This window comes from Rhodococcus sp. 05-339-2 (assembly GCF_002258965.1).
Classification (GTDB): domain Bacteria; phylum Actinomycetota; class Actinomycetes; order Mycobacteriales; family Mycobacteriaceae; genus Rhodococcoides.
Window position 1 is genome coordinate 1 of record NZ_NOYW01000020.1, and the last position, 57274, is coordinate 57274.

Genomic DNA, 57274 nt, shown 5'->3' on the forward strand with positions numbered 1-57274 from the left:
CACCATCACCGGCCTGACCGTCACCGCAGGCGACGCCATCACCCAAGGCACCGTCCTCGCAGAAATCAAGTAGGGGAGTGTCCGATGACTGCCATCGCTGAATCGTTCGACGGTGGTACCTCGCCGGTGCATTCCACCGAGCTCGAAATCGTGTCCACGGTGCTGCGCATGGCGTCGGCCGCGCGGGTCCGTCTGGCGGAGGCACTGGACGCGCAGGGGCTGAGCTGGGCGAGGTACGAGGTGCTGGAACTGGTGTCCAGGCGAGGGCCGATGTCCTACAGTGCGCTGTCGCGGGAGTTGGTGCGGCACCGGACGAGTATCACCGCCACGACGGCCAGTCTCGTCGAGTCGGGGCTGTTGGTGCGGAGCGCCAATCCGCGAAATCGGCAGCAGTACATGGTCGAGGCCACCGACTCGGGGCACCGTGCGGTCACTCGGGCCGAGCGTGCGCTCGAACGCGCTCGGTCGAGGATGGCAGTCGATGCCGATTCTGCTCGGACGCTCGAGGTGTTGCGCGGCATCGAGAAGCAGTGGAACGGTCGGCGCTGACCGGCAGGTGACAACACCGGGCCGTCGGCTCTGAGTGCAAGTACCCCTGAGGTGATACCCCCAGGGGTACTTGCATACCCCCTTGGGTATGTGCGAAGGTGGGCACGTTCGATCGATCCGGGGGTTCGTCTGCCCCGATCGATACCCCCACCCGTATAGGAGCACCATGTCGCTGCGTGATGCCGAAGTTCTTCGTCCACCGGATGATCGGCCGGTAGCCGCGCCGGGCCTACTCGGCCGTGCGGGCGGGGCGATGGTGACCCATCGACGGTGGGTGTTCGGTGTGTGGCTCATCGCGCTCGTCGGCCTCGGTTCGTTAGCGCCCTCGGTGTTCTCGTCCCTCGCCGGAGCGGGATGGCAGGCGAACGGATCCGAATCCGTTCAGGTTCGAGAATTGGCCCAGCAGCACTTCGGTGGTAACTCCTCCGCCGCGGTGCAGGTGGTCGTCCACTCCGACGCAGAACCCATCACCGATCCCGCTGTTCGGAACGTGATTGCCGACGTGTCCGATGTGTTCGCCGGTGACACCAGATTCGGGGACGTCGTTGCGCCGCAACCGGGGATGACGATCAGCCCGGACGGCCGAACCGGCATCGTCATCGCCGGGGCGAACGGCACGACCGACGAGATGGTGAAGGCCGTCGACGATGTGAAGGAGCGGTTGACCGCGCTCTCGACCGACGGAATCGAGGTGTACCCCACCGGTTCGTCGGCCCTGTGGTCGGACTTCAACCAGGCGAACCACGACGCGATGATCCAAGCCGAATTGTTCTCGTGGCCGGTCACATTGGCGATCATGGTGCTTGCGTTCGGATCACTCGTCGCCGCCGGATTGCCGCTGCTGCTCACCGTTGCCGGTCTCGTCGCATCGGCTGGTGGTCTCGTTCTGCTCAACGGAGTCACGCCGATCTCGGTGTGGGCCATGAACTTCGCGATGATGTTCGCGCTCGCGCTGGGAATCGACTACGCGCTGTTCGTCGTCGCTCGATTCCGCGATGCGTTGCGTCACGCAGACCCTCGGGCGGCAGTGGCCGAAACCATGGACACCGCAGGCAAAGCCGTCGTGTTGTCCGGGCTGACGGTGCTGGTGAGTCTGTCCGCAGTGTTGCTGGTCCCCGCGCCTGCGGTGCGCACGATGGCTGTCGGAATCATGCTGGCCGTTGCCTTCGTGTTGCTGGCGACCATGACGCTGCTGCCTGCGGCACTGGGTGCGCTCGGCTCCAAGGTCGATGCCGCCTCGTTGCCGTACGCCAAGCGGCAGGAACATCGATCCCCGAAGTTCGCGGCCTGGGGCGAGTTGCTGCACAAGCACCCGTGGCCGTTCGCCGTGGTCTCCGTGGGAATTCTGATCGCCCTGGCCCTTCCGGTGCTGGGATTGAAGGTGGCGATGCCGTCGATCGCGGTGGTGCCGGAGGACGCACCGGTGCGCCAGGGCTACGAGCTCGTACAGGCCCAGTTCGGGCCGGGTGCACCGGGAGCGCTGCAGATCGTGGTTCCCGACGCCGATGCTCTCGGCACCGCGACCGCCGCTGCCGGGGTCGACGGGATCTCGATGGTGACTCCGCCACAGAGTGCGGCTGACGGTTCGGGATTTGCTCTGCTGCAAGCAATTCCGTCGGTGGATCCGTCCGACGAATCGATGGGTACCATTCTCGCCGATCTGCGATCCACGCTGCCCGATTCGGCACTCGTCGGCGGAGCACCCGCGGAGAACCTGGACCTTCAGCAGGCTCTGAACGACTACCTGCCGATCGTCGTCGGGATCATCCTGGTCCTCGGCTTCGTGCTGCTTCTGGTGGCGCTGCAGGCTCCGCTGATCGCGCTGCTCGGCACTCTGGTGAGCCTGCTGTCCACGGCGGCGGCCTTCGGAGTTGCCAAGTTGATCTTCCAGGACGGCCACGGCGCGTCACTGCTCGGTTTCACCCCGCAGGGATTCCTGGACGGCTGGGGTCCGGTGTTCTTCTTCGCGATGATCTTCGCGATCGCCATGGACTACACGGTTTTTCTGCTGGCCACCGCGAAGGAACACTACGAACGCTCGGGCGATTCCAAGGCTGCTCAGGTCGACGGCTTGGCCCACTCGGGGCGAGTCATCTTTGCTGCCGCGGCGGTGATGGTGGCAGTGTTCTTCACGTTCGCACTGTCGGATCCGTTGCCCCCGAAAGAGATGGGCATCATCCTGGGTGTTGCGGTACTGCTCGACGCGTTCCTGGTTCGACTCGTCCTGCTTCCGGTCCTGCTACGGCTGACCGGACACGGCGCGTGGTGGTCGCCGGCGTGGCTGCGTGCGGTGCTGCCCTCCATTCGCTTTTCGCACTGACACAACAATTTTCGAGGAGTCATCATGAACATCGCATTGTCCACCACACTGACCGACACCGATTTCGCCGACGCGATCGAGAGCACGAGAAAGGCGTTGTCGGAGCAGGGATTCGGAGTTCTCACCGAAATCGACATGCAGGCCACGTTGAAGGCCAAGCTCGGCGAGGACATGGAGCGCTACGTGATCCTGGGCGCGTGTAACCCGGGACTGGCTCATCGCGCCGTCGGAGTGATGAAGCAGATCGGTCTGCTGTTGCCGTGCAACGTCGTGGTCCGCGAGAACACGTCGGTAGCGGGGTCCGTCGTCGTCGAGGCGATGAACCCGGCCATCATGGTCGAGGTCACCGGTGAGCCCGAGTTGGGTGCCGTTGCCTCCGAGGCCACCGTGAAATTGCAGGCGGCGATCGCGGCACTGGGCGGTACCGGATCCGATCTCGCTTGATGCCCCCGGGGGTACCATCGGGTTCACTACCGCAACCACCGAGGAGATCGACATGATCGGCGACGAAGACAGCATCGCACTGGTACTGAACCGGCTCAAGCGCGCGCACGGTCAGCTCGCCGGCGTCATCGGGATGATCGAGAACGGACGCGATTGCAAGGATGTGGTCACTCAGCTCGCTGCTGTTTCCAGAGCGCTGGACAAGGCCGGATTCAAGATCGTGGCAACGGGCCTGCGTGAATGCATGACGGGCGAGAGTGCGGGGGAGAAGGAGCCGATGACCGAGGCCGAACTGGAGAAGCTGTTCCTGGCACTGGCCTGATCCCGTCCCGAATCCAACCGGGGAGTGTAGGGACAGCGAACAGTAGGAGTCGCGGTTGCTCGGTGACGGCGCTGTTGTTCGGCGTTCAGGTCGACATCCGGCGAATTCGTCTGCATACTTGACTTTGTCCAGAAAAGCGGAGGATAGTATTGCTGTGATGCCGATCTCACCGTACGCGGAGCTGTTACGCACCGCCGACATGCGCGTGACCCGTCCCAGGGTCGCGGTGCTCGAGGTCGTCGGATCCAATCCTCATGCAGACACCGACACGATCCTCGGACTCGTGCGATCGGTACTGCCCGAGGTGTCGCGGCAAACCGTGTACGACGTGCTCAATGCGTTGACCGCGGCGCGCCTGGTGCGGCGAATCGAACCGGCAGGATCTCCCGCTCGGTACGAGTCTCGCGTCGGCGACAACCACCACCACGCGGTGTGCCGCTCCTGTGGCGTCATCGCCGACGTGGACTGCGCGGTGGGCGAAACGCCATGTCTCACCGCATCGGACTCCGTCGGTTTCACGATCGACGAGGCGGAAGTCATCTACTGGGGCTTCTGCGCACAGTGTTCGACTGCTCGACGGCAGTCGACAGCTCCTGTTTCGTTCCCTCCCGGTTCTCGGACACAGCAGAGTTCGTGAACCGACCTCGATCACAGCCCGATCGTCACACCCTGGAAGGAAGCACGTGTCAGAAGATCACACAACACGCGAAAAAGAGATGAACGAGGATCAGCCACAGGAGTCGGGTGGCAAGTGTCCCGTCATGCACGACTCGATGCCGATGCCCGTCGAGGGCGGTAGCAACCGCGAGTGGTGGCCCAAGTCTCTGAACCTCAAGATTCTCAAGAAGAACCCGGCCGTCGGCGACCCGATGGGTGCCGACTACGACTATGCCGCCGAGTTCAACTCCCTCGACCTCGCCGAGGTCAAGCGCGACATCGAAGCGCTCATGACCAACTCGCAGCCCTGGTGGCCTGCCGACTTCGGTCACTACGGCCCCTTCTTCATCCGCATGGCGTGGCACGCCGCGGGCACCTACCGCAAGCAGGACGGACGCGGCGGTGCCGGAGCGGGCATGCAGCGCTTCGCACCCCTGAACAGCTGGCCGGACAACGCCAGCCTGGACAAGGCTCGCCGGCTGATCTGGCCGATCAAGCAGAAGTACGGCCGCAAGCTCTCCTGGGCCGACCTCATCGTGCTCACCGGCAACGTCGCGATCGAATCGATGGGTCTGCCCACCTACGGTTTCGCCGGCGGACGCGTCGACGCCTGGGAGCCGGACGAGGACGTCTACTGGGGCCCGGAGCAGACCTGGCTGGGCGACGAGCGCTACGACGGTGATCGTACGAGCCTCGAGAACCCGCTCGCCGCAGTGCAAATGGGTCTGATCTACGTCAACCCCGAAGGCCCCAACGGCAACCCGGACCCGGTGCAGTCCGCGCTGGACATCCGCGAGACCTTCGGCCGGATGGCCATGAACGACATCGAGACCGCGGCACTGGCCGTCGGTGGGCACACGTTCGGCAAGACGCACGGCGCAGCCGATCCCGACGAGCACATCGGTGCCGAGCCCGAGGGTGCACCCATCGAGCAGATGGGCCTCGGCTGGAAGAACAGCTACCAGAGCGGTGTCGGTGCGGACGCGATCACCAGTGGCCTCGAGGTCATCTGGACGCCCACGCCCACCCAGTGGGACAACAGCTTCCTCGAGACGCTGTACGGATTCGAGTGGGAGCTCTACAAGAGCCCCGCAGGCGCGCACCAGTGGCGTCCGAAGAACGGTGAGGGCGCAGATCTCGTTCCCGACCCCGCCGATCCCACCAAGCGTCGCCACCCGTCGATGCTGACCTCCGACATCGCGATGCGTGTCGACCCGATCTACGAGCAGATCACCCGTCGCTGGCTCGACCACCCCGAGGAGCTTGCAGAAGAGTTCCAGAAGGCCTGGTTCAAGCTCACCCACCGCGATATGGGACCGGTGTCGCGTTACCTCGGCCCCGAGGTTCCCTCGGAGACCCTGCTCTGGCAGGACCCGATCCCGGCCGTCGATCACGAGCTGATCGGTGAGGCGCAGATCGCCGAGCTCAAGCAGACGATCCTCGACTCCGAACTGACTCAGGATCAGCTGATTTCGGCTGCGTGGGCCGCGGCGTCGTCGTTCCGCGTCAGCGACAAGCGCGGCGGTGCCAACGGTGGCCGTCTGCGTCTGCAGCCGCAGGCAGGCTGGGAGGTCAACGAGCCCGACGAGATCGCACAGGTCATCCGCGTGCTCGAAGGCATCCAGCAGTCGTTCTCCGGGACGGTCTCGTTCGCCGACCTCGTCGTCCTCGGCGGCGTTGCCGCACTGGAGAAAGCGGCGGGAGTCAGCGTTCCGTTCACCCCGGGCCGCATGGATGCGACGCAGGAGCAGACGGACGTCGATTCGTTCTCCGACCTCGAGCCCAAGGCGGACGGTTTCCGTAACTTCCTCGGTAAGGGCCAGAAGCTTCCGGCGGAGTACTCCCTCGTCGATCGGGCAAACCTGTTGTCGCTCAGCGCACCCGAGATGACCGTGCTGGTCGGCGGACTGCGTGTGCTCGGAGTCAACTTCGGAAAGTCGTCGCACGGCGTCCTGACCGACAAGGTCGGAACGCTCACCAACGACTTCTTCGTCAACCTCCTCGACATGGGCACCGAATGGGTCCCCACCGCTGAGGACGGCATCTACGAGGCCAAGGATGCCGCGACCGGTGAGACGAAGTGGACCGGAACCCGTAACGACCTGGTGTTCGGATCGAACTCCGAATTGCGCGCTCTCGCCGAGGTTTACGCCTGCGACGACGCCAAGGACAAGTTCGTTCAGGACTTCGTGGCGGCGTGGGACAAGGTCATGATGCTCGATCGGTTCGAGCTGGCCTGACCTTCTCTACCGAACTCGAAGTTATGGATGGAAACCGTGCTCGATCCATCCATAGCTTCGAGTTCGTCGTTACCGGTCCGTGACCTTTCGTTGCCGATTCGTGTCCTCGGTCCCCGGCTCGCTGCAATTCGCGAGCGGCAAGCTACAAGACATGACACACGACGAGGGGGCGGCAGGAGCCGTCGACCACAACATGGACGAATCACGCAAGGGAGCATCCGGCTTCGGGTCGTTCCTGGAGATGTTCCAGGATGCCTCCACCGACAAATCCGACATCGAGCGCTGAATCCTCAGCGAGTACCGATCGTGTTGGTAACCGATCCGATCCGTTCGATGCTCAGTTCGACGCGATCGCCCGGGGCTATCCAGCGGTCGAGCTCCAGGCCGCATCCGCGGGGAAGCGTGCCGGAGGTCAACAACTCACCGGGGTAGACGTTCTCGCCGCGACTGGCGTACGCGAGTGATTCTCCGATCGAGTACCGCATGCCTGCGGTGCCCGTGGTCGACCACACTTCGTCGTCGACCGTCACGGTGGCCGTCAACGAGTCCAGATACGGTGACACCTCGTCGGCGGTGACGATGTCGGCTCCCATGGAGCTGGCGAAGGTCTTGGTCTTGACCACCGGGCCGAACGGGGTGCGGCGCTGCTCCTCCCACTGGGTGTCGCGAGCACTGATGTCGTCGAACACCACGTACCCACCGATCGCTGCGGTGGCTTCCCGCTCGGACACATCGCGAACGGGCCTGGTCACCACGGCTCCGAACTCGAGCTCGAAATCCAGTGCCCGGCTGTAGGACGGCCACTCGACCGGAGCTTCGTCGGCGACGACGGTGAGGTGATTGCCCGTGTAGTAGACCGGATGGTCGTCGAATCCCGGTCCCGGACGGAGTGCAGGAAACGTCGCCCGTGTGACGGCCTCGAACCCGCGGATGAAGGGGACCGCTCTCGGGAGGTTGCGGCGAACCAGGTTGTGCGCAGCCAGATCCCAGTGCGCCTCCCAGCCGAGGAAGCACCGAAGCGACGCAGGAACCACCGGCAGTGTCGGTGCCGGTCGGTCGATCACCGCAACTCCCTCGGACACCGCGCGCTGCACCACGGACCGAGCCGAGTCGCGCGCACGTTCGCCGGCGTCGAGAAATCCGAGCACCGTGCGGGTGAGTGGGCGCAGAGCCTCGTCGGCACCCAGCGTCGACACTGCAGCATCGAGATCGACCCAGGCACCGAACTCGGGTGCGTACACGGCCAGACGATCTGTCGAGTCGGCAGCGATCAGGCGTCGCAATCGCACGTCAGGAATCCGATCTTCGCGGGAGGGGGCCCTACAACGGTTGAGGAACCAGGAGTGTAAGCGGCAGTACGGCCGCGATGTCAAGGCCTGTTCGTCGAGGACTAGCGTGGACACATGAGATCGCCTGTTCCCGAATACCTCGCATCCGTGTTGGAGGACTGTCGAGAGTTCGACGGCGGGACCGTGACCGAGGGCAACCCGGTAGTGGCCTCGGCGGATCCCGACACGTTCGCGGTCGCACTCGCCACCGTCGGGGGATCGCTGCACGGAGCGGGCGATACCGACACCGAATTCTCGATCCAATCGATAGCCAAAGCGGTCGCGTATGCGCTCGCCATCGAGGACAACGGCATCGAGGCGGTGCTCGAGGCCGTCGACGTCGAACCGTCGGGCGACTCGTTCAACGAGATTTCGCTGGAAGTCGAGACCGGAAGGCCGCGGAACCCGTTGATCAATGCCGGTGCGCTGGCAGTGCATTCGATGATTCGAGGCCACGGGAGCGAAGAGCGGGCGGGGCGAATGTCGGACCTTCTGAGCAGGATGGCAGGCCGCGAACTCTCCGTCGACCGTCAGGTGTACGAGGCCGAACTCAAATCCGACGACCGGAACACCGCGATCGCGCACCTGCTGAAGTCGGTCGGCCACCTCGGAGCCGAGCCCGCCGATGTCGTCGACGGCTATGCGCGTCAGTGTGCGGTGACCGTGACCTGTAACGACCTGGCCCGGATCGCCGCGGTGATGGCGAACGGCGGCAAAGATCCTCGGACGGGCGAGCAGACACTCGATTCGGCGATCGATCGTCACGTACTGGCGGTCATGGCGACCTGTGGAATGTACGACGGCAGTGGCAGCTGGCTCGCGACCGTGGGTATACCCGCCAAGAGCGGGGTGGCCGGGGCGATCATCGGTGTGTTGCCGGGTCAGGTGGGTATTGCCGTCGTCTCACCCAGACTGAACGAGCATGGCAACAGTGTGCGCGGGGTGGCGGTGTTCGAGAGACTCTCGCGCGATCTGGGCCTGCACATGATGAACGTCGCGCCCAGCGGTGAATCGGCCATCCGCAGCGTGACCGAGGCGGACGGCGTGACCACCGTGGAGCTGCAGGGCGATCTTCGGTTCGCGGGTGCAGAGGCGGTCACGTCCCGTTTGGTCGCCGATGTCGGCGAAAACACCTGTACTACAGTCGATTTCAGTGAGGTACGTGCCATGGACGGCGCGGCTCGACGGCTCCTGCGCGATGCGTTTCGCGCCCTGGACGACGACGGACATCGGGTCGTCGCTCACGACCCCGACGGATTCATGGAGTCGCCCGACCGGTCAGAGTCGGCCGGCGAGAATCATGTTCCAGTAGGACAGCGGTAGGCCGTATCGGTCGAAGGCCCAGGCCGAGCGCCTCGGCTTCAGCGAATCGAGGAACGACGGCAACGACGGCGTCAGGGTTCCGGTGCGGTCGAACTCGGCGGCGATCAAGCTGTGTGCGCCGACGGCGATGGGGGCAACGGTGTAGCCGTCGTACTCCGACAACGGTTTCCCGCTACGCGCTGCGATCAGATTGTCGACGAGAATCGAAATCTGTTTGCGCAGTGCGCCACCCGAGGAGTCGGTGTCGATGGCTGCTCCGTCACCCGCGGCCCAGACCTCCGGATACACCCGGTGGCGCAGAGTCCGACCGTCGTTGTCGACGACACCGTGCGCCGCAGATCCGGTCAGGTTCGACTCCTCCAGCCACGTCGGACCGCGGAACGGCGGTACGAGGTGCAGCATGTCGTAGCGGATGCGATCGTCGACGCCGTCGTTGTCCGTGACGGTGATGTGTCCGGTCTCCGGATGCAGAGCCGTCACTGCGGTGCGGGGGAGTATTCGCACGCCGAGCTCGCGTAGTCGCCCGACGACGATGGCGTCGAGCTCGGGATTGCCCAACATTCGATGTCGATCCACCACCAGTGTGATGTCGATTCCTGGCAGGCGCCCGCTGCGCATCCAGTGGTCCGCTGCGAGAAACAACGGCTTGAGCGTGGTGCCGGTACAGCCCACCGGTGGGCGGGGCACTGTGAACACAGCACTGCTGCCGACGGGGAGGTCGCGTGTCAGTTGCCAGGTGGCTTCTGCTCGGTCGAGGTAATTGCTTGCAACACCGGGGAATTCGAGTGCCGCGTGTACTCCGGGCAGGGCGTCGGTGTCCACCACGAGACCCTGGCCGAGAACGAGGTCTCGATAGCCGTACGCCCTGCCGGACGTGCATCGCACCAGACGGTTCACCGGATCGATCGCTGTCACCGAGTCTTCCAGCCAGACGCATCCGGTTGGAATCACCGAACGCTGTGTGCGTTCCGCCTCGGTCAGCGCTGCCTGACCGGAGCCCACGTAGGACAGCAGTGGACGGTACGTGTGCACGTGCTCGGGCTCGATGACAGCGACGTCGGAGATGCCCTTCTTCAGCAGTCGCGCAGCCGCGCTGATGCCTGCGTTGCCTCCGCCGACGACGAGCACGTCGTAGGTCTTGCTCGGGGTGGTCACTTACGACACCTCTCGCGAATCGACAGGCCATACCGTCGCCGAACGGATCACCTGGTGTCTGCTACCGGTGCCGCCACGGACTCGGTCGTCGAGCGACGAACGTCGACTCGCTCCGGTACGAGACCGATGACGGACTGCTGCAGATCTGGTGAAAGCACCACTGCCAGTTTCTGATTCCATCGTCCGAGTCGGATGGAGGTGGCGTCGAGCACGGAGCGGACGCCTGTGGCGACGCCTGCCACCGAGGACAGATCGAGGATCAACGTGCGTCCGCGTTCGGCGGCCTCGCCGAGTGTTTCGGCGAGAACGGGGACGTCCGCGTCACCGATCGTTCCGATCACTCGCACGATGATGTCGGCACCCGCGCTCTCGTTCACCGACAGCGTCATCTCGGGTTCGAGACTCGACGACTCGGACAGCGACGGAACGACTTCCGCGAGGCGTGGCGTAATGGACGGTACGACGATCATGGACACTCCTGTGCAGCCGAACTCCTCACCGGGTGCACGTGAGAAATCGACAGTCGACATTCGGGGACGGCGGGCTACTCCTCAACCACGCTCGACAGGACTACCCCGGGAGGCCGGATCGTAAGCATCGAGACAGCAACGGGTTTGACTGCGAGTCTCACGGGAATACGACTTCGATCGCTACACCGTGGGAGGCACGCCGATGACGACAGCCGAAACCGAATCCGCCAGAACCCTGGCGGCCGTGCACGCCGATCCCGGAGTGTACGAACCGCAGGAGGATTCGCTATTGCTGTGCGATATCGCCGCCACGACGGGCATCGTTCCCGGTGCGCGAGTGCTCGACATGTGCACCGGCAGCGGTGCCGTGGCCATCACCGCCGCACTGTTGGGTGCGCGTGAGGTCGTCGCGTTCGACATTTCCGCACGGGCCGTCGACTGCGCGCAGCGCAACGCGCGCTCGGTGGGCGTCGAGGTGGACGTCAGGTTGGGTTCCCTTGCCGAGGCGGACGCACTCGAATCGTTCGACGTCGTGCTGTGCAATCCTCCGTACGTTCCGTCCGAGGTAGAGCCGACCGGAATGGGGCTTCACCGGGCCTGGGACGCAGGCGAGGACGGCCGCATGGTGCTCGACCCGCTGTGTCTGGCAGCCGCCTCGCTGTTGGTTCCGGGTGGGATACTGCTGGTCGTACATTCCGAGTTCTCGGGGCCGCGACGCACCGTCGCCATGCTCGCGGACAACGGATTCTCGGTCGTCGAAGAGAGCAGGCAATCCATCGATTTCGGCCCGGTGATGCACCGCCGTGCCGAGTGGCTCGAAGCCCGCGGTCTGTTGGCTCCGGGGCGTCGAACGGAGGAGTTGGTGGTGATTCGTGGCGACAAGCGATGACTCGGCCGGCAAGCGGACGACGGTGAGAATCGTTCGTGGTGGCCCGATGCTGATCGACGGACCGGTGAACATCGAACTCGACGACGGCACGAAAGTGGAGTCGGACCGCTTCGTCGTTGCGGTGTGCACGTGCAAGCGGAGCAAGAGCTATCCGCTGTGCGACACGAGCCACCGCGCGAAGAGGCGACCCTCTCAGTCCAGCGAGGACTGACCGGCCGACCATCGCCGCATCACGTGGTCGGCGAGTTCGTTCTCGACGAAATCCAGTGCGCGCATTCCGAACACCACATCTGCTTCGAGTTCGGGCTCGTGGCGAAGGAGAGTGCCGACCACATCGTGACGTAGCACCTGCTCGTGCACGGCGTCCGCCTCGACGTGCTCGGCGTAGAACGCGATGCATGCCGACGGTGCATCGAGCCTCTGCAGTCCCTGCACGTAGCGCTGCGAGCCGGGCGACGACGTGATCTCGGTTGCCGCCAAGTGGCCCACGGTGGCACCGCGCAGCCCCCGATGCAAACCGAACAACGACATGAGATTGACCCAGGCCAGTGTCTGTGCCGGGACGCGATCGACATAACCGAGATACGTCGGATCGAGATCGGCCGCCACCATCGATTCGGCCCACAGATGCTGGTGCAGGCGGTCGCCCTTGCCGCCGCCGTACTCATCGAATTCGACCGCGACGTAGGAGGCCTTGGTCTGGCCCGTCAGACGGGGGATGGCCCACGCGTGCGGGTCGGCTTCCTTGAGGTGGTAGACGGACCGATGCACGAAGTACTCGCGCATCTGCTCCCACGAACCTTCGTCGCGAAGGAACCACGAGGGGCCGCTCCCCGAGGTCGCTTCGATCGACAGCGCGTCCATCTCCGCGACTGCGTCGGTGCCGGGTTCCACGTTCTCTCGCACGTATCGCAGAAAAGCGGATTCCAGCCCTCCTCGTAGGCGGAGGAGCTCGGGGTCCCACTCCCAGGCGTCGTCCACGCCCTCGAACCCGCGGTAGTGCAGTTCGTAGCAGATCAGAAGCGCGAGTTGCGCGTCTCGGGACGTGGGATCGGCCTCGATCGGATCGGGCATCACCGGGGTTCCGGTCGGCACACCCGCGGCCAGCGACCGGGTGACGGCTTCCGAGATCGGCCCGCAGGGGGTGGGTAGGGCGGGAGATCGAGCGGTGGACGGATCGACTGAGAACAACGCGGTCATAGTGGTGGCTACCCGCTGCCGGGCGGTACCAACCACTGCAGGCATATGTGTTTGTGACCTGTCACAACAGGCAATGCGCAGTGCAGCGACATCGAACTTCGAAGTCGCTTCGATGGAAGGACGTCATGCGCGCAGTGACCTGGCAGGGCAAGAGAAAAGTCAGCGTCGACACCGTTCCCGATCCGCGGATAGAGCTTCCGACGGACGCGATCGTGAAGATCACGACCACCAACATTTGCGGCTCGGACCTGCATCTGTACGAAACGCTCGGAGCCTTCATGGACGAAGGTGACGTTCTGGGGCACGAGCCGATGGGCATCGTCGAGGAAGTTGGGTCGCAGACAGGCGATCTGGCAGTCGGAGACCGAGTGGTCATTCCGTTCCAGATCTCGTGCGGACACTGCTACATGTGCAATTCGAGCCTGTACACCCAGTGCGAGACCACACAGGTTCGCGAACAGGGAATGGGCGCGGCACTGTTCGGCTTCTCCAAGCTCTACGGTCAGGTCCCCGGTGGGCAGGCCGAGTACCTCCGTGTGCCGCAGGCGCAGTTCACGCACATCAAGGTGCCGGAGGGACCGCCGGATTCGCGATTCGTATACCTCTCCGACGTACTGCCCACCGCTTGGCAGTCGGTCGAGTACGCGGCGATTCCCGACGGGGGATCGGTGACGGTTCTCGGTCTCGGGCCCATCGGCGACATGGCAGCACGCATCGCGCAGCACAAGGGCGCACGAGTGATCGCCGTCGACCTGGTCCCCGAGCGCCTCGCCCGCGCCGCGGCACGGGGTATCGAGACGGTGAACCTGGCCGAGCACAGCGGTGGCGTCGGCGACGTCATTCGTGAGATGACCGACGGCAGGGGTACCGATTCCGTCATCGATGCGGTGGGCATGGAAGCGCACGGATCTCCGGTCGGCAAACTCGCTCAGCAGATCGTCGGCATGCTCCCCGATGCCGTTGCTGCGCCGATGATGCAGAAGGCCGGTGTCGATCGACTGGGCGCGCTGTACTCTGCGATCGACATCGTTCGACGCGGCGGAACCATCTCGATCATCGGTGTGTACGGCGGTATGGCCGATCCGCTGCCGCTGATGACCATGTTCGACAAGCAGATTCAGCTCCGCATGGGCCAGGCGAACGTCAAGAGGTGGGTGGACGACATCATGCCGCTGCTCGGCGACGACGACCCGCTCGGTGTCGATTCGTTTGCCACACACGAGCTTTCGCTCGACGAAGCCCCGCACGCATACGAGATCTTCCAGAAGAAGCAGGACGGTGCCATCAAGGTGTTGCTCAAGCCCTAGCGGGTTGCTTCGAATACAGCGATGCGGCCCGGAAGTTCACGGGCCGCATCGGTATTCGCAGAAGGTCAGTCGACCGAGATGACGTCCTTGGCGATTGCTGCCACGCGCGTCTGTCCTGCGGACACGACTCCGTGGCGGTTCTTGTGTGCCTCTTCGTACGCCACGACGGTGCGAACGTCGGTCGGGTTCGTGAGGTCCTTGATGGCGGCAACGGCGTCCGAGACGTTCAGGTCGTCGTAGTCCGCGATCGGCAGCTCGTCGGCATCCAGGGTTCCGCTGGCCGACCGTGCGGTGTGGATCGCGTCGGCGACGGTGTCGACTCCCTCGCTACGAGTGACGTCCTCGGCTGCCTCGAGTGCTGCATCGCGGCTCGCCGTCAGCGTCTTGACTGCCACGTCACCGGCGTGAGCTCCGCGGCCCAGCAGAGCGGCGAGGCGATCCGGGGTGGCTCGGGCTGCGTCCAGTGCGCGGTCGAGACCGCGGGCCGACCAGGTTGCCGGAGCGTTGACGATCTTGACTGCGGTGCCCGTGGCGGCCTGGAACGGAGTGCGGCGTAGCGCTGCGGGTCCGCCGAGTGCGTCTTCGGCGAGCACGGTTTCGAGCCACTCCACCGTTGCGCTGTGTGCTGTGGCCAGCCGGGTCGCCAACGCGACGACGGTGGGCTCGTTAGCTGCCGTGGCCAGTGCCTTGATGTACTTGGCGCGGCCCAGCAGCTGCTGCTCGAGTGCGAGATCGCCCAGCAGGGCCTCGTCGAACGGCTGCGCCTGCTCCGCGACCGTCTTGACGGCGGCGAGTGTGCGCCCCAGGAACGGTGCGACCAGTTCGGGTAGTCCGCCGAGTCCGCGGATTGCTTCTTCGATGGCTGCCGCGCGCTCACGGCCGTTCGCGGCGTTCTGAGTCAACTCCCTGCGTACCGCCTCGGTGCGCGCCTGAACGACGCGAGTTTCCGCGATCTGAATTTCGGTGTTCGTCAACTGCAGTGCAACACGCAACTGCGCGATCAACGTGGATGTGCTCATGGTGCTCCCCTTTCGGTTCGGTGGTCGTTTGCTCTGGCCGATGCCTGTGGGTCACAGCGTGATGCTCGGCCCTGGCAGCAGCGTTACCCGTCGGTAGGTTCGGTCAAACTGATGTATCCGATGTGTGAACATCGACACGTACCCCTCGGTCTCGACCCGGGCGCGTGGACTCCGCCGGTTTCGATCGGCTGCCGAGTGGACATCCGACATCGATGAACACCGAGCTGTACACAGCAACTGTCTCTGCCACCGCGACGGGAGTCACCTCCGACGACGGGGTTCTGTCCCTCGGTGTGCGAGAACCGAAGCAACTCGGAGGGCCGGGGGAGCACACCAACCCCGAGCAACTGATGGCTGCCGCTCTGTCGAGCTGCCTGGTCGAGTCTCTGCGTATCGCGCTCGGAACCGTCGGCGGTAGCGTCGACGACCTCGCAGTGAAGGGCACCGTCGTACTCACCGACTCGGATGCATCCGGCTACGACGCCACGTTCGCCCTCGCAGTATCTCTTCCCGGCACCGACGATCCCGAAGCGGTACTGGCGCAGGCAACCTCGATCTGCCCGTTTCTGAAGGTCATCGATGGTGTGGACATCACCCTTGAATGACGCCGTTGCGGTCGGCGCGTTACTCGGTGCTCGCGCGAGATGACCTCGATACGCACGAGGGCCACGCGCGGAGTCGGCGCGATCAAAGCCGGGTTCGCCCGCGAGGACACCACCTTGATCGCGGGCGGCTTGACCTTCTACGCCGTCATCGCTGTGGTGCCGCTACTGCTGCTGACCATCCGCGCCTGCACCCTGTTGGTGTCGGCGGACTGGGTACGCGGCGGGTTCGACGCCATGTCGGCGTTGTTGCCCGACGCCCTGGGTGCTCGCGCGGCGGTGGATGGATTGGCCACGGCCGGAATCGAACTCGGTCCGATCGGTATCCTGATCGCCATCTTTCCCGCGACGTTCTACGGGGAGGGCCTGCGCCGGGCCATCGTGCGGTTCGCACCGACACGAGAGTCGTTCACCGGTTGGCGGGGTCGACTGGCGATGGTCCCGTTCTTCGCCGCCGCACCGGTCTTGCTGGCCGGGGTCCTCTGCGTCGCGCGACTGCTCGACGCGTCGACCGGCGGCGGCGGAATCGGTGCCATGACGCTGCGCGTGTTCCTCGGCTTCAACTGCCTGTGGGTGATCCTGTCGGTCCCCCTGGCATGGACCTATCGCGTGATCGCGCCACGCGCGGTGAACTGGCGGGCGTTGATGGTCGGATCACTCGTCACCTCGTCCATCGTCACCGGATTCGTACACGGATTCATCTTGTTCCTGGCGATACCGGTGGACCTGGGTGCGCCGTTCGGAGGCCTCACCGCGATCGGCGGCGGGGTCGCAATCATGTTGTGGATGTTCGTGTTCCATGTACTGGCACTCGCCGGCTGGCTGGTCACCGCCGAATTCGATCGGCTCGACGATGCAACCCGAACATCAACTGGGTGAACCCGACGGCCGCGAGCGCGCACGTCACCGACATCCCGATGGTCGCCGACGTTCCCGCAGCAGCAGGCGCTGCCCCGGCGACCGTCGCCGTGACCGCAGCCGCGATCACCCGCGAGGGACGCTCCCATATCGTCAGGAAGCCGACGTCCTCGATGCCGGAACCCACCGCGCGGGCACGGGCCATCTCGTGCAGCAACGTCACCACGCCGACCGCCACGACGAGCGGCATCGGGGCACCCAGAGCGAGACCGCTCGCCAACAGCAGCAGGTCGCTGCAGCGATCGGCGACGGTGTCGAGCAGGTACCCCCACTGAGATTGGGAACGGCCGATCATCGCGACCCCGCCGTCGATGCCGTCCAGCAGGCCGGAGATCACGATGAGCAGCGCCGCGATCAACGGTGCGGAGGTACCGGGTCGCGACAGCGCCACTGCAGCCCCTGCCACGACCACGGCGGTGAGGGTGACGGCGTGGGCGGAGACGGACGCGCGAACCAGCGGCGCGCTCAGCGAATAGACCACGCGAAGCCAACCCGAGACCAACGCGGACGAGGAAGGATCGATGCCGTTGTGCAGTGTCGACCACGTCGACAGATACTCGTCGCGAGTCGCCGGCCGTGCCGACGTTCCGTGCTGCTGCGACGTACTGCGCTGATTGACCATCGAGAACCCTTGCTCGCCACTGACTGAGAGGAACTCGACGAGCAGGTGACCGGCTGTTGCGCGTCGAGACTTCGAAGCGGAGTACCCGCCCACGGCGTTCTCAATCCGCACCTCGGCGGACTCGTCAGTCGTTCTCGGAATTGCTCGCTCTGCGGCGCGCTTTCAGTCGCGAGATCTTGATGCCCACGGCTGCGAGCACGATGAGCCATCCCGAGATCAGTACTCCGCCACCGACGAACGCCGCACGGCGCAGTGGGTGTTCATCGGCGTACACGTAACCGACTGTGCCCCAGATCAATGCAATGAGAGCGATGATCGCCATCATCCAGAGCATCGAATACAGCGTTCTGTTCATCGTCCACCCGACCTTGCTGTTCCGTCGTCCCCGACGACCGCCGATACATATTCTTCCATCAGTCGCCGCCGCGCCGTATTCGACGTCACCAGGACAGATCCGGTTGATGCTCACTGGTCGAGATCCCGAACTCGACGGCTGTGCGGTGCATGTGCCCGAAGAGATCCTCGGCCACGTCGAGCGGATCACGACCGAGTGCATCGGCCCACCGCGCCGCACGCGCCCGCGAACGCGAACTGCGACACTCGACGACGCCGCTGCCGCCGACGTCCACGGTCATACGATCGGCACCGGTTGCCAGCATGCGGCGCAGAGAGTGCTCACCGAACAGTACGAGTCCGCGCACGTGCACGACGACATGGCTGCGGCCGGTGTCGCCGGGCGGACCCGAACGAATGCGCGGGTCGACGTCACCCCACTGCTCTCGCAACGACGCTGCGTCGGGACCGTCGATCCACACCGCGCAGTCATGTTGGCGCAGAACCGATCCGACGGTGGACAGCAGTGACGCCGAGCTGTGTCCGGTTGCATCGACGATCACGATCGTCTCGGGCACGGCATAGACGAGACCGTGGGTACGAGCGGCCGGGTCGGTGATGCGGGAAGACAGCATCAGCGCTTCGAGGTTCTTGCGTTCCCGATCCCCGCCCGTACGCTCGGCCCATTCGGGTCCGTCGTGCCAGGCGACGGCGGCAGGCAGGTGCGCCAGGACGGCACCGGCGTCGTACGCGCGATGCGCGAAGTCCCAGTCCTCTCCGCCGTATCCGACGAAGGTCTCGTCGAATCCACCGATGTCGGAGAACAATTCACGGCTGCACGACATCACGGCGCTGATGACGAATCGGTACGAACGTCGATCGGCATCGAGCAAGTCGCGTGAGCGCGAGTACCCGTCCCGAAGCCACCCCGGCTCCGACAGTTCCGGCGGTCCGTGCGAACCTCCGCCGAACCACCCGGCCACGTCCTCGGCGGTCCAGCCCGTCAGATCGGCGTGGCGTCGCCGACCCACGGTGAGCGCATCGGGAACTGCCCCGGTCAGCCGCACCGACTCCGCGATGTACTCGGGTTCGGGGACCGTATCCGCGTCCAGAAAACACAGAATCTCCCCGTCGGCGACCGATGCACCGAGATTGCGCGCCGCCGCCGCACGGAAGCCGCGATCCTTCTGTCGAACGACGGTGATGTCGAGAGCGGGCAGGAAGGTATCGACGTCCGGCGCGTCGGGCGACCCGTCGTCGGCGACGATCACCTGGAGCAGGGTGGCCGGGTAGCTCTGCAACGTCAGCGCAGTGAGTACGAACTCCAGCTGACGCTGCTGACGAAAGTACGGAATCACCACGGACACTCGCGGGTTGCGATCGACAGACGGGGCGAGATCCCACCGATTGCCCGGTACCACCCACCGGCCGTCGGGCAGCTCCTTCGCCGCTTTCGCACGCCGTTCGTCGAACAATGCGCGGTACAGCACGGCCGCCTGCTCGAGCGTTGGGTAGGCGACCACGTCGTGCTGCTGCCATGTCATGTCGGGATGGCGTAGAGCCTCTGCCATCGCAGCGGCGAGGCCCTCGATCGAATTGTCGTGAATCCACAGGGCCCCGGGGGAGTTGGTCTCCATCTCCTCCACGTACCGACCCCGCGGGACGAGCGGTCGACGGCCTGCCGCGATCCAGGAATTGATCGAACCCGATGCCGATACATGTCGGTGGAACGCAACGGGAATGGCGACCGACCGCAGGATCTCGTCCAGCTCGGCGTCGGGAACGAAACCGGTCGAGGTGAACGATCGGCCGAGTTGCTCTGCAGCAGAACCGAGTTCGTCGATCATGGATTCGTGTCCCGGTGACGCGGAACCAATGGAGAGAACGTCGACGTCGGTGTCCAGCGACGTCATGGCACCGAGTACCTCCTCGTGCCCCTTACCCGGATAGACGAACCCGAGTACACCGACGACCTTTCGCGGGGCGACGCCGTCCGCTGTCCGCTCCGCCGCGCGTCCGATCGGGAGCGGGATGACCCGAACGTCGTGCCGGCGATCCAGGATGTCCTCGAGCAGTAGTCGCTCGTGCATGCTGGAGACCACCACGATTGCCGCGCAGTCGATCACCCGTCGGTAGCAGTCCTTCCGCGCCTCGAATGCGTGGCCGTCGGATGCCTGCGGCACATCGTGGACCGTGACGGTGATGGGCGCTCGATGGCGTTCGGCGAGCGCGGCGAATGCGTCTGCGGCCTCGGTTGCGTTACGTCCGAACAGCCGGTCGGTGAAGTGCACGTGGAGTGCCGTGTCGGAGGGAGGATGCTCGAGGTCGGAGATCACCGGACTGGCTGTTGCGGAGGCCAATTCGCGGGCGCAGCGGACGACACCGTGCTCGTTCGGTCCCACCACCAGATGATGTACCGGTCCGGTCACGGTGCCAGCTCCAGGGTTCGGATCAGCTCGGCGTGTCGTTCGAGGGCCGCGCCGACGAATTCGGGACGAGCTGCGTACCACTGCAGGTGAGCGCGGTGAACGGAATCCGGCGTCAGGTCGGAGCCGTCGACCGACCAGTTCGGCCGTGGATCGCCGTGCAGGCCGAGCGCATTCAGCACTCGACCCTCGACGGGCGCGCGAACACCTCCGAGCAGCTCCCGCCCTGGATCCCGCACCGTGCTACCGATGTTCAGGTGGTCGAGTACTCGCTGAGCCAGGCCGGTGAGCACCACGTTGGTCGCATGGTTGATCGTGTGGGTGGCATGGCGGCCCGCGTCTCGAAACAGATCGGACGCAACGATATCGGTGTCTCGGTCCTCGCGTCGACGCAACTCGTCGAGACTCGCATCGGCTGCCCGACGTAGACCGTCCTCCGAGACCGGAACGTCCCAGTCCGCGTCGCTGCCGAGGCCGCGATGGACCGCGAGGATCGTGCGCAAGTCGTGATAGGGCACCATGTTCGGAACTGCAGCCGGGGCACTGGGGTGGCGAACGATGACCTGGAAGGGGTGCAACCCCGAATATCGGAGCACCGGCCAACGCACCACGGTGGCGTCGCGCGGTAGCGCGTCGACCAGATCGGGCACGCCCAGGGGCAGCGACCGATAGCCGGCTCGAACCGGTTGGGTGAGCAGCACCGACGCCTGCCGCACGAGTCGGTCGACGTGGGGCAGATCGGAGGATTCGAGTTCGTGCACCGGTGGTATGCGGACGGTCCGCATCGGCATGGCCGGATCGGAGGCAAGGAGGATGCGCAGCGCCTCGGCCTGGCAATTTCCCCAGACGAGGAGGAGCGGTCCGTCGTGCTCGGAGCGACTCGGCTCGTTCGATATGCCGTAGAAGTCGCCGTAGTGGCGGGTGCGCCCGTCCATGCTTGCCCCGACGTCGTGTGCTCGTTCGTGTTGGACCATTCTCTCGTCAACGTAGACCCGGGGGACGGGCTTCGCCAACCCCGATTGAACCTGGGTGCAACTGGGTACTGACTACGTATCGCGTGTCGGGAACAGGCACGATCCACCTGCCTGAACCCGAAGGAATTCATGATTCGCGTTGCATCGGTTCCGTCCTCGCACGCCTATGTCCGACACCTGCAGCCCGTCGTCGGCGACTCCGCACACGCGGCGTCGGCCGAACCGTCGGTGATCGTGCTGCCCGATCCGGCCCCTGTTCGAGTCGACGTACCCGACCAGTGGTGGCCTCCACGGTTGCTCGATGCTCGTTGGCTTGCCGAACAGACTGACGTGGACTTCGACGTGCTGCACGTGCATTTCGGGTTCGAGTCCTTTTCCCCGGGCGAGCTCACCCGTACCGTCGACCATCTACGCGCCCACCGGCAGCCGTTGGTCCTGACGGTCCACGACCTGCACAATCCCCATTTCGCGGACAACGCCGATCACCTGCGGCAGTTGGACGTACTGGTTCGCGCGGCCGCCGCCGTCATCACCCTCACCGCGGGTGCTGCTGCTCGGATTCACGATCGGTGGGGCGTCGAGGCAACGGTGGTCGAGCATCCGCACGTCGTGCCGCTCGAGCGGATGGCACTCCCGCGCCCGGTGTCGGATTCGTTCGTCATCGGTGTCCATGCCAAGAATCTGAGGTCCAACATCGACGCGTTGGCAGTGATGGACGCTGTGGTCGAGGCCGCTCGGGCGCTACCCGACGCAACGGTGAGACTGGACATCGACGAGGACGTCTTCGAGCACTCCAGCCACTGGTACAACCCGACGGTCGGCGCGAAGCTGCTGGACTACAACAGCTTTCCCGACGTCGACGTACGCGTGCACCGACGTTTCGACGACGACGCGCTCTGGGACTATCTGTCGTCGATCGATGTCTCGGTGCTGCCGTATCGATTCGGAACACACTCGGGCTGGCTCGAGGCCTGCCGCGACCTCGGTACCGCCGTCGTCGCATCCGACTGCGGCTTCTACGCAGATCAGGCGCGGGTGCACAGCTTCCGGATGGGCATCGACTCGTTCGATCCCGCCTCGCTCGTCTCTGCCGTGCGGGCATCGCACGCAGAACGCGTTCCGGCAGTCGATTCCGGAACCAGATCAGAACAACGACAACGAATCGCAGCAACTCATGCGGCGATCTATTCAGCAGTGATCAAGGAGATGCGTTGAACGAGAACCCACTTCGCATCGCGGTGCTGGCGTCATCGAGTTTTCCGGTGGCACAGCCTTTCGCGGGCGGCCTGGAGGCACATGTCTACAACCTGGTGCGTGCGCTCACCGAGCGCGGGCATCAGGTGAGTCTGTTCGCTGCGGACGGGTCGAGCGTCGACCTCGATGCGACCCTGCTACCGGTGCGGACGTTGGATCTGACGCCGATCTCCATCGCCGACGTCGCGATCACACCCACCGCGATTCGTGAGCATCATGCGTATCTGGCGGTGATGCTCGAACTCGCCGGAACTCTGTCTCGGTCCTTCGACATCGTGCACAACCACAGCCTGCACTACCTGCCGCTGGCGATGTCGGCGACGCTGTCGGTACCGATGGTGACGACACTGCACACACCGCCGTTCGCGTGGCTGGAGTCTGCAGTTGCGCTGGCCCCTCCCGGTGCCAACACGTTTGCCGCGGTCAGCGAGTTCGCCGCCTCGCAGTGGGCCGATGTCACCGCCGGGACCGTCGTCATTCGCAACGGAATCTCCCTGGCGGACTGGCCGTTCGGTACCGGCGGAGACTACGTGGTGTGGTCGGGTCGGGTGGTCCCCGAGAAAGGGGTGCACCTGGCCATTGCGGCTGCGAAGGAAGCAGGCCGCTCGCTGCGTATCGCCGGACCGCTGAGCAATCTCGAGTATTTCCACGAGTTCGTCGAGCCGATGCTCGACGAGAACATCCGCTACGTCGGTCACCTCGATCAGCCCGCTTTGGCGGCGTTGGTGGCCGGTGCCGAGGTAGCGCTCGTCTCACCGGTCTGGTCCGAGCCGTACGGCCTGGTGGTGGCGGAAGCACTCGCCTGCGGCACTCCGGTCGCCGCGTTCGCACGAGGCGGCATACCGGAGATCGTCGATGCATCGTCGGGAGTGCTGGTAGCGGCCGACGACGTACACGGCCTCGCGGCGGCGATCCCCGCGGCGGCAGCGCTGAGAAGGTCGGACGTCCGCGCGCGCGCGGAGCAGGTGTGCTCGATGGATCGGATGGTGGACGAGTACGAGGCCCTGTACCACTCGACACTGGCTGCGGCTGCGGACAAGCTCGACGACCGGCTCGCGATCGCATGATCGGGTATTACGCGCACCACCACGGGGTCGGTCACATCACCCGTTCCGATGCCATTGCGCGGTCGATGGCAGAGCCGATGACGGTGCTGTCCTCGCGCGCTCGACCGGCAACGCATGCGGCGGCCGAGTGGATCTCGCTTCCGCTCGACGTCGACGATTCCGTCGAAAGTGATGCCGCGGAGGACAGTTCGGCCGGAGGGGTGCTGCACTGGGCACCTCACGACGTGGACGGTCTGACCGAGCGGATGGCGATCATCGCGGAGTGGGTGGCGCGCGAGCGGCCGCGAGCGGTGGTGGTCGACGTATCGGTGGAAGTGGCGATGTTCTTGCGACTGATGGGTGTTCGGGTGATCGTGATGGCAATACCCGGGGAGCGGGACGATCCGATTCACGACCTCGCCTATCGCGCGGCGACCCACATCGTCGCGCCGTGGTCACGCGAGGTCTACGACCCGACCTGGCTGCGTCCCTTCGCGGAGAAGACCACCTATGCCGGCTCGATCAGTCGATTCGCCGAGCGCGAGCGAGTCACTGCCCATGCCGATCCGACGGTGGTGGTTCTGGGTGCCGCCGGTGGCACGGAGCTGACCCGAGACCTTGTTGACTCGTGGTCGGCGGTGGACGCCCGATTCGAGTTCCGCGCACTCGGCGTGGCAGGGGGCGACTGGGTGGACGACGTGTGGCCGGTGTTGTGTTCGGCAGCACTCGTCGTCACGCACGCCGGCCAGAACGCCGTCGCCGACGTCGCCGCCTCGGGCGTGCCCGCCATCGTCGTGCCGCAGGCTCGACCCTTCGAAGAACAGTCGGCCACCGGACGGGCCCTGGCCCACGGGTCGGTCGCCGAGGTGCTCGATACGTGGCCGTCCGTCGCGCGGTGGCACGCAGCGGCGAACCGCGCTCTCGACATCGGTGGCGGTCGGTGGTCGGCATTGCGTACCGCGGGTGCACCTGCCCGCGCCGCCAGGGCGATCGAGCAGGCCGCACCTCGCGCGGTGCGACAGTGAAGACCGTCGTCGTCACCGTGGTGTCCGGACGACACGAGCACTTGGCCGCGCAGATGCGTGGTCTGGGTACATCGACCGCAGAGCAGGTCGAGCACGTCGTCGTGTCCATGGGCGACAACACGATTGCCGACCTGCTCGACCGAACCGGTTCGCCCGCCACCTGTCTCGAGATGCCTGCGCAGCATCCGCTGCCGCTGGCGGGTGCCCGCAATCTGGGTGCGGCCGCGGCAATCGATCGCGGCGCGGAGTTGCTGGTGTTCCTGGACGTGGACTGCATCCCCGGTCCGGAGACGATCGGGCGATACCGGCGTGCGGCAACACTGCCCGGCAACGAGCGATCGCTGCTCTGTGGTCCGGTGACCTACCTGAAAGAGAAGGACATCGGTGCCGAGGGTGAGGTCCTGAACTCGCTGACCGCGCCGCATCCGGCGCGGCCGAATCCACCGGTCGACACCGTCGAGCACGGAGACAACTTCGACCTGTTCTGGTCGCTGTCCTTCGCAGTCGGGGCGGCGACCTGGGCCGAACTCGGCGGCTTCTGCGAGGACTACACCGGCTACGGCGGTGAGGACACCGATTTCGCAGCGACCGCGGAGGCGTCGGGCATCGGGTTGCGGTGGGTCGGCGGGGCGCACGCCTACCACCAGTTCCATCCGGTCTCCGATCCTCCGGTGGAACATCTCGACGACATCGTCACCAACGCGCGCACGTTCTTCGATCGATGGGGTCGGTGGCCGATGATCGGCTGGCTCGACGCCTTCGCCGCTCGCGGCCTCGTCGAGTTCGACGGCTCCCGGATTCGCCGCACGGCCGACCGATTCGTTTAGGCTGGGTCCAATTTCGGCCGAATGGAGTCTCGACGTGCCTACGCCTTCTCACCCGTTGCTTTCGCTCGGATTTCTCACGATCGGGCTCTTCGACGAGTCCGATCCAGCACGCGGCCACGAATCGACGCTGAACATCATCGAACTCGGCGAGCAGCTCGGCTTCGACAGTGCATGGCTTCGGCATCGCCACCTGCAGTTCGGAATATCGTCGCCCATCGCAGTCATGGCTGCGGCGTCGCAGCGGACCCATCGGATAGCGCTCGGTACAGCAGTGACGCCACTGGGTTGGGAGAACCCACTGCGACTGGCAGAGGACCTGGCGACGGTCGACGTGTTGTCCGGTGGGCGGATCAATCCCGGAGTCAGTGTGGGACAACCGATGCAGTTCGACCGGGTCAAGCATTCGCTCTATCCCGACACCGCGGATACCGAGGATTTCGGGTACGAACGGGTATCGAGGCTGCTCGGGTTCGTCGCCGGGGAGCCGGCGTCGACGTGGTCGGGGACCGAGGGCATCGAGTCGTATTCCGCTCGCGTGCAGCCGCATTCACCCGGTCTGCGTGGTCGGATGTGGTACGGGGGAGCGAGCCTGCGGTCGGCGCAGTGGGCCGGTGAGAACGAGATGAATCTTCTGGTCAGCAGCGTGGTGCGCGCCGAGGAGTCGACCGATTTCGACGACATCCAGCTCTCCCACATCCGGCGCTTTCGTCGGTTTCACCCGGCCGGGAACGACGCGAGGGTCTCGCAAGGGTTGGTGGTGATCCCGACCGACAGTGCGAGCCCGTCGCAGACGGCCAAGTACGAGGAGTACGTGCGTGGGCGATCGGCACGCACGCTCGAGCCACAGGGTCCGGCTCGGATGATGTTCGCACCCGACCTCGTCGGGACTTCGGACGTGATCGCCGAGAAGTTGTACGCAAACAAGTCTTTTCGTGAGGTGGACGAGGTGGCGTTCGCACTGCCGTTCAGCTTCGACCACGAGGACTACGTGCAGATTCTGACCGACATGGCACACACGCTCGGGCCCGCACTCGGATGGGCACCTGCACAGCAGTGAGGGCGATCGGGTCGGGCCCGATCGCCCTCACCCAGGTGTGACTAGCCGCCGGTGATCGGTGAGTTGAAGGCACACGGGATCGACTTCGTGGGGAAGCCCTTCGGATCCAGTGCGTTCTTCACGATGCCGATCGCTCGAGGCGAGACCGAGATCGACAGGTGATCGGACAGATCGATGCCGCAGCCGTCCTGCAACGTGACGTTGTTGACGGTGGCACCGGGACCCGCGGTGAGGAACGTCGTCTTGTAGGGGGTCACCACCTCGTCGTACTTGGTACCGATCACGGTGTACTTGATGCCGGGGTCGGTGTCGCCGCCCACTGCCAATCCCTTGACAAGAGCGGAATCGATGACCTGGTCCGAGGCGGCGGGTCCGGCGATGGCACCGACAACGCCGAGCACGTTCAGACCCAGGTTGTTGATCGTGCGACCGAGCGTGCCGATTCCGACGAGAGTGGTGCCGTGGTTGGACCCGGCGACGCTCACGACGGTGTTCACCTTGTTCTTGGTCGGATCGGCGGGGTTGGCACCACCCTCGAAGCGAAGGTACTGGCGGGTGACGAGTCCGCCCTGGGAATGGCCGACGATATCGACCTGCGCAGAACCGGTCGCGGTACGCACGGCGTCGATGTAGGTGGCGATCTCCCTCGCGCTGGATGCAACGGATGCGGTACCGCGCAGTGACGGGAGGTTGCCGACGATGCTCGGGTCGCTGTCACCGTAGTTCAGCGCGAAGATGCAGTAGCCCTCCTTCTTGAGCGCAGGCGACATCCGCGCGAAGTTGTTGTAGGCGTTCTCCCAGGTGCCGTGCAGCAGCACGACCGGACGCGGATGCGCCGCCGACGGCTTGCAGTTCCAGTCGTTGGCACCCTGAGGTGCGACATTGGGATTGACGATGCTGTAGAGGAATCCGGCCAGGAAGTTCTTCTGTTCCGGTCCGTAACCCGTGGTCTCGGTCCGTGGGTCGTAAGTGACGGTCGCGGGAGCGGCCGATTGGATGTTCGGCTGGGCGATACCCTGGTCGGCTGCCTTCGGTGATGCCTCGGTCGGGCCGGGGGGAACGACAGTGGCACCCTGCACGGTGGCAGGCGGGGCAGGCGGGGCAGGTGCGGGCGCGGGCTGTGCCTGTGCTGCGACACCGGCACCGAGGGTGAGTGAGCACGCCATTGCCGCGATCATCGCAGCGCGCACCGTCGCTGCCTTCCGCGTTGCGCGGAGGGTGGACCGAGAAGTGGTCATGGAGCCTGACTTTCGACGAGGGTTGATGGACAAGGCGGAACAGTAGGTGCGGATTCGGGTCGTATGCGCCCTCCTGCCAGGCGTTTGGAATCTGGCCGCAACCGACGCGTCATCTGTGAGAAATCGTCACAATTGAGCTCCGGGGGACGAATCTGGATGGACTGCCGGATATATTCGGTAAAACAATCCACAGGTTTGATTTTTGTTCTACTGTTCGTGTGTCTGCCGCCCGGTCTCGCTCGATGTGGCTGCACGCGCGACGGTGAGACCGAGCGATCCGTCGAGGAGCCGGTCGGACGGGGAAGCGAACCCGAAGAGGGTGTCGAGTTTCGAGGGGTGGGGTCTTCGGTGACGGCAGCAGAGAGCGTGCACGTGTCGCAAGAGGAGTACGTCAGCGGGCGGCGGGCCTCCGACCGTCTGCGGACGCCGAGAGAGACAGCCGCGCGCATGTTGGACCAGTACTTCGGTGAACCCGAGGACACACCACCACCGCGCGAGTGTGCCCGCGGTGAGCTCGACGACATGACGACGACCTGCTGCGAACTGGCGACCGGTGTCCTCGAATCCGGTCGGCTACCGATACCCGGTGCCATGGACGTCTTTCGCGACGCGGCAACCCGATGGGCCCGAGACGGTGTACCGCTCGGCCGGATCCAACATGCCATCAACGAGGGCTGCGCACTCGCTGTGCGACAGGCGTCCCGTTCGGTCGACGAGGACGCGGGCGATCGGCTGGTCGAGGGAACCGTCCTGGTCATGGAACTGTTGGACGTCGTCACCGCGGCGGTGTCCGACGCCTACCTGGTCGAGTTTCGGACGCTGACCCAGAACGGTCCCCGTCACGACGTGGAACTGCTCGACGCGCTGCTGACCGGTGACGGCACGGCTCGTAAGATCGCCGACCGGATGGGTACGCTGCTTGCCGAGGATTATCACGTTGTCGCCCTGCACATTCCGGCGCACGCCGAAGAGGGTGGCCGACGGATCGACGCGGCGATGACGGCGGCTCGAAAGCTGCGAAGAATGCACTCGGCGCTGGCGACGTTCGACGCGGAGTACCTGCCCATCGCCTCGATCAGCCCCACCGGCGGAACCGTCCTGCTGCCCGATGTTCCCGGTGTCGATATCGGCGAACTCGTCGATCGTCTCGCCGACGCGGGTCAGGTGGTGATGACCGCGACGACCGGGTCGGCCGCGGTCGACGACATCGCCACGACCGCGCCCCACCTGTACGAGCTGCTCGGTCTGGTGCGTCGACTCGGATACGCACCCGGGACGTACCGGATGTCGGATCTCGTGTTCGAGTACCAGGTGAGCAGGCCGGGCCTGGGTCGCAAACATCTCGTGACCCTGATCGATCCGCTGCGCGATTCCGTCGATCTGTTGCCGACGCTGCAAGCGTTCGTCGACTCGGACTCCAACCGAAAGAAGACGGCCACCTGGCTGACGGTGCATCCCAACACCGTCGACTACCGCTTGAAGAGGGTGGAGCAGCTCACCGGGCTCGATCCGATGAAGCCGTCCGGACTGCGAAGACTGCATGCCGCGCTGATCGCCGACCGCCTCGAGGCCCGCCGCGTTCCGGTGGACGAGCGATCACTGTGACTGCGCCGGACGGCGCGGTGCTGGCAGCATCGGCGGCGCTCGATTCGGTGGAGTCCGTCGCTGCTCTGTTTCAGCCCGTCGTCGAACTCGCCACCGGTACCGTCGTGGGATACGAGGCACTGGCCAGGTGGCCGTCTCCGAGCCTGGCCGTTCCCGAAGACGTCTTCGCGCTGGCCCGAGAGCGTGGGATGGTGGGTCGCGTCGATGTGGCGTGTCGCGCCGCCGCGTTGCGGGCAGCACGCGAGTGCGCGTATTCGCGTCGGGTGCGCTTCTTTCTCAACATCGAGCCGGGTTGTTTCGCCGACGAACGTGACGTCGCCACCCACCTCGATGCGATCGGTGACGATCTCGACGTCGTACTCGAGATCACCGAGCGAGACCTCGACCGAAACGTCCCGTTGCTGATGGCCCTGGTTCGAGGAGCCCGCGCTCGCGGCATGTCGGTGGCCATGGACGACGTGGGTGCCACGCCCGCGACGTTGGAACTGCTGGCCGCCGTCGCGCCGGACATCGTCAAACTCGACGCGTCGATCATCCGATCTCCGTATCGGTCGCGTGCCGCGGTGCGGCAGGTGCGCGCGTACGTCCGCACGAGCGATGCAGTCCTACTGGCCGAAGGAATCGAAACCCACAGGCATCTGCGTCGTGCCAAGTCTCTGGGAGCAACCCTCGGTCAGGGTTGGTTGTTCGGCCGTCCATTGCCGTTGCCGAATCCGCCGACCTGATCGGTGGCCTGCAACGAGGAAACCCCGCACCTTCGACGGCCGAGGCCTGGGTGCGGGGTTTCGATACGACCGATCGAGACGATCAGTTCGTGAACTTGTCCTTGATGTTGCCTGCAGCGTCCGAGACGTCGTCGCCGACCTGCTTGGTCTTGCCCGACGCCTGATCCTTTGCGCCTTCGGCAGCAAGATCGTCGTTGTCGGTCTTGTGGCCGATCTTTTCCTTGGCTTCGCCCACGAGCTCTTCTGCCTTGTGCTTTGCCTTGTCGATGAAATCAGCCATGAGAACTCCTCGAAATCGATTGTCTTCGTCCGTTCGGGGAGAGCTATACCCGCGATCGGAGTCGGTAATCATGCACAGCGCGTCCGGGTTGTGCCGGGCCGATTTGGGTAAGCGCGCTCCATGGATCAACACAACGACGCCGAGTCGGCCTCCGAGTCGCCCTCGCCCGAACACCAGCGCCCGAGCGGCGTGGACGACGCGACTGTGGCCGCGGTGGGAAAGCTCTCCGAGGCCCTCGAATGTGTCGAGCGCGCTCGTGGGCATCTCTACTCGTTTCACCAGCTGATGGGGCACGCAGATCTGCTGCTCGGCGACGCGGTCGATGCACTTGCCGATGCAGGCCACACCACTGCATCCGAGCGGATCGACACGGACATGATCGGTCGTAACATCGCACCGGGGCGGTGGACCTTTCAGCTCGTCGAAGAATTCGACGACGGATACTGGGGCCCGTTGCGCGAACACGATCGTGCGGTGCGAAACGAGTTGATGGACGGGCGTCGCCACGTCTTCGAGGCCGAGATGAAGGAGAAGCGTCGAACCCACGGCCGCAGCGGGCACGAGGCCAGGCCGACCGACTGACCCTTCGAAACGACGAACACCGACCTCGCCGGGTCACGGCGAGATCGGTGTTCGGATGGACGGTGTCTAGCCTGCTTGCTTCGCCGCGTCGACCTCGCTGGTCGCGTTGGCGGTGGAGAGCTGACCACCGGAATTCTCCAGGTGTGCCCGCACGAACCAGTGGAAGAGTTCGAGCTGCGCGCTCTGACCGATCAGCATGTCCTCGGTCACCGGGTCGATCTCGCCGACCTCTTCGATGTTCTTGCGAGTGGTCTCGATGACCCCGGTGTACACCAGGTCGAGTGCACCGAGGTGCTCGATGGCCGTCGCGCGACCGATCGAGTAGTCGTCCCAGCTGCGCTCGGAGACGATGGTGCCCGGTGTGCCCTTGGCCGAGGAGCCGAGGGTCGCGATGCGCTCGGCGACGTCGTCCGCGAAACCGCGAACTGCTTCGACCTGAGGATCGAGCATCTCGTGTACCGAGATGAAGTTGGGTCCGACGACATTCCAGTGAATGTGCTTGAGAGTCAGATGGAGATCGTTGTAGGCGTTCAGTCGATCCTGAAGGATCGCGGCGACGCGCGCGCCCACTTCCGAGGTGAGTCCGGGAACGGTGTACGAGTTCTTTTCAGCCATGCGCGTTGTTTGCCCCATCCCCTCGGAACACAAACATGCCCCGCCGAATCGAATTCGGCGGGGCATGTGTGGTGAGCGGTCAGGACTTGTCGAGTCTCGGCGAGTCCGTGCCCGACGTTCCGGTCGACGAGGTGCCGGCCGAGGAGGTTCCGTTCGTCGGATCGACGATCGGGCTGTCGGCAGCGACCTGGTCGATCGCGTCTGCCGTGTCTTCCTCGGGAGGATTCTTCAGGCTCAGGATGATCGAGCCTGCCAGGACCACGATGATGACCACCAGGCTGACCAGAGACGGGATCTCGGGGATCGATGTGCTGATCACCTTGTGTCCGGCCTGCAGGATCAGCTTGACGCCGATGAAGGCGAGGATGATCGCCAGTCCCTTGGACAGGTAGTGGAACTTCTCGAGCAACCCTGCGAGCAGGAAGTACAGGGCGCGGAGGCCGAGGATGGCGAACGCGTTCGAGGAGTAGACGATGAACGGGTCGTCGGTCACCGCGAGGACGGCAGGAACGCTGTCCACGGCGAAGACCAGGTCGGCGGCTTCGATCGCCACCACGACGGCGAGAAGTGGTGTGGCCACCCGCTTGCCGGCTTCCTTGACGAAGAACTTGGTTCCTTCGTATTCGTCGCGGACAGGAATGATCTTGCGAAGCAGGCGAACTGCGATCGAGGTACTCGGGTCGTACGAGTCGTCCTCGTCCTTCATCAGCTTGTAGGCGCTGTAGAGCAGGATCGCTGCGAAGACGAACAGAACGGCAGCGAACTTGCTGACGATGGCCACACCTGCGGCCAGGAAGATCGCGCGGAAGACGAGGGCACCGATCACACCGAAGAACAGCACCCGGTGCTGGTACTCACGGGGAACCTTGAAGTAGCCGAAGATCAGCGCGAAGACGAAGAGGTTGTCGACGGACAGACTCTTCTCGAGCAACCAGGCCGTCGTGTACTCGACTCCGGCCGTGGTTCCCAACGTGAAGAACACCACGATGCCGAAGATGATCGCCACGCCGACCCACAGTGCGCTCCACCATGCGGCTTCCTTGAAGCCGATGATGTGCGCACCGCGGTGCGCCAACAGGTCGATGGCCAACAGGATGAGGACGACGGCACCGAATGCCGCCCATGCCCACCACGGGACGACGTTCATGAACGGCCACCTCTATTCGTGAATTTGCTGCCGAGTTGCTTCAACTTCGCCTGATTCTCGGGCTTGGTTGCGTACCGACGTGCTTGATCGATCATCTTCTTGCCCTGTGGGCTGCGAGCGAACGATGTCAATTTCTGTGTCAACGACGCCATCTGTCACACGCTCCTTTTCGTTCTCGTCTGTCTTCGTCCTACCGGTGTTCCGGCCGTGCGTTCGGGCCTCTGCGGAAAACGCTCGGTCATTCCGCGACTACTCCAGTGTGACTGTTCGCTTTCCTGCAGGCATGGTCGTTTTGCGGACACGTTTCGACCGATTTGGTTGCCTGGTTACGGCAATTCGAGCAGTCTGTACCCGTTACGACGGCGAGCGAACCTCGGGCCAGTCGAGCAGCTTCGCTCCGAGTACCGCCGTGTGCAGCGCGAATGCCTCGACGGGGTTGCCCACATTCTGCCCGGTCAAATCCTTTATTCGAGACAATCTGTAGGTCACTGCCCGCACCGACAGATGCATCCGGCGTGCGGTTCTTGCGGTGTTCGCGCCGGTGTCGAAGTACACCTGCAACGTCTCCAACAGGGGACCCGCCCCGCCTCGCGCGCCCAGCAACGGTGTCAACAACGTGTCGACCAGATCGGCGATCGCCGCACGGTCACTGATCAGGACGCGGTAGACGAGCAGATCACGCGCATCGATCACGGATGCGTCGAACCCGAGCGAGGCGGCGAGATCGAGCGCGTCGAGGGCTTCCCGATACGACGCGGCGACACCGACCGCCCCGCTGCGTGGGCGGCCGATCCCGATCTGCGTCCGGCCGTATTCCCCTTTGCGCCGGAGGTCGACCGATTCGCTCGACGCCGAGTTGGACGTACCGAGGGCGCGTCCGACTCGGTCGAGGACATGGTCGACGGCGTCGAGGTCGGGTGCCGGGAACACCAGAATCAACCGGTCCTGCTTGGTGGCCACGAGCAATTCGGCGTCTCCCTTGCTACCCTGCACGCTGCGCTCGACGAGGGTGATGGCAGAGCTGGCGTCGGTGAACGGCTTGGTCGACGTCACCACGGCCACCACGTGCGGACTCGACAGGTCGAGGCCGAACGTCTGCGCGCGCCCGAGGACCCCGGCGACATCGGAGGTACCCGAGAGCAGATCGTCGACGAATTCACGGCGCGCCAGTACCTCGGCTCGCACGAGAGTGCGTCGGGCGAGCTGAAATCCCTCGGCCAGTTCGGCCACCGCGTCGTCGACCGCGCGCAGCATGACCTCGCCTGCGGTGACGACGCCGGCCGGGTCGTCCGCGGCGGCGACGACAGCGGGTAGTTCCCGCCACAGCCGCCACGCAGAGGTCAGGTACAGGTCCAGCAACGCCCGCAGTGCGACGCCTGCGCGGGCAGCAGCATCACCCTGCGCTCGAAACTCCTGCAGCTGCCCGCGGTTCAGTGGGACGCCGGCATCGACGGCGTCGGCGAGAACGTCGAGGAAGCTGCCCAGTAGAGCGACGTCTAGTCCGCCTGCGTCCGACGCGGCCTGCGCAGCGACCGAATCGAGCGGTAGCGCATCGCGCTGTGTGGCCATCTGTTCTCGTGTCTCCCATCCGACTCGAGGCCAATGGTAGGCATCGAGGCTGCGGCGAAGAAACGGACCGGTGTGGGAATCGACCGATTCCACCGCGTGTTCGGCGTGCGAGAGGCGGTATCGGGGAGCACAATCAGCCGATCCGCACCGTTCGTCTCCACGTTGGGAGTGCCGGCCATGACATCGTCGAACAGACCTGCATCGAGTCTGCGATCTCAACTGCTTCGCAGGAAGCCGATCGTGGATCCGGACCAGCAGAGCAGTGGCGGGCTGGAACGGACCATCGGCACCTTCCAACTGACGATGTTCGGCGTCGGTGCCACCATCGGTACCGGCATCTTCTTCGTGCTCTCGCTCGCGGTCCCCGAAGCCGGTCCCGCGGTGGTGCTCTCGTTCCTGGCCGCGGGTGTGGCGGCCGGTCTCGCAGCCATCTGTTACGCCGAAATGGCCTCGGCGGTACCGGTTTCCGGCTCGACCTACTCGTACGCGTATGTGACGATGGGCGAGGTTGTCGCGATGGGCGTCGCCGCCTGTCTGTTGCTCGAGTACGGAGTGTCCAGCGCTGCCGTCGCCGTCGGGTGGAGCGGGTACCTCAACGAGCTGTTGAACAACCTCTTCGGCTTCACCATCCCGCACGCGCTGTCGGCTGCGCCGGGTGACGCCGACCCCGGCATCATGAATCTGCCTGCAGTCGTGCTGATCGTGCTGTGCGCCGTTCTGCTCATTCGTGGCGCGAGCGAGTCGGCGGCGGTCAACGCAGTCATGGTCGTCATCAAACTCGGTGTGCTGGCTCTATTCGCGATCGTCGGATTCACCGCCTTCGACTCCGGCAACTTCTCGGACTTCATGCCCCTGGGCGCAGCAGGGGTGACGGCGGCCGCAGGCACGATCTTCTTCTCGTTCATCGGACTCGACGCGGTGTCCACTGCGGGCGACGAGGTGAAGGATCCTCAGAAGACCATGCCGCGGGCCATCGTTGCGGCGCTGATCGTCGTCATCGTCTTCTATCTCGTCGTGGCCGTGGCCGCTCTGGGGACGCAGCCGTGGACCGACTTCGCCGGCCAGGAGGAAGCCGGGCTGGCGGAAATCCTGCGCAACGTCACCGGGCAAGCCTGGCCGGCAACGATTCTGGCTGCAGGTGCGGTCATCTCGATCTTCTCGGTGACGTTGGTGACGATGTACGGGCAGACTCGCATCCTGTTCGCGATGGGCCGAGACGGCATGTTGCCCAAAGCTTTCGCCAAGGTCAGCCCCCGCACGCACACGCCGGTCAACAACACGATCGTCGTCGCCGTCGTGATTTCGATCCTCGCCGCGTTCATTCCGCTCGACAAGCTGGCGGACCTGGTGTCGATCGGCACCCTCGTCGCTTTCATCGTCGTATCCATCGGGGTGATCGTGCTGCGCCGTTCGATGCCCGATCTCGAACGGCCGTTCAAGGTTCCGGGATACCCGGTCACTCCGGTGCTGTCGGTCCTCGCCTGCCTGTACATCCTGTCCGGACTGCACTGGACCACGTGGTTCTGGTTCGGGCTCTGGCTCGCGGTGGTGTTGGCGTTCTACTGGTTCTGGGGTCGGCACCACTCGACGCTGCGCGGAGCAGAACAGGACCTGCGATGAGTGTCCTGATCGCATTCGCGCCGGGGAAAGGGAGCGTCGGTGCCCTCGATCTCGGTGCCCAGCTCGCTCGGTCGCTCGGCACCGACATCGATGTGGCGACAGTGGTGCCCAAACCGTGGTCGACTCCGTCGATGGCACGGGTGGATGCGGAGTTCGCCGACTGGGCCGCGACGACGGCAGCCGAGTCGGAGGCGAAAGCGCGCCACTACCTCGAAGACCGGGCACCCGACATCACTGCATCGTTCCACCGATTCGCACACCGCTCGGTCTCGACGGCATTGACCGAGGCGGCCGAGAGCATCTCGGCCTCGATACTGGTTCTCGGCTCCTCGGGCGACGGCGCTCTCGGGCAGGTGGTCGTCGGGTCGACGGCAGACAAGCTTCTGCACTCGTCCCCGGTGACCGTGGCGCTCGCTCCCCGCGGCTATCGGATGCGCGAACGCGCCACACTGACCCGGATCACGTGCGCGTTCTCCGGCGACAGCGAGGCGTCGCGCGTCGTGGGTCCGACCGCCGAACTCGCCCGAGACGCGGGTATCCCGCTCCGCTTGGCGTCGTTCGTCGTCCGGGGAGCGACGATGTATCCGCCCGAGGTCGGCCTACGCGTCGAGGACGACGTTGCCGCAGAACTCGCCGTCGGGTTGACCGAGGCACTGACCGCGGCGATGGACGACGCAGTCGCGGTTGGGCTTTCGGCCGAGCAGGTCACGACCGAACTGGCCATGGCCGGCAGTTGGCGCGAGGCCCTCGACGAGGTTCACTGGCAGGACGGCGAAGTACTGACCATCGGATCGTCCGGGCCGCTGGGGCCGATCGCTCGGGTGTTCCTCGGTTCGCGCGCCACCAAGATCATCCGCCATTCGCCGGTGCCGATCCTGGTGTTGCCGAAACGGTGAGGCGGGCGTCCTACCGGTTGAGGGCGAGCACCGACAACAGCTCGTAGGCGACATGTGCCGCTGCAATCCCGGTGATCTCGGCGTGATCGTATGCGGGTGCCACCTCGACGATGTCGGCCCCGACCACGTGGAGGCCCACGAGTCCGCGCAGGGTGTTGAGCAACTCTCGGGACGTCATGCCACCGGCCTCGGGCGTGCCGGTGCCCGGCGCGTGTGCCGGGTCGAGAACGTCGATGTCGACCGAGACGTAGACCGGGCCACCGTCGAGGCGACGACGCATCCGCTCGACGATGCTGGCCACGCCGTCGACCTCGTAGTCGTCGGACCGAATCACCTGGAACCCGAGCACCCGATCGTCCTCGAGGTCCTGCTCGCTGTAGAGCGGGCCGCGAATGCCGATGTGCTGTGAGCGTTCGAGATCGATCAGACCTTCTTCGCTTGCCCGTCGGAACGGTGTGCCGTGAGTGTAGGGAGCACCGAAATACGTGTCCCACGTATCGAGGTGCGCGTCGAAGTGCAGTACCGCGATCGGCCCGTGATCGCGTGCGAGCGAACGCAGAATCGGCAGTGCGATGGTGTGGTCGCCGCCGAGGGTGAGAACCGAGGAGCCGTCGGCGCGCAGGTCCGTCACCGCGTCGTGCACCGTGGTCAGGGCCTCGGTGATGTCGAACGGATTGACGCCGATGTCACCGAAATCCGCCACCTGTTGGCGGGCGAAGGGTGAGACCTTCAGCGCAGGGTTGTACGGGCGCAACAGTTTCGAGGCCGCTCTGATGTGACCCGGGCCGAAGCGGGCGCCGGGGCGGTAACTCACGCCGGAATCGAACGGCACACCGAGGATGGTGACGTCGGCGCGGGACACCTCGTCGAGACGGGGCAGCCGCGCGAAGGTGGTCGGCTCGGCGAAGCGGGGGACCTTGGTGGCGTCGACCGGACCGATCGGCGGGTGCTCGGGATTGCTCGGGTTCATCGAGATTCCTTCCGAATTGTCATCAGTCCGGTGACTGTTGGGTCGACCAGTTCGCCCGGCAAGCGTTACTCTGATGCTCGATCTTGTCAACACAAGTTTCCTGAGAGGCGAAAGCAGTGTCCCTTGCTACGTCGGTCGTCGGCGATACGCCGCGTATCGGTGCGCGGCTCAAGGAGGCTCGGCAGAAGAAGCGCCTGACTCTCGACGCACTCGCCGACGCCTGTGGAGTCACCAAGGGATATCTGTCCAAGCTCGAACGCGACCAGGTCAATGCGTCGGTGGCGTCCCTGGTTCGAGTCTGCGCCGCCTTGGAGCTTCCGGTCGGATCGCTGTTCGACGACGTGCCGTCCGGTGAGGTGGTCCGTGCGCAGTCGTTGCCGCGCATCATGTTCGGCGGGGAAGCGATGACCGAATACCTACTGACGCCGGTGGGGGAGCGCCGGGTGCAGGTGCTGCTGGGTCACATCGACGCCGGTGGCGGCAGCGGAGCCGAGGCGTACACACTTCCGCTCGACGTGACGTTCGTGCACGTGATCACGGGCGAGTTGCGGGTGACCTTCGAGGCCGAAGCGGACGGTACGTTCGCCGGTGACGAGGTGCTGCTCGGTCCGGGAGATGCGTTCACCTTCTCGCCGCGTCGCAGGCACAGTTTTCGAGCCGAAGGCAAGGACGGTGCTCGGGTCCTGTGGGTGTTGGCGCCCGCGCTGCCCGAGGAGTTGCCGATGAGGAAACAGGAGTTGCAGGCATGACCGTCACCGTGTCGCTGTACCAAGGGCCGGAACTTGCCGGCGATGTCGACGCGAACCTCGCCGCACTCGACGATGCCGCGAGGCGTGCGGCCTCGGCAGGCGCGTCGATCCTGGTGACCCCGGAGATGTCGGTCAGTGGCTACGACATCGGTGATCTCGTGCTCGAACGAGCCGAACCGTTCGACGGACCGATCTTCGAGAGGGTGTCGACGATCGCTCGATCCCACTGCGTCGCAATCGTCTACGGGTATCCCGAACGCAGTCGATCGACGCTCGGTGGCGAGGTGGTGTTCAATGCGGTGCAGGTGGTCGATGCATCGGGACGGTCGGTGGCGCGCTACCGCAAGACCCACCTGTTCGGTGAGCTCGATCGCGCGCACTTCACTCCCGGGTCGGAACTGTTGGTGCAGTTCGACTTCGGCGGACTGCGCTGCGGTTTGCTCACCTGCTACGACGTCGAATTCCCGGAAACCGTTCGCGCCCACGCCGACGCCGGAACGCAGTGGTTGATCGTCCCGACCGGCCTGATGACCCCGTTCGAGAACATCGCAACCCAGGTCGTTCCGACGCGCGCGTACGAGAGTCAACTGTTCGTCACCTACGTCAATCGCTGCGGCACGGAAGCGAGTCTGACGTACTGCGGTCTGACCTGCGCCGTCGCGCCGAGTGGCACCGACCTCGCGCGGGCAGGCGCGCACGAACAGCTTCTGACGGTAGATCTGGATCCGGCCGAACTCCGTCGATCTCGCGCCGTCAACACTCACCTGGACGATCGTCGCCACGATCTGTACCGGACAGTTCTCGACCCGACAGGACCCTCGCGGTCCGAGCAGGAGACCGACCGATGACCACACCCGTCACCCCGGACAGCGCGATCGAATCCGAGGACGACCAACCGCTCACGATGTTCGGTCCTGATTTCCCGTTCGCCTACGACGACTATCTGGCGCACCCGGCCGGCCTCGGGAGCGTTCCCGACGCTGCCCTCGGTACGAAGGTCGCGGTGATCGGGGGCGGACTCGCGGGTATGGTCGTCGCGCGCGAGTTGCTCAGGCTCGGCCTGGAACCCGTTGTGTACGAATCGGATCGAATCGGCGGCCGGATGCGGTCGGTGCCGTTCGAGGGGCACCCGGGTGTGGTGGCCGAGATGGGTGCGATGCGGTTTCCGCCGTCGTCGACGGCACTGTTCCACTACCTCGACGCAGTCGGGCTGGAGACGACGCCGTTTCCGAACCCGTTGGCAGAAGCGACCCCCAGTACGGTGATCGACCTCAAGGGCGAGAGCCATTACGCCCAGAAGCTCGAGGATCTACCGCCGGTGTTCGCCGAGGTCGCCGACGCGTGGAACCGGACGCTGGAGGAACACGCCGAACTGATCCCACTGCAGCGGGCCATCCGCAGGCGCGACGTTGCCGAGATCAAGCGCATCTGGAACGAGCTGATCGTGAAGTTCGACGATCAGACCTTCTACGGATTTCTCGCTGCATCCGAACACTTCTCGTCGTTTCGGATGCGAGAGCTGTTCGGCCAGGTCGGTTTCGGAACGGGCGGGTGGGACACCGACTACCCCAACTCGATCCTCGAGATCCTTCGAGTCGTCATCACGGCGGCGGACGACTCGCACCGCGGAATCGTCGGCGGCTCACAGCAACTGCCGATGCGGCTGTGGACCGATTCGCCGGCGAACATGGCGCACTGGCCCGCGGAAACGTCGGTGGCATCGCTGAACGGCGGCACCACGATGTCGCGTGTCACCGAGATCAGACGTACCGACGGCGGCACCACGATCCACGACGACCGCGGCAACATTCGTACCTACGCGGCCGCCGTCGTGACCGCCCAGAGCTGGATGCTGCTCAGCAACATCAGGTGTGACGACGATCTGTTTCCCATCGACCACTGGACCGCCATCGAACGCACCCACTACATGGGGTCGACCAAGGTGTTCGCACTCGTCGACCGGCCCTTCTGGAAGGACAAGGATCCGGTCACCGGCCGCGATGTGGTCAGCATGACGCTGACCGACCGGATGAGCCGTGGCACCTACCTACTCGACCAAGGGGAGGGCAGGCCTGGGTTGATCTGCCTGTCCTACACGTGGTCCGACGATTCGCTCAAGCTGCTGGCCCTGGACCCGACCGAGCGAATGAACATCATGCTGCGCTCGCTCGAGGAGATCTATCCCGGCGTCGATTTCCGCAGTCACATCATCTCCACGCCGGTCACGCTGTCCTGGGAAACCGAACGCGACTTCATGGGTGCCTTCAAAGCCAACCTGCCCGGTCACTACCGCTACCAGGAGAGGCTGTTCACGCACTTCGTGCAACACCGACTCGACCCGCGACATCGAGGAATCTTCCTTGCCGGCGACGACATCTCGTGGACGGCGGGGTGGGCCGAGGGTGCCATTCATACCGCGCTGAATGCGGTGTGGGGCGTCGTGCATCATCTGGGAGGAAAGTCGGCAGAGGGCAATCCGGGACCGGGCGACGTCTTCGATGCCATCGCACCACTTCGATTGGGTGACTAGGTCGCTCAGTGTTTCGGCGATCGCGGCCGGGGAGAGCGCTCGTCGAACACGAACAATGCCAGGGCGATCGTCAGCATGAGGGCAACCACCCAGATCGCCCGTAGCCCGAACAGCTCGACCGCAACCGCCCCGAGCAGCGCCCCGCCGAAGAATCCCGAGATCACCGCGCCGAACCGTCGGGCGCGGGTTCCGGCCTCCAGATCGTGTTCGACCACCCGATGGAATGCGGCCATCGCCATGCTGCGAAGATTCCCGGTCGTCATGGTGGTGTTGTACGGCGAATCCACCAGTACGCGAAAGGTGGTCACCTGCACGCCGGCAACGTGAGCGAGAATCACCGCGACCACCGCATCGGGCACGGTCGTCGGCAGAAAACCGACGACGAGGACCACGAGGATCTCGAACACCAGCACCGCCCGTACCGGTCGTCGCACGATCTTCGCAACCGCGGGCAGCGCGATGAACTCTGCGGTCGCAACGCCCAGGACGAAGGCAGCCAACGGCGGCAGAAAAGCCAGCGCCTCGACCCACCGGCCACCGGCGACATCGACGCCGAGCAGCACCACGTTGCCTGTCTGCGCCCCGGCGAACACCCCGCCACGGGTGATGAAGGTGTACGCGTCGAGGAATCCACCGACTGCCGCCAACAGAACACCGAGTCGGACCGATTTCGCAGTTGCGACGGCGATGTGGGGTTCGGGACGAGGCGTGGTCATCGGGAGATCCTGACACGATCGCCGATATTCACGTTGTCGAGGCAAGCAGTGAGAGCAACAGTTCGGCTCGTACCCGCGCCGACGTCAGATCCACCGCGAGCAGTTCCTCGCACCGCGTGATGCGGTTTCGCAGCGTGTGACGATGAACGGACAGATGCGCCGCAGCGGTTTCCCAATGCCCGTTCGCCTCGAGGAACGCCCGAAGCGATCCCACCAGATCGGCGGAATGGGTGCGGTCGTACTCGGCCAGTACCGCGATGGTGACTGCAGCCATGGCACGCAACGACTCCTGCACCGGTTCGGACGCCAACAGCATCGATCCGGTGAACTCGACGATCCGATCGCTCGCGCCGGCTGCGGCGCACGCGAGCGAAGCCTGCTGCAGAGCAACAGGGGTCTCGGAGATGTGACGGCTGGAACTGAGGCCGACGCACACCGACCTCGGCAGTGAATCGAGCAGTCGAGCAACGACATCGGAGTCATCGCTACCGCGCAACAACACCGCGACACCGGCGTCGGTCGTGCGCGCGAACGTGGGCCGCGCCCGGGCCCGGCACTCGGCATCGACCGCCTCGACGACGCGCTCGGTGGGTCCGCGGACCATCGCAACCCTGACGCGAGAGTCGTCGTCGGCCGCGTCCACGAGGTAACTCGGTAGCGCGGTGCCGTCGGGGGCAGGCAGATGGCCGTCCAGTAACAACCCGAGCGCGAGCGTATTGAGTCGGGACTGTTCGGCGCGCAGACGTGTGGGCTTCTCGAGCTCGAGGGTCACCAGCGACACCGCGTGCCCCAGCAGGATCTGCTCGACACCCGTCACCGGGCCTGCGGTACGGATGGCGAGAAAGCTCGACGTCCCGCCGGAGATCGCGACGGAGTGCAGAGTGACGGTGCACCCCGGTTCGCTGACCGAGACCGTGGCCGGTGACGACGACGGGCGAATGCTGCGGGCGACCTCGCGGGCGCGCTCGACGAGATCGGCTGCGGCGGCGGGATGAAACGATTCGGTGCGATTGCCGATCAGCGCCACCGACGTGGACGTGGCGACGGCCAGTTCGCGAACGATCGCGTCGACGCCGCCGTGCAACGCTGCCCGAGTGATACGGGTCTGGACCGAGGCCGCACGAAGAACCTGCTCGTATTCCTGCTCGGCTATGCGCTTCATGACCGCCCTGATCACGGCGGCGAACGGGGTGTCGTACGGGACCTCGACGACGGGAAGGCCGACGGCCTCGGCCGTGTCGAGAATGTGACGCGGGATCGTGCTGTGGGACAACCCGACTCCGAATCCGAGGCAGGCGACACCCGCGGCCGCCAGGGTCCGGACGTAGGTGGCGAGAGCCGGGCCGTCGGCGTCGAAGCCGAGCCCGGTCGTGAGAATCAGTTCACCGCCGGACAGCCAGGGGCTCGGATCGGTGAGCTCGGTCGCCTGCGCGAACGTGATCGGCACAGTGCTGCGCTCCGGTCCGCCGCGATGACTCAGGCGGAGGTGTTGCTGCCTCAGCAGCCAGGACATCTGCACGCTCACCTGTGGAACTGTAGCGCTGTGCCTGCCGAAATGGAGTGTGATCCAGCCCTGATGTGTACGAAATGGCGTCGCGCTGTCTCGCTCGGAGAGTCGCATACTGACTGCACAAGCCCACACGAAAGGTGCGACCATGGCCTCGATCGAGTACCGACTTCCGCAGGAACGCAAGATCGTCACAGCCTTCCCCGGTCCGAAGTCGGCGGCGTTGGCGCAGCGCCGCAAGGCCGTCGTCGGTGCAGGCGTGGCGTCGACGCTGCCGGTGTACGTGGCCGATGCCGACGGTGGCGTCGTGGTCGATGTCGACGGGAACTCGCTGATCGACCTCGGGGCCGGAATCGCAGTGACGACAGTCGGTGCCTCGAACCCGGCAGTCGTTGCTGCAGTGCAGGATCAGGTCGCACACTTCACCCACACGTGTTTCATGATCGCGCCGTACGAGGGGTACATCGAGGTCGCCGAGAAGCTCGCCGAGTTGACGCCGGGGGATCACGACAAACGCAGCGTGCTGTTCAACAGTGGTGCCGAGGCAGTCGAGAACGCCGTGAAGATCGCACGGCACGCCACCGGGCGGTCGGCCGTCGTCGTGTTCGACCACGCCTACCACGGTCGTACCAATCTGACGATGGCGCTGACCTCCAAGTCGATGCCGTACAAGAGCGGGTTCGGGCCGTTCGCCCCCGAGGTCTATCGGGCGCCGATGTCCTACCCGTTCAGGGAGGGCCTGAACTCCGACGGTTCCACGGTCACCGGTGCCCAGGCGGCGGCGCGAGCGATCTCCGTCATCGACAAGCAGATCGGCGCGGGCAATCTGGCCGCGATCCTGATCGAACCCATTCAGGGTGAGGGCGGCTTCATCGTGCCCGCAGAAGGATTCCTGCCTGCACTGGCGGACTGGGCACGCGAGAACGGCGTGGTGTTCATCGCCGACGAGGTACAGGCCGGATTCACCCGCACCGGCGCATGGTTCGCGAGCGAACACGAGTCCGTCGTGCCGGACCTGATCACCATGGCGAAGGGGATAGCAGGAGGAATGCCGCTGGCCGCGGTCACCGGCCGTGCCGATCTGATCGACGCCGTGCATCCCGGTGGACTCGGTGGAACCTACGGCGGAAACCCCGTCGCCTGCGCCGCGGCCCTGGCGTCCATCGAACAGATGGAGACACTGAACCTCAACGCCCGAGCCCGCGACATCGAACGAATCGTGTTCGATCGACTGAATGCGTTGAGTGCCGAGGTCGGCATCATCGGTGAGGTGCGTGGCCGCGGAGCCATGCTCGCGATCGAGCTCGTCGTGCCGGGTGGACGTGAGCCCAACCCCGAGGCCACCAAAGCCGTTGTGGCGGCGGCACTCGCGGCCGGGGTGATCGTGCTGACGTGCGGCACCTACGGCAACGTCATCCGGTTGCTGCCGCCACTGGTGATCTCCGACGAGCTGCTCGGTGAAGCGCTCACCGTGCTCGAAGACGCGCTGCGCGCTGTGGCACAGGAGAACTGACATGTCGGCTACCGACCTGATCTCCAAGCTGCCCACCGAACTGTGGCTCGGCGGCGTGCAGACTCCCTCTGCGTCGGGCGCGCGATTCTCGGTGCTGAACCCGGCGACCGGCGAGGAGTTGACCACCGTCGCCGACGCCACCGCGGCCGATGGCATCACCGCGCTCGACCTTGCCGCCGAGGCGCAGCCGGGGTGGGCGGCGACGCCCGCTCGTGTGCGAGCCGAGGTTCTGCGGCGCGCCTTCGATCTGCTGCAGGAGCGTGCTGCCGACTTCGCTCTGCTGATGACACTCGAAATGGGAAAGTCGTTGGCGGAGAGCCACGGCGAGGTGAAGTACGGCAGCGAATTCCTACGCTGGTTCGGTGAGGAGGCCGTCCGGATCGGCGGCCGGTTCACCCCCGCTCCTGCGGGCAACGGTTCGATCCTGGTCACCAAGTCGCCGGTCGGTCCGGTCCTGGCGATCACCCCGTGGAACTTCCCGTTGGCCATGGGCACACGCAAGATCGGGCCGGCGCTGGCGGCGGGGTGCACCGTCATCGTCAAACCGGCCGAGGACACCCCGCTGACGATGCTTCTGCTCGGGCAGGTGTTCGCCGACGCCGGGTTGCCCCGTGGCGTGCTGTCGATACTCCCGGCCTCCGACGCCGCGTCCGTCACCGGACCGTTGATGGACGATCCGAGGCTGCGAAAGATCACGTTCACCGGTTCCACCGGAGTGGGAAAACTGTTGGTGCGCAACGCTGCTGACCGTCTGTTGAGGACGTCGATGGAGCTCGGTGGCAATGCCCCGTTCATCGTGTTCGACGACGCAGACGTCGACGCCGCTGTCGACGGAGCGATGCTGGCCAAGATGCGCAACGGCGGCGAGGCGTGCACGGCAGCGAATCGTCTGTACGTCGCCAACTCGGTGCGCGAGGAATTCACCGCCAAGCTGACCGCACGGATCGACGCGCTGACCGTCGGTCCCGGTGATGCGGACGGTACCGACATCGGGCCGCTCATCAACGACAAGCAGCGTCGAACGGTCACCGCACTGGTCGACGACGCCGTGGCGAAGGGAGCCCGAGTGCGCACCGGCGGAGCCGCACCCGAGGGACCCGGATTCTTCTACGCGCCGACGGTGCTCGACCGAATCCCGGCCGACGCGAATCTGTTGAAGGACGAGATCTTCGGGCCCGTCGCGGCAATCATCGGATTCGACACCGAGGACGAGGCCGTCGCCGCAGCCAACGACACCCGGTACGGGTTGGTGGCCTACTTCTACACCGAGAGCCTCGACCGAGCACTGCGGGTGTCGGCAGCACTGGACACCGGCATGGTCGGGGTCAACCGCGGTGCGATCTCCGACGCGGCCGCCCCGTTCGGTGGCGTCAAGGAATCGGGCTTCGGCCGCGAGGGCGGGTCGGAGGGCATCGAGGAATACCTCGAGACCAAGTACATCGCTCTACGGTAGAGCCGCACGTTTCGCTCCACTCCACGCTCGGGCACACGGAAGTACGTGACTTCGAGCCTGGAGTGGAGCGATACGTGCCGGCCTGTTCTCAGCCCTGGGCGGCCGCGATTCGATCCTCGGCCAGACGATCGGCCGCTGCCCCGAGCAGGATGCCCTCGGCGCGGGCGATGGCGAAGATACCCGTGACGGTGTCGCGGATCTTGCCGATCGTGGCCATCACCTGAGCCGAATCCTTGCCGCGCAGTTCGCCTTCCACCTGGATCAGACCGCCGGCGTTGGCGAGGTAGTCGGGTACCCAGACGATTCCGCGGGCAGCCAGCATCGCTTCGACGTCGGGTGTGAGCAGTTGATTGTTGGCCGCGCCGCAGACGATGGACGCCGACAACCGGGCCACCGAGGACGCGTCGAGAGTGGCACCCATGGCGCACGGCGCATAGACGTCGATGTCGGCACCGATGATGTCGGATCCCACGGTGACACCGGGGAAGTCGGCGACGATGCGATCGAGGGCAGGCGGATAGGAGTCGCTGACGACCACCTCGGCACCGGCTTCGCGAAGCAGTGAGACGAGGTTGTAGCCCACCTTGCCCGCGCCCTCGACGCCGACACGCTTGCCGGTCAGATCGTCCGAGCCCCATGTGGATTCGGCTGCGGCCAGGAGCGAGAGAAAGACTCCGAGCGCAGTCTGGGGGCCGCTGTCGCCGGTGCCGCCGGCGGTGGTGTTCTTGCCGACGACGTGCGCCGTCTCCTCGGCGATGATGTCGAGATCGTCGCTGTTGGTGCCCACATCGCCCGCGGTGACGTAGGTTCCGCCGAGCGACTCGACGAATCGGCCGTACGCGCCCAGTAGCGTCGGGGTCTTGATGGCGTTGGGGTTGCCGATGATCACTGCCTTTCCGCCGCCGAGATCGACTCCTGCGACGGCCGCCTTGTACGTCATTCCGCGGGAGAGGCGCAGCACGTCGGTCAACGCTTCCTGCTCGGAAACGTAAGGGTAGAAGCGAGTTCCACCGAGAGCCGGACCGAGGACCGTGGAGTGGACCGCGATGATCGCGCGCAGACCGGTGTCGGGGTCCTGGCAGAACACGACGCGTTCGTGTGCGCAGTCGCGCGGCATGTCGGGACGATCGAAGACGCCGGTTGCGGCGGGGAAGGAATCGGACGAGGTGCTCGATGCGGCGGGGTGGTCGGCAACGACGGACACAGGCGGTCTCTTTCGGGTGATGAGGCGGCGGTACCGGAAATGGGTGGTATCCGGAATTCGTGTCCCCGAAGGGTGTCGTGAACGTGCACGCTGGTCAACCGCTGTTGCCGAGAATGTGCATGTTGCACGGTGCATCCCGAATCGCCCGCGCCGGGATGGTCGGGCTGCTCAGCGACGACCGTCCTCGGCGAGTTGCTCGAGCAACGGCTTGGTGCGGTACTGGATCAGCTCGCTCATCGCGATGGACATGTTGGTGCGCTCCACCCCGGGGATGTCCAGAATGAGACCTGCGATGCGGTACAGGTCGTCGGCATCGACGGCCGCGATGCGGATGTGCATGTCCGCGGCCCCGGACAGCCCGAACACTTCGAGCACTTCCGGGATGGTGCGAAGGTGTTGGGTCACTGCGGCGAGCGTGTGTTGGTTGACCTGCGCGGTCACGAACGCCTGCAACGGGCGTCCCAACGACTTCGGTGGGATGCGGTGATCGATGGGCGTGAGCGATCCCTTGTCGTCCCAACGGCCGAGGCGCGCCTGCACGGTGTTGCGGGACAGCCCCAACGTGGTGGCGAGTTCGACGCCGGTGGCGCGCGGTTTGGCGCAGAGGGCGAGGAGGAGTCGGGCGTCGGTCTTGTCCAGATCGGTCATTGCGCACTTCCTGTCGCTCGGTCGTTACCCAATATTGTGCACACTGCGCAGTTGTGAAGTCATCACTTGTGCAGGGTGGATGTCGGTGGTGTTCTTGTGAAGGACATCACATCACGACGGAGAGTGCGACGATCATGACTACCACCTCGCTGGTACAGCTGATAAAGGAATCTGGGACGGTGGTCCGCAACGAGACCTACTCGCCGCTGGTCGCCGACATCGACACGGCCGCGATGATGGACTTGTACCGAGATCTCGTGGTCGTTCGCCGCATCGACACCGAGGCGACCGCACTGCAGCGACAGGGCGAACTGGGGTTGTGGGCACCGCTGCTCGGTCAGGAAGCGGCGCAGGTCGGTTCGGCCCGCGCTCTCGACACCGAGGACTTCGTGTTCGCCAGCTACCGCGAGCACGGGGTCGCCTATTGCCGGGGCGTCGACCCGACGCAGATGCTGCGCTTCTGGCGCGGATCGACCCTCTCCGGCTGGGACCCGTACGAATACCGCATGACGACGCCGGCCATCATCGTCGGATCTCAGGGCCTGCACGCCACCGGGTACGCCATCGGTATGCAACTCGAGGGGGCCGAGGGCGCTGCCATCACCTACTTCGGCGACGGCGCGACCAGCCAGGGCGATATTTCCGAGGCACTCGGCTTCGCCGCGAGTTTCCACGCACCGGTGGTGTTCTTCTGCCAGAACAACCAGTGGGCCATCTCCGAACCTGTCACGGTGCAGACGAAGGCCACGATCGCCGCTCGCGGTGAGGGATACGGCATCCCGTCGGTGCGCGTCGACGGCAACGACGTTCTCGCCGTCCTGGCCGTCACCAGGGCAGCGCTCGCCCGCGCCCGCGAAGGTAGCGGCCCGACGCTCATCGAGGCCGTCACCTACCGCATGGGCCCGCACACCACCTCCGACGATCCGACGCGGTACCGCTCGGGTGCCACCGACGACGAATGGCGCGCCAAGGATCCGATCGATCGAATCGAGAAGTTGCTCAGGCGAATCGGCGTGTTCGACGACGCATTCGCCGCCTCGGTGAAGCGCACCGCCGACGAGGTCGCAGCCGAGCTTCGCCGCGGCTGCCTCGAAACCGTCGAGCCGACCGCGATGTCGGTGTTCGACAACGTCTACGCCGATCCCCACCCCCTACTCGACGACGAGCGCGCCCAATTCGCCTCGTACCAGGCCGGATTCGAAGGAGCTACGTCATGACCACCCTGGAACGGCCCACCAGTCTCCCGTTGGGCAAGGCCATCAATGCGGGTCTGCGACGAGCGATGGAGAACGACCCGAAGGTCCTGCTGATGGGCGAGGACATCGGCAAGCTCGGCGGTGTCTTCCGCATCACCGACGGCCTGCAGAAGGACTTCGGTCCCGGTCGAGTACTCGACATGCCGCTGGCGGAATCGGGGATCATCGGCACCGCCGTCGGCCTCGCGATGCGAGGCTTTCGGCCAGTGTGCGAGATTCAGTTCGACGGTTTCATCTATCCGGCGTTCGACCAGATCGTCTCGCAGGTGGCGAAGTTGCACTACCGCACCAGTGGCAACGTCAAGATTCCGATGACCATCCGGGTGCCCTACGGCGGCGGAATCGGTGCCGTGGAGCATCATTCGGAGTCTCCCGAAGGATACTTCGCGCAGACCGCGGGTCTTCGCGTGGTCACCTGCAGCAACGCCGCCGACGGCTACTCGATGATTCAGCAGGCCATCGCGAGCGACGATCCGGTGTTGTTCTTCGAGCCGAAGCGTCGGTACTGGGAGAAGAGCCCCATCGACCTCGATGCCGACGCGTCGTACCCGCTGCATCGGGCACGGGTGGTCACCGAAGGCACCGACGTCACCCTGATCGCGTACGGACCACTCGTCGCCACCGCACGCAAGGCCGCCGAAGTCGCTGCCCACGAGGGAGTGTCGATCGAGGTCATCGATCTCCGCTCGCTCTCGCCCATCGACTTCGAGACCATCGAGGCCTCGGTACGCAAGACCGGGCGTCTCGTCGTCACCCATGAGGCACCGGTGTTCATGGGACTCGGTTCGGAGATCGCAGCTCGAATCTCCGAACGGTGCTTCTACAACCTCGAGGCGCCGGTGTTGCGCGTCGGTGGCTTCGGCACTCCGTACCCGGCATCGAAACTGGAGCGATTCTTCCTTCCCGATGTCGACCGGATTCTCGACGCAGTCGACCGCTGCCGCTCGCACTGACCTCGCGCTCACCGACCGCCGCCGATACGTACCGAACAGGATTCGACGATGCCCACCATCAAGAGCTTTCCGTTGCCCGACCTCGGGGAAGGACTCACCGAAGCCGATCTGCTGACCTGGCTCGTCGCCGTCGGTGACACCATCGAGCTGAATCAGAACATCGCCGAGGTCGAAACGGCCAAGGCCGCCGTCGAACTTCCCTCACCGTTCGCCGGCGTCGTTGCCGCCCTTCACGTGGCGGAGGGTGACACCGTCGAGGTCGGGGTGCCGATCATCGACATCAGGGTCGGTGGCGACGACGCCGACACCGAGCCGGAGCCCGCCGCTCCCGATGTGGACGTGACGGTTCCGGCCGAAGACGGGGACGAGCGCGTTCCGGTTCTCGTCGGCTACGGCGTGGCGAAGGAAGGCTCCAGTCGACGCGGCGGCCGAGGTGGCGCACCCGCTACCCCGACACCGAATGGCCAGAACGGGAAACCGCTGGCTGCACCGCCGGTGCGAAAGATTGCCAAGGACAACGCCGTCGACCTCGCCGAGGTGCCGGCCACCGGAGACCGCGGCGACGTCACCCGTGAGGACATCGACACCTACCTCGCGGGTGACAACCCGGTCGAGGAGCGGACAGCGGAACGGGTCGGTCGCGAGGAGCGCACACCGATCAAGGGAGTGCGCAAGCACACGGCGGAGGCGATGGTGCGCAGCGCGTTCACCGCTCCGCACGTCACCGAGTTCGTCACCGTCGACGTCACCGAAACTCTCACTCTGCTGGACTCCCTCCGTGCGTCCGCTCACTTCGCCGACGTTCGTCTGACCCCGCTGGCTCTGGTCGCCAAGGCGGTTCTCGTTGCGCTCAAATCGAATCCGTCGCTCAACTCCTCGTGGGACGAGACGAGTCAGGAGATAGTGACCAAGCATTACGTCAACCTCGGTATCGCCGCCGCAACTCCGCGCGGGTTGATGGTGCCGAACATCAAGGACGCTCACGAGAAGTCTCTGGTGGACATCGCCCGCGCACTGTCGGATCTGACGCGGACGGCCAAGGAAGGCAAGAGCAGTCCGGCCGATCTCGCCGACGGCACGATCACCATCACCAACGTCGGGGTGTTCGGAGTCGACGCCGGTACGCCGATCCTCAACCCCGGCGAGGCTGCCATCCTCTGTTTCGGCTCGATTCGCCGCATGCCGTGGGAGCACGAAGGCGAGATCGCACTACGGTCGGTGACGACACTGTCGCTCTCGTTCGACCATCGCCTCGTCGACGGGCAGCAAGGATCGCAGTTTCTCGCGCTCGTCGGCCGGTTGCTGAGCAGCCCGGTGGATATGATCGCGCTGGGCTGATTTCCCGGCTCGTACCGTATGAAGAAAAGGGGCTTGCGTGGCGGAAGCGATCGACGCGCATTTCCTGGACCGGATTCGGGACGCGGCGACGAGCGGGCCGGAGCTCGCCGATCCGGATCGTGTGCTGAGGTACTTCGATGCGCAGCTCGCCAGTCGGCACCTGGACTTCGCAGCCCGCTGGTTGCAATCGACGGGCTTCGGCTACTACACCATCGGATCGTCCGGGCACGAGTCGAATGCAGCGGTCGGTGCCGCGACGACGGTCACCGACCCGGCTCTGCTGCACTACCGCTCCGGCGGCTTCCATGCCGCACGCGCACAACAGCATTCGGGGTCGAATCCGATCCACGACGTGCTGGCCGGCTTGGTCGCTTCCACCCGCGACCCCATCTCCGGCGGGCGGCACAAGGTGTTCGGGCACCCCGATCTGGGCATCGTGCCGCAGACGTCCACCATCGGGTCGCAGGTCCCGCGCGCGGTCGGTCTGGCATTCGCGCTGGGGCGAGCGAAGGCGCTGCGCCACCGAACGCCATGGCCCGAGGACGCCATCGTGGTGTGCAGCTTCGGCGATGCCTCCGCCAATCATTCGACGACGGTGGGTGCGCTCAATTCGGCTGCGTACTGTGCCCACCAGTCGATTCCGATGCCGATCCTCCTCGTCTGCGAGGACAACGGCATCGGAATCAGTACCCGGTCACCGCGGGGCTGGATCGAGCGGTCGCTCAGCCGATTTCCGTCGATCGAGTATGTGCGAGCCGACGGGACCGACCCGGTCGCGCTGATGCGAACCGTGGACGCCGCTGTCGCCGCGGTGCGGTCGGGGCGTCGGCCGGTGATGGTGCATCTCGAGACGGTGCGGTTGATGGGCCACGCCGGATCCGACGCCGAGCTTGCGTACCGCACCAATGCGGACATCGTCGGCGACTATGCACGAGATCCGTTGCTCGCCTGCGCACGTGCGCTGATCGGGGCCGGTGTGCTCTCGGCAGCCGACGTCGAGGGCCGCTACGAGGCAATGCGCGAGACCGTGATGAGCGAGGCCGAGGCGATGGTCGAGTCGCTGCGGTCCGGGGCGTCGTCGCGCCTGGCCACCGCCGAGGCGGTGATGGCTCCGCTCACCGAACGGAGACCGATCGCGGTGGCCGCAACCGAGCAGAGCCTGCGACCGGCACCGGGCGGGCCGCGGCTGACGCTCGCCGCCATGATCAACAGGACGCTCACCGACATCATGGCGGCGCGGCCGGAGGTCCTGGTGTTCGGGGAGGACGTGGCCGTCAAGGGCGGCGTCTACGGAGTCACGAAGGGTTTGCGCAAGAAGTACGGCGCAGCAAGGGTTTTCGACACGCTTCTCGACGAGCAGACGGTGCTCGGCACCGCCCTCGGTGCTGCGCTCGCAGGATTCGTCCCGATACCCGAGATTCAGTATCTGGCGTACCTGCACAATGCCGAGGATCAGCTGCGCGGTGAGGCCGCGTCGCTCGAGTTCTTCTCCGATTCGCAGTTCAGCAACGGGATGGTCGTGCGCATCGCCGGTCTGGCGTATCAGCGCGGTTTCGGCGGGCACTTTCACAACGACAACGCGGTAGCGGTTCTGCGTGATGTTCCGGGCATCGTCGTGGCGGTTCCGAGTTCCGCGGCCGAGGCCGCCGCGCTGCTGCGGACGTGTGTCGCGCTGGCCGTGGAGGAGGGACGGGTCTGCGTCTTTCTGGAGCCGATAGCGCTGTACCACCGCGTCGATCTGGACGACGGCGACGGAGAGTTGCGGTGCGCCGACGACGCGTCCGCCGAGTTCGCCACCACCGCAATCCATTCGGACGGTGACGATCTGGCCATCGTCACCTTCGGTAACGGGGTGGTGATGAGCAGGCGTGCGGCATCGAGGTTGCGTGAGCGCGGGATCGGCGCGACGATCGTCGATCTGCGCTGGATCGTTCCGCTGCCGGTCGACGACCTTCTGCGCCGGCTCGACGGCTTCGATCGCGTGTTGATCGCGGACGAGACCCGACACGACGGGGGAGTGGGAGAAGGCGTCGTGACGGCTCTCGTCGAGGGTGGCTACGCGGGTACGGTCCGCCGAGTGGCGAGCAAGAATTCGTTCGTACCGCTGGGCGCCGCAGCCGATCTCGTCCTCCTGTCGGAAGACGAGATCGTCTCTGCGGCGTTGGAGATGGTCGAATCGGATTGACTCAGTGCACCGGCTGTACGGGAGCGACCTCGTCGACATCCTTGCGTGCCGTAGCGCGGATGAAGAACGACGCCGCCACCGCCACCAGAGATACCGCACCGCCGTAGAGGAACGCGGCATGGATGCCGGCCTCCGAACCGCCGAGCTGGGTTGCGCCGTCGGAGATTCGGGCCGCCGCGGTGTTCGACATCACGGTGACGAAGAGCGCGGTTCCGGCAGCGCCTGCCAACTGCTGCACCGTGTTGAAGATGGCGCTTCCGTGCGAGTACAGCGGGGTGGGCAGCGAACCCAGTGCCGATGTCATCAGTGGCGTCATGATGAAGGCGAGTCCCGCCGAGAGAAGCATGTGGATGCCGATCACCACAGGCAGAGCGGTCTGCGCGTCGAGCACGGTCATCGACCACAGGGCGGCGCTCATCACGATGGCTCCAGGAATCACCAACGGGCGCGGCCCGACTCGGTCGAAGATGCGGCCGACGAACGGAGCGAGCAGGCCCATCAGCAATCCGCCGGGGAGCAGCATCAGGCCGGTGTCGAGTGTGTCGAGGCCGCGGACGTTCTGCAGGTACATCGGCAGCAGGATCAGCGCACCGAACAGGGCCATCATCGAGATCGCGATCATGCCGAGGCCGATGCTGAACGTGGTGGTGCGGAACGGTCGCATGTCCAACAGTGCGCCGCCACGGTCCTGGCGCGAGATCTGGCGCAGCACGAACACCAGCAGTGCGATAACACCGACCGCCAGTGGTAGCCATACCGGTACCACCGATTCTTCGGCCGAATGTCCCAGGCTGCTCAGGCCGTAGACGATGCCGCCGAACGCCAACGCGGACAACACCACCGATGGGGGATCGAACGAAGGCCGACCGGTTTGCGTCACGTTCTTCACCAGCGTGGTACCGATCGCGAATGCGATCAGTGCGATGGGGAGAACGAGCCAGAACATCCAACGCCAGTTCAGCGAATCGAGGATGACTCCCGAGATCGTCGGGCCGACGGCCGGAGCGACGGCGATGACGATCGAGATGATTCCCATCATCGCGCCGCGCTTGTGCGCAGGGACGACGGTGAGCACCGTCGTCATGAGCAACGGCAACATGATGGCCGTGCCGCTGGCCTGGGTGATGCGTCCGAGCAGGAGCAGCTCGAAGCCCGGGGCGGATGCCGCGAGCAGCGTGCCGACGGTGAACAGCGTCATCGCTGCCACGAAGACCTGACGCAACGTGAATCTCTGGAACAGATACCCAGTGATGGGAATGACCACGGCCATGGTCAGCAGGAATCCGGTGGTGAGCCACTGCGCCGTCGTTGCCGTGATGCTCAGGTCGACCATCAGGGTAGGGAGCGCCACGCTCATGATCGTCTCGTTGAGGATCATGACGAACGCTGCGATGACGAGGATGCCGATCAGCAACTTGCTTCCCGGCGCGAGCTGCGCGTCGGGTGCGTGGTCGGTCTCAGGTGTGGTCATGTGTCGGGAACTTTCGCGTATGGGTTCAAGTGTGGAGAAAAGGTCGTGCTGCGACAGCCTGACTCATTGTGACAGTGACTGTCAACTTGAACATTGCTGGTAAGTTGACGGCGAGAATACGAAGAAGTAGGCGATGGGTGGAGGACAATGAGCGAGCACGTGCCGGACCTGCGAGAGCGACGTCGCCGGGAAACCCAGCTCGAGATCACCCGTGCCGCGCTCGAACTGTTCGAGACGCAGGGTTGCGCAGCAACGACGGTCGACCAAATCGCACGTCGGGCCGGAGTATCGCCCAGCACGTTCTTTCGTAGCTTCGCATCCAAGGAAGAGTCGGTTCTCGGGCTCGCCCCGGAGTTCGAGCTCGACATCGACGCCTGGCTGGCATCGACGGCCCCCGCGAACATCACCCTTGCAGCTATCGAAGCACTGTACGAGCGATCCGTCGAACGATTATCCGCGGCACCGCACGAAGCGCGAGATCGACTACTGCGTACCCGACGGCTGATCGGGCGCGACGATCACCTGCGGTCCGCCGCCTTCGCGACCGACGCCATGACGCTGTGTCGCGTCACCGACTCGGTGGCCGCCAAGCTCGATGGCCACGAATCACGTTCGTACGCACGATTGCTGATCGAGGGTGCCGGGATGGCCATGCGAATCGCCTTCGACGACTGGGCCGAGCGCATCGATGCCGGGCAGGACGCCGACCTGGTGGACATCTACCGAACCACGCTGCGCGATCTACGACGCGTAGTCGCCGGCTGACGGTAGACGTCGTGAGTGGAACTTCGTAGCAGGGGTCGAGATTTCGTGCACGTGGCGCGAAGCGCCTCTCACCCGAAGCGCTGCGGAGCCAAGTCGTCCGCCCGCAGTCCGCGTGCAGTCACGTCGATCGGAAGCGGTTCTCCGCGAACGATTGCCGCGCCGACTCGTGCCAGTGCCGCACAGGTCTGGATTCCGTACCCACCCTGACCGGCGCACCAGAAGAAGCCTTCGATGCTCGGGTCGAAGCCCACGACCGGGGTGCGATCGGGAACGAAACTGCGCAGACCCGCCCAGGAGGAGCGCAGATGCCGGCCCGTCAGTGTGGTGGCCTCGGCGATATCGTCGAACGCTCGCGCGATCTCCAACTCGTCGGGGCGCGCGTCACTCGGCTCGGTGGGCGTCTCGTCTGCAGGGGAGCACAAGAGTTGTGTGCCTTCGGGTTTGATGTAGAACTTCTCGTCCATATCGCTCAATGTCGCCAGATTCGCGGTGTCGAGATCGTCGGGCGCGGCGACCATGAACACCGACCGACGCATCGGGACGAGTCCGATAGGATCGGCACCCGCCATGCCGCCCACGACGTCCGCCCACGCGCCTGCTGCGTCGACGACGAGGGGAGCAGTGTGGACCGACCCGTCCGTGGTGTGCACGTGCCACAGTCCGTCGACGCGTCCGAGCTGCGTCACGCCTGTCCCGGTGTGGACCTGTCCACCTCGATCGCGCAACCCCCGTACGAAACCCTGGTGCAGCGCGTGGACGTCGACCTCCATCGAATGTGGTTCGTAGAGTGCACAATCGATCAGGTCGGGGCGCAGCGGCGGGAAGAGTGTGCGCGCGTCGGACGGGGTGACCAATCGGGCGTCGGGTGTCAGTCGGCTGACGTCCGCATACATTGCCTCGAGCGCGTCGCCTCGCCCGATGGCCGCGAACTGCAACAGCGGACGCGGGGCCAGCAGCTCGGTTCGGAAGTGCTCCGGCGGGTCGACCAGAAAGGCCCGGCTGGCCGTCGTCAGGGCCCGAATGGTGCTGTTGCCGTAGGTTTCCAGGAACAGGGCGGCCGAACGTCCGGTGGTGTGGAAGGCCAGGGTCGATTCGCGCTCGAGCAGTGTGACGCGTCGGTCGATCGCGAGTTCGTAGCCGAGCGAGACACCCCCGATTCCGCCGCCGATCACGATGACGTCGGTGGAGTTCCGTTGCCGCTCGGACGTGGTCATGGATTGCTCCCGTTCGTTGTCTCTGCAGTCCACTGCGCGCCGGGTCCGATCGCCTCGTCGAAGATCAGCCAGGTTCGCGTCGACAGTATCCCGTCGAGTCCCTGCAGTTTGTCGAGCACCAGGTGTCGTAGCGCCGAGGTGTCCGGAGCTCGCACCAGAACGAGGGCGTCGAAGTCGCCGCCCATGAGGCTGACGTGTTCGACGAAGGGTAAGGTGCT

At 65.3% G+C, this 57274-nt stretch carries 55 protein-coding genes (1 of these 55 cut by a window edge); 33 read left to right on the top strand and 22 right to left on the bottom strand.

From position 1 onward, the window contains the following. Positions 1–84 precede the first annotated feature (84 nt). The 7 genes from CH273_RS22825 (at position 85) to CH273_RS28295 (ending at position 6818) form a co-directional block, all read left to right on the top strand. Complete coding sequence (locus tag CH273_RS22825; protein ID WP_052050232.1) at positions 85–549, top strand: MarR family transcriptional regulator; 465 nt, start codon at positions 85–87, stop codon at positions 547–549. Between the two features lie 166 nt (positions 550–715). Beyond that, a complete protein-coding gene (locus CH273_RS22830; RefSeq protein WP_032397637.1) occupies positions 716–2869 on the top strand; it encodes an MMPL family transporter in 2154 nt (717 codons plus the stop codon). A 24-nt stretch (positions 2870–2893) separates the two neighbouring features. Beyond that, positions 2894–3313 (top strand): DUF302 domain-containing protein, encoded by a 420-nt coding sequence (locus tag CH273_RS22835; RefSeq protein WP_032397636.1) that lies wholly within the window; start codon positions 2894–2896, stop codon positions 3311–3313. 52 nt (positions 3314–3365) lie between these two features. After that, complete coding sequence (locus tag CH273_RS22840; RefSeq protein ID WP_032397635.1) at positions 3366–3635, top strand: metal-sensitive transcriptional regulator; 270 nt, start codon at positions 3366–3368, stop codon at positions 3633–3635. 157 nt (positions 3636–3792) lie between these two features. Then, positions 3793–4272: a Fur family transcriptional regulator gene (locus tag CH273_RS22845; protein WP_032397634.1), complete on the top strand. Its 480-nt coding sequence runs from the start codon at positions 3793–3795 to the stop codon at positions 4270–4272. 79 nt (positions 4273–4351) lie between these two features. After that, positions 4352–6532: a catalase/peroxidase HPI gene (gene katG / locus CH273_RS22850; RefSeq protein ID WP_230597033.1), complete on the top strand. Its 2181-nt coding sequence runs from the start codon at positions 4352–4354 to the stop codon at positions 6530–6532. Between the two features lie 151 nt (positions 6533–6683). Next, a complete protein-coding gene (locus tag CH273_RS28295) occupies positions 6684–6818 on the top strand; it encodes a hypothetical protein (RefSeq protein WP_254923937.1) in 135 nt (44 codons plus the stop codon). A 4-nt stretch (positions 6819–6822) separates the two neighbouring features. Here the strand turns inward: CH273_RS28295 and CH273_RS22860 are convergent, their stop codons facing one another. Beyond that, positions 6823–7821, bottom strand: coding sequence for a fumarylacetoacetate hydrolase family protein (locus CH273_RS22860; RefSeq protein ID WP_032397631.1), 999 nt, complete (start codon positions 7819–7821; stop codon positions 6823–6825). Positions 7822–7935: 114 nt separating this feature from the next. Here CH273_RS22860 and glsA point away from each other — a divergent pair, with 114 nt between their 5' ends. Then, on the top strand, positions 7936–9183 hold the full coding sequence (glsA, locus tag CH273_RS22865) for a glutaminase A (RefSeq protein WP_032397630.1): 1248 nt from the start codon (positions 7936–7938) through the stop codon (positions 9181–9183). Here the strand turns inward: glsA and CH273_RS22870 are convergent. Both CH273_RS22870 and CH273_RS22875 read right to left on the bottom strand, forming a co-directional pair. Then, on the bottom strand, positions 9139–10338 hold the full coding sequence (locus tag CH273_RS22870) for an NAD(P)/FAD-dependent oxidoreductase (RefSeq protein ID WP_032397629.1): 1200 nt from the start codon (positions 10336–10338) through the stop codon (positions 9139–9141). The genes glsA and CH273_RS22870 overlap by 45 nt on opposite strands. Positions 10339–10385: 47 nt before the next feature. Next, the gene (locus CH273_RS22875) at positions 10386–10808 is read right to left on the bottom strand and encodes a hypothetical protein (protein ID WP_143546259.1); all 423 of its coding nucleotides are present in this window, start codon (positions 10806–10808) and stop codon (positions 10386–10388) included. 202 nt (positions 10809–11010) lie between these two features. Here CH273_RS22875 and CH273_RS22880 point away from each other — a divergent pair, with 202 nt between their 5' ends. Together CH273_RS22880 and CH273_RS22885 are read left to right on the top strand one after the other, a co-directional pair. Beyond that, entirely contained in the window at positions 11011–11697 is a 687-nt protein-coding gene (locus CH273_RS22880) for a HemK2/MTQ2 family protein methyltransferase (protein ID WP_032397627.1), read from the top strand. Between the two features lie 46 nt (positions 11698–11743). After that, on the top strand, positions 11744–11908 hold the full coding sequence (locus tag CH273_RS22885) for a CDGSH iron-sulfur domain-containing protein (protein ID WP_082074008.1): 165 nt from the start codon (positions 11744–11746) through the stop codon (positions 11906–11908). Here CH273_RS22885 and CH273_RS22890 read toward each other — a convergent pair. Further along, positions 11890–12897 (bottom strand): iron-containing redox enzyme family protein, encoded by a 1008-nt coding sequence (locus CH273_RS22890; RefSeq protein ID WP_032397625.1) that lies wholly within the window; start codon positions 12895–12897, stop codon positions 11890–11892. The two genes, CH273_RS22885 and CH273_RS22890, sit on opposite strands and share 19 nt — an antisense overlap. A gap of 125 nt (positions 12898–13022) precedes the next feature. Between CH273_RS22890 and CH273_RS22895 the strand changes: the two genes are divergently transcribed. After that, entirely contained in the window at positions 13023–14204 is a 1182-nt protein-coding gene (locus CH273_RS22895) for a zinc-dependent alcohol dehydrogenase (RefSeq protein WP_032397624.1), read from the top strand. Positions 14205–14269: 65 nt separating this feature from the next. Here the strand turns inward: CH273_RS22895 and CH273_RS22900 are convergent, their stop codons facing one another. Then, on the bottom strand, positions 14270–15223 hold the full coding sequence (locus tag CH273_RS22900; protein ID WP_032397623.1) for a hypothetical protein: 954 nt from the start codon (positions 15221–15223) through the stop codon (positions 14270–14272). Positions 15224–15435: 212 nt separating this feature from the next. Here CH273_RS22900 and CH273_RS22905 point away from each other — a divergent pair, with 212 nt between their 5' ends. Next, positions 15436–15828, top strand: a complete 393-nt coding sequence (locus CH273_RS22905) for an OsmC family protein (RefSeq protein ID WP_032398274.1) — start codon at positions 15436–15438, stop codon at positions 15826–15828. A 39-nt stretch (positions 15829–15867) separates the two neighbouring features. After that, on the top strand, positions 15868–16704 hold the full coding sequence (locus CH273_RS22910) for a YihY/virulence factor BrkB family protein (RefSeq protein ID WP_052050223.1): 837 nt from the start codon (positions 15868–15870) through the stop codon (positions 16702–16704). On the opposite strand, the gene CH273_RS22915 is transcribed toward CH273_RS22910, so the two are convergent. The 4 genes from CH273_RS22915 to CH273_RS22930 all read right to left on the bottom strand — a co-directional run bounded on the left by CH273_RS22915 (position 16652) and on the right by CH273_RS22930 (position 21059). Next, complete coding sequence (locus CH273_RS22915) at positions 16652–17476, bottom strand: CDP-alcohol phosphatidyltransferase family protein (protein WP_052050219.1); 825 nt, start codon at positions 17474–17476, stop codon at positions 16652–16654. The genes CH273_RS22910 and CH273_RS22915 overlap by 53 nt on opposite strands. 13 nt (positions 17477–17489) lie before the next feature. Next, complete coding sequence (locus tag CH273_RS22920; RefSeq protein WP_230596994.1) at positions 17490–17720, bottom strand: hypothetical protein; 231 nt, start codon at positions 17718–17720, stop codon at positions 17490–17492. An 85-nt stretch (positions 17721–17805) separates the two neighbouring features. Then, complete coding sequence (locus CH273_RS28300) at positions 17806–20127, bottom strand: glycosyltransferase (RefSeq protein ID WP_230596993.1); 2322 nt, start codon at positions 20125–20127, stop codon at positions 17806–17808. After that, positions 20124–21059, bottom strand: a complete 936-nt coding sequence (locus CH273_RS22930; protein WP_032397622.1) for a WcbI family polysaccharide biosynthesis putative acetyltransferase — start codon at positions 21057–21059, stop codon at positions 20124–20126. The genes CH273_RS28300 and CH273_RS22930 overlap by 4 nt, the downstream gene beginning before the upstream one ends. 168 nt (positions 21060–21227) lie before the next feature. Here CH273_RS22930 and CH273_RS22935 point away from each other — a divergent pair, with 168 nt between their 5' ends. From CH273_RS22935 to CH273_RS22955, 5 genes are read left to right on the top strand one after another with little or no spacing between them, the layout of a single operon-like run. Beyond that, entirely contained in the window at positions 21228–22313 is a 1086-nt protein-coding gene (locus CH273_RS22935) for a glycosyltransferase family protein (protein ID WP_052050217.1), read from the top strand. Continuing rightward, positions 22310–23419, top strand: coding sequence for a glycosyltransferase (locus CH273_RS22940; RefSeq protein WP_032397620.1), 1110 nt, complete (start codon positions 22310–22312; stop codon positions 23417–23419). The genes CH273_RS22935 and CH273_RS22940 overlap by 4 nt, the downstream gene beginning before the upstream one ends. Then, on the top strand, positions 23416–24423 hold the full coding sequence (locus CH273_RS22945; RefSeq protein ID WP_032397619.1) for a glycosyltransferase: 1008 nt from the start codon (positions 23416–23418) through the stop codon (positions 24421–24423). Before CH273_RS22940 ends, CH273_RS22945 begins: the two co-directional genes overlap by 4 nt. Next, complete coding sequence (locus CH273_RS22950; protein WP_032397618.1) at positions 24420–25250, top strand: glycosyltransferase family 2 protein; 831 nt, start codon at positions 24420–24422, stop codon at positions 25248–25250. The genes CH273_RS22945 and CH273_RS22950 overlap by 4 nt, the downstream gene beginning before the upstream one ends. Positions 25251–25284: 34 nt before the next feature. Beyond that, entirely contained in the window at positions 25285–26307 is a 1023-nt protein-coding gene (locus CH273_RS22955; protein WP_032397617.1) for an LLM class flavin-dependent oxidoreductase, read from the top strand. A gap of 41 nt (positions 26308–26348) precedes the next feature. On the opposite strand, the gene CH273_RS22960 is transcribed toward CH273_RS22955, so the two are convergent. Then, on the bottom strand, positions 26349–27545 hold the full coding sequence (locus CH273_RS22960; protein WP_032397616.1) for an esterase/lipase family protein: 1197 nt from the start codon (positions 27543–27545) through the stop codon (positions 26349–26351). 348 nt (positions 27546–27893) lie between these two features. Between CH273_RS22960 and CH273_RS22965 the strand changes: the two genes are divergently transcribed. Together CH273_RS22965 and CH273_RS22970 are read left to right on the top strand one after the other, a co-directional pair. Further along, positions 27894–29150: a PucR family transcriptional regulator gene (locus CH273_RS22965; RefSeq protein ID WP_032398269.1), complete on the top strand. Its 1257-nt coding sequence runs from the start codon at positions 27894–27896 to the stop codon at positions 29148–29150. Next, positions 29147–29875, top strand: a complete 729-nt coding sequence (locus CH273_RS22970) for an EAL domain-containing protein (protein ID WP_094638070.1) — start codon at positions 29147–29149, stop codon at positions 29873–29875. Before CH273_RS22965 ends, CH273_RS22970 begins: the two co-directional genes overlap by 4 nt. Positions 29876–29957: 82 nt before the next feature. On the opposite strand, the gene CH273_RS22975 is transcribed toward CH273_RS22970, so the two are convergent. Further along, a complete protein-coding gene (locus CH273_RS22975) occupies positions 29958–30155 on the bottom strand; it encodes a CsbD family protein (RefSeq protein ID WP_027496220.1) in 198 nt (65 codons plus the stop codon). A gap of 120 nt (positions 30156–30275) precedes the next feature. On the opposite strand from CH273_RS22975, the gene CH273_RS22980 reads away from it, so the two are divergent. Further along, positions 30276–30737 (top strand): hypothetical protein, encoded by a 462-nt coding sequence (locus CH273_RS22980; RefSeq protein ID WP_032397615.1) that lies wholly within the window; start codon positions 30276–30278, stop codon positions 30735–30737. 66 nt (positions 30738–30803) lie between these two features. Here the strand turns inward: CH273_RS22980 and CH273_RS22985 are convergent, their stop codons facing one another. From CH273_RS22985 to CH273_RS22995, 3 genes are all read right to left on the bottom strand, one after another. Next, entirely contained in the window at positions 30804–31352 is a 549-nt protein-coding gene (locus tag CH273_RS22985) for a Dps family protein (protein WP_032397614.1), read from the bottom strand. Positions 31353–31431: 79 nt separating this feature from the next. Next, a complete protein-coding gene (locus tag CH273_RS22990) occupies positions 31432–32499 on the bottom strand; it encodes a TerC family protein (protein WP_032397613.1) in 1068 nt (355 codons plus the stop codon). A gap of 354 nt (positions 32500–32853) precedes the next feature. Continuing rightward, complete coding sequence (locus CH273_RS22995) at positions 32854–34068, bottom strand: PucR family transcriptional regulator (RefSeq protein WP_032398267.1); 1215 nt, start codon at positions 34066–34068, stop codon at positions 32854–32856. Positions 34069–34245: 177 nt separating this feature from the next. On the opposite strand from CH273_RS22995, the gene CH273_RS23000 reads away from it, so the two are divergent. Then, complete coding sequence (locus tag CH273_RS23000) at positions 34246–35688, top strand: amino acid permease (RefSeq protein WP_032398266.1); 1443 nt, start codon at positions 34246–34248, stop codon at positions 35686–35688. After that, positions 35685–36584 (top strand): universal stress protein, encoded by a 900-nt coding sequence (locus tag CH273_RS23005; RefSeq protein WP_032397612.1) that lies wholly within the window; start codon positions 35685–35687, stop codon positions 36582–36584. The genes CH273_RS23000 and CH273_RS23005 overlap by 4 nt, the downstream gene beginning before the upstream one ends. Positions 36585–36594: 10 nt before the next feature. On the opposite strand, the gene speB is transcribed toward CH273_RS23005, so the two are convergent. Further along, positions 36595–37554, bottom strand: coding sequence for an agmatinase (gene speB / locus CH273_RS23010; RefSeq protein ID WP_032397611.1), 960 nt, complete (start codon positions 37552–37554; stop codon positions 36595–36597). 116 nt (positions 37555–37670) lie between these two features. Between speB and CH273_RS23015 the strand changes: the two genes are divergently transcribed. From CH273_RS23015 to CH273_RS23025, 3 genes are read left to right on the top strand one after another with little or no spacing between them, the layout of a single operon-like run. After that, on the top strand, positions 37671–38303 hold the full coding sequence (locus CH273_RS23015; protein ID WP_032397610.1) for a helix-turn-helix domain-containing protein: 633 nt from the start codon (positions 37671–37673) through the stop codon (positions 38301–38303). Further along, positions 38300–39151 carry a carbon-nitrogen hydrolase family protein gene (locus CH273_RS23020; RefSeq protein ID WP_032397609.1) on the top strand — a complete coding sequence of 284 codons (852 nt, stop codon included), beginning with the start codon at positions 38300–38302 and terminating at the stop codon, positions 39149–39151. Before CH273_RS23015 ends, CH273_RS23020 begins: the two co-directional genes overlap by 4 nt. Further along, positions 39148–40833, top strand: coding sequence for a flavin monoamine oxidase family protein (locus CH273_RS23025; RefSeq protein ID WP_032397608.1), 1686 nt, complete (start codon positions 39148–39150; stop codon positions 40831–40833). Before CH273_RS23020 ends, CH273_RS23025 begins: the two co-directional genes overlap by 4 nt. A 5-nt stretch (positions 40834–40838) precedes the next feature. Here CH273_RS23025 and CH273_RS23030 read toward each other — a convergent pair whose 3' ends face one another. Further along, the gene (locus CH273_RS23030; RefSeq protein ID WP_032397607.1) at positions 40839–41549 is read right to left on the bottom strand and encodes a YoaK family protein; all 711 of its coding nucleotides are present in this window, start codon (positions 41547–41549) and stop codon (positions 40839–40841) included. A 28-nt stretch (positions 41550–41577) separates the two neighbouring features. Beyond that, a complete protein-coding gene (locus CH273_RS23035) occupies positions 41578–43074 on the bottom strand; it encodes a PucR family transcriptional regulator (RefSeq protein ID WP_032397606.1) in 1497 nt (498 codons plus the stop codon). 130 nt (positions 43075–43204) lie between these two features. Here CH273_RS23035 and gabT point away from each other — a divergent pair, with 130 nt between their 5' ends. Together gabT and CH273_RS23045 are read left to right on the top strand one after the other, a co-directional pair. Beyond that, positions 43205–44569: a 4-aminobutyrate--2-oxoglutarate transaminase gene (gene gabT / locus CH273_RS23040; RefSeq protein WP_032397605.1), complete on the top strand. Its 1365-nt coding sequence runs from the start codon at positions 43205–43207 to the stop codon at positions 44567–44569. A gap of 1 nt (position 44570) precedes the next feature. Next, positions 44571–46022 carry an NAD-dependent succinate-semialdehyde dehydrogenase gene (locus tag CH273_RS23045; protein WP_032397604.1) on the top strand — a complete coding sequence of 484 codons (1452 nt, stop codon included), beginning with the start codon at positions 44571–44573 and terminating at the stop codon, positions 46020–46022. Positions 46023–46110: 88 nt separating this feature from the next. Here the strand turns inward: CH273_RS23045 and CH273_RS23050 are convergent, their stop codons facing one another. Then, positions 46111–47226, bottom strand: coding sequence for a Glu/Leu/Phe/Val family dehydrogenase (locus CH273_RS23050; protein WP_032397603.1), 1116 nt, complete (start codon positions 47224–47226; stop codon positions 46111–46113). Between the two features lie 168 nt (positions 47227–47394). Then, positions 47395–47874, bottom strand: coding sequence for an Lrp/AsnC family transcriptional regulator (locus CH273_RS23055; RefSeq protein WP_032397602.1), 480 nt, complete (start codon positions 47872–47874; stop codon positions 47395–47397). 134 nt (positions 47875–48008) lie between these two features. On the opposite strand from CH273_RS23055, the gene pdhA reads away from it, so the two are divergent. Genes pdhA through CH273_RS23075 form a run of 4 tightly spaced genes read left to right on the top strand, consistent with a single transcriptional unit; the run spans position 48009 to position 53606 of the window. Further along, positions 48009–49091, top strand: a complete 1083-nt coding sequence (gene pdhA / locus CH273_RS23060; protein ID WP_032397601.1) for a pyruvate dehydrogenase (acetyl-transferring) E1 component subunit alpha — start codon at positions 48009–48011, stop codon at positions 49089–49091. Next, a complete protein-coding gene (locus CH273_RS23065) occupies positions 49088–50083 on the top strand; it encodes an alpha-ketoacid dehydrogenase subunit beta (protein ID WP_032397600.1) in 996 nt (331 codons plus the stop codon). The genes pdhA and CH273_RS23065 overlap by 4 nt, the downstream gene beginning before the upstream one ends. A 48-nt stretch (positions 50084–50131) precedes the next feature. Next, positions 50132–51421 carry a dihydrolipoamide acetyltransferase family protein gene (locus CH273_RS23070; RefSeq protein WP_032397599.1) on the top strand — a complete coding sequence of 430 codons (1290 nt, stop codon included), beginning with the start codon at positions 50132–50134 and terminating at the stop codon, positions 51419–51421. A gap of 37 nt (positions 51422–51458) precedes the next feature. Further along, entirely contained in the window at positions 51459–53606 is a 2148-nt protein-coding gene (locus CH273_RS23075) for a thiamine pyrophosphate-dependent enzyme (RefSeq protein ID WP_032397598.1), read from the top strand. 1 nt (position 53607) lies between these two features. Here CH273_RS23075 and CH273_RS23080 read toward each other — a convergent pair whose 3' ends face one another. Further along, positions 53608–55077 carry an MDR family MFS transporter gene (locus tag CH273_RS23080; protein WP_032397597.1) on the bottom strand — a complete coding sequence of 490 codons (1470 nt, stop codon included), beginning with the start codon at positions 55075–55077 and terminating at the stop codon, positions 53608–53610. A gap of 147 nt (positions 55078–55224) precedes the next feature. Between CH273_RS23080 and CH273_RS23085 the strand changes: the two genes are divergently transcribed. After that, positions 55225–55842, top strand: coding sequence for a TetR/AcrR family transcriptional regulator (locus CH273_RS23085; RefSeq protein ID WP_032397596.1), 618 nt, complete (start codon positions 55225–55227; stop codon positions 55840–55842). Between the two features lie 68 nt (positions 55843–55910). Here the strand turns inward: CH273_RS23085 and CH273_RS23090 are convergent, their stop codons facing one another. Then, on the bottom strand, positions 55911–57056 hold the full coding sequence (locus CH273_RS23090) for an NAD(P)/FAD-dependent oxidoreductase (protein ID WP_032397595.1): 1146 nt from the start codon (positions 57054–57056) through the stop codon (positions 55911–55913). Beyond that, positions 57053–57274, bottom strand: the 3' end of a protein-coding gene (locus CH273_RS23095) for an Lrp/AsnC family transcriptional regulator (protein WP_032397594.1). 270 nt of this gene lie beyond the right edge of the window; only the last 222 of its 492 coding nucleotides appear in the window; its start codon lies off the right edge, out of view; it ends in the stop codon at positions 57053–57055. Before CH273_RS23095 ends, CH273_RS23090 begins: the two co-directional genes overlap by 4 nt.

Excerpts from the sequence above, each read along its gene's own strand:
- CH273_RS22825 (WP_052050232.1), top strand. The coding sequence starts at position 85 with ATGACTGCCATCGCTGAATCGTTCGACGGTGGTACCTCGCCGGTGCAT.
- CH273_RS22830 (WP_032397637.1), top strand. The coding sequence starts at position 716 with ATGTCGCTGCGTGATGCCGAAGTTCTTCGTCCACCGGATGATCGGCCG.
- CH273_RS22835 (WP_032397636.1), top strand. The coding sequence starts at position 2,894 with ATGAACATCGCATTGTCCACCACACTGACCGACACCGATTTCGCCGAC.
- CH273_RS22840 (WP_032397635.1), top strand. The coding sequence starts at position 3,366 with ATGATCGGCGACGAAGACAGCATCGCACTGGTACTGAACCGGCTCAAG.
- CH273_RS22845 (WP_032397634.1), top strand. The coding sequence starts at position 3,793 with ATGCCGATCTCACCGTACGCGGAGCTGTTACGCACCGCCGACATGCGC.
- katG (WP_230597033.1), top strand. The coding sequence starts at position 4,352 with ATGAACGAGGATCAGCCACAGGAGTCGGGTGGCAAGTGTCCCGTCATG.
- CH273_RS28295 (WP_254923937.1), top strand. The coding sequence starts at position 6,684 with ATGACACACGACGAGGGGGCGGCAGGAGCCGTCGACCACAACATGGAC.
- glsA (WP_032397630.1), top strand. The coding sequence starts at position 7,936 with ATGAGATCGCCTGTTCCCGAATACCTCGCATCCGTGTTGGAGGACTGT.
- CH273_RS22875 (WP_143546259.1), bottom strand. The coding sequence starts at position 10,808 with ATGATCGTCGTACCGTCCATTACGCCACGCCTCGCGGAAGTCGTTCCG.
- CH273_RS22880 (WP_032397627.1), top strand. The coding sequence starts at position 11,011 with ATGACGACAGCCGAAACCGAATCCGCCAGAACCCTGGCGGCCGTGCAC.
- CH273_RS22885 (WP_082074008.1), top strand. The coding sequence starts at position 11,744 with ATGCTGATCGACGGACCGGTGAACATCGAACTCGACGACGGCACGAAA.
- CH273_RS22890 (WP_032397625.1), bottom strand. The coding sequence starts at position 12,897 with ATGACCGCGTTGTTCTCAGTCGATCCGTCCACCGCTCGATCTCCCGCC.
- CH273_RS22895 (WP_032397624.1), top strand. The coding sequence starts at position 13,023 with ATGCGCGCAGTGACCTGGCAGGGCAAGAGAAAAGTCAGCGTCGACACC.
- CH273_RS22900 (WP_032397623.1), bottom strand. The coding sequence starts at position 15,223 with ATGAGCACATCCACGTTGATCGCGCAGTTGCGTGTTGCACTGCAGTTG.
- CH273_RS22905 (WP_032398274.1), top strand. The coding sequence starts at position 15,436 with ATGAACACCGAGCTGTACACAGCAACTGTCTCTGCCACCGCGACGGGA.
- CH273_RS22910 (WP_052050223.1), top strand. The coding sequence starts at position 15,868 with ATGACCTCGATACGCACGAGGGCCACGCGCGGAGTCGGCGCGATCAAA.
- CH273_RS22920 (WP_230596994.1), bottom strand. The coding sequence starts at position 17,720 with ATGAACAGAACGCTGTATTCGATGCTCTGGATGATGGCGATCATCGCT.
- CH273_RS22930 (WP_032397622.1), bottom strand. The coding sequence starts at position 21,059 with ATGGACGGGCGCACCCGCCACTACGGCGACTTCTACGGCATATCGAAC.
- CH273_RS22935 (WP_052050217.1), top strand. The coding sequence starts at position 21,228 with ATGATTCGCGTTGCATCGGTTCCGTCCTCGCACGCCTATGTCCGACAC.
- CH273_RS22945 (WP_032397619.1), top strand. The coding sequence starts at position 23,416 with ATGATCGGGTATTACGCGCACCACCACGGGGTCGGTCACATCACCCGT.
- CH273_RS22960 (WP_032397616.1), bottom strand. The coding sequence starts at position 27,545 with ATGACCACTTCTCGGTCCACCCTCCGCGCAACGCGGAAGGCAGCGACG.
- CH273_RS22975 (WP_027496220.1), bottom strand. The coding sequence starts at position 30,155 with ATGGCTGATTTCATCGACAAGGCAAAGCACAAGGCAGAAGAGCTCGTG.
- CH273_RS22980 (WP_032397615.1), top strand. The coding sequence starts at position 30,276 with ATGGATCAACACAACGACGCCGAGTCGGCCTCCGAGTCGCCCTCGCCC.
- CH273_RS22985 (WP_032397614.1), bottom strand. The coding sequence starts at position 31,352 with ATGGCTGAAAAGAACTCGTACACCGTTCCCGGACTCACCTCGGAAGTG.
- CH273_RS22990 (WP_032397613.1), bottom strand. The coding sequence starts at position 32,499 with ATGAACGTCGTCCCGTGGTGGGCATGGGCGGCATTCGGTGCCGTCGTC.
- CH273_RS22995 (WP_032398267.1), bottom strand. The coding sequence starts at position 34,068 with ATGGCCACACAGCGCGATGCGCTACCGCTCGATTCGGTCGCTGCGCAG.
- CH273_RS23000 (WP_032398266.1), top strand. The coding sequence starts at position 34,246 with ATGACATCGTCGAACAGACCTGCATCGAGTCTGCGATCTCAACTGCTT.
- CH273_RS23005 (WP_032397612.1), top strand. The coding sequence starts at position 35,685 with ATGAGTGTCCTGATCGCATTCGCGCCGGGGAAAGGGAGCGTCGGTGCC.
- speB (WP_032397611.1), bottom strand. The coding sequence starts at position 37,554 with ATGAACCCGAGCAATCCCGAGCACCCGCCGATCGGTCCGGTCGACGCC.
- CH273_RS23020 (WP_032397609.1), top strand. The coding sequence starts at position 38,300 with ATGACCGTCACCGTGTCGCTGTACCAAGGGCCGGAACTTGCCGGCGAT.
- CH273_RS23025 (WP_032397608.1), top strand. The coding sequence starts at position 39,148 with ATGACCACACCCGTCACCCCGGACAGCGCGATCGAATCCGAGGACGAC.
- CH273_RS23030 (WP_032397607.1), bottom strand. The coding sequence starts at position 41,549 with ATGACCACGCCTCGTCCCGAACCCCACATCGCCGTCGCAACTGCGAAA.
- gabT (WP_032397605.1), top strand. The coding sequence starts at position 43,205 with ATGGCCTCGATCGAGTACCGACTTCCGCAGGAACGCAAGATCGTCACA.
- CH273_RS23045 (WP_032397604.1), top strand. The coding sequence starts at position 44,571 with ATGTCGGCTACCGACCTGATCTCCAAGCTGCCCACCGAACTGTGGCTC.
- CH273_RS23055 (WP_032397602.1), bottom strand. The coding sequence starts at position 47,874 with ATGACCGATCTGGACAAGACCGACGCCCGACTCCTCCTCGCCCTCTGC.
- pdhA (WP_032397601.1), top strand. The coding sequence starts at position 48,009 with ATGACTACCACCTCGCTGGTACAGCTGATAAAGGAATCTGGGACGGTG.
- CH273_RS23065 (WP_032397600.1), top strand. The coding sequence starts at position 49,088 with ATGACCACCCTGGAACGGCCCACCAGTCTCCCGTTGGGCAAGGCCATC.
- CH273_RS23070 (WP_032397599.1), top strand. The coding sequence starts at position 50,132 with ATGCCCACCATCAAGAGCTTTCCGTTGCCCGACCTCGGGGAAGGACTC.
- CH273_RS23080 (WP_032397597.1), bottom strand. The coding sequence starts at position 55,077 with ATGACCACACCTGAGACCGACCACGCACCCGACGCGCAGCTCGCGCCG.
- CH273_RS23085 (WP_032397596.1), top strand. The coding sequence starts at position 55,225 with ATGAGCGAGCACGTGCCGGACCTGCGAGAGCGACGTCGCCGGGAAACC.
- CH273_RS23090 (WP_032397595.1), bottom strand. The coding sequence starts at position 57,056 with ATGACCACGTCCGAGCGGCAACGGAACTCCACCGACGTCATCGTGATC.